Origin of the sequence: Sphingobacterium sp. UBA3519, from assembly GCF_002377215.1 — a bacterium.
Lineage (GTDB): Bacteria > Bacteroidota > Bacteroidia > Sphingobacteriales > Sphingobacteriaceae > Sphingobacterium > Sphingobacterium multivorum.
The window spans coordinates 1-57671 of record NZ_DFPI01000028.1 but is presented as its reverse complement, the minus strand read 5'-3'; the positions used below and the strand labels follow the sequence as shown (position 1 = coordinate 57671).

General features: G+C 36.9%; 45 protein-coding genes and 2 pseudogenes (1 of these 47 running past the window's edge). 15 read left to right on the top strand and 32 right to left on the bottom strand.

The window, feature by feature from the left end; translation table 11 throughout:
* From B3297_RS19225 to B3297_RS19215, 3 genes are all read left to right on the top strand, one after another.
* Nucleotides 1–60: the end of an FUSC family protein gene (locus tag B3297_RS19225; protein ID WP_286779311.1), read on the top strand. 1749 nt of this gene lie to the left of the window's left edge; the window shows 60 of its 1809 coding nt (coding positions 1750–1809); its start codon lies beyond the left edge, outside the window; the stop codon is at nt 58–60.
* A gap of 1035 nt (nt 61–1095) precedes the next feature.
* Complete coding sequence (locus B3297_RS19220; protein WP_286779310.1) at nt 1096–2172, top strand: Gfo/Idh/MocA family oxidoreductase; 1077 nt, start codon at nt 1096–1098, stop codon at nt 2170–2172.
* A 363-nt stretch (nt 2173–2535) separates the two neighbouring features.
* The gene (locus B3297_RS19215) at nt 2536–3459 is read left to right on the top strand and encodes an MBL fold metallo-hydrolase (protein WP_286779309.1); all 924 of its coding nucleotides are present in this window, start codon (nt 2536–2538) and stop codon (nt 3457–3459) included.
* A gap of 230 nt (nt 3460–3689) precedes the next feature.
* Here B3297_RS19215 and B3297_RS19210 read toward each other — a convergent pair whose 3' ends face one another.
* Nucleotides 3690–4202 carry an integrase core domain-containing protein gene (locus B3297_RS19210; protein WP_286779308.1) on the bottom strand — a complete coding sequence of 171 codons (513 nt, stop codon included), beginning with the start codon at nt 4200–4202 and terminating at the stop codon, nt 3690–3692.
* 115 nt (nt 4203–4317) lie between these two features.
* Between B3297_RS19210 and istA the strand changes: the two genes are divergently transcribed.
* The gene (gene istA / locus B3297_RS19205; protein WP_112375392.1) at nt 4318–5757 is read left to right on the top strand and encodes an IS21 family transposase; all 1440 of its coding nucleotides are present in this window, start codon (nt 4318–4320) and stop codon (nt 5755–5757) included.
* 10 nt (nt 5758–5767) lie between these two features.
* Nucleotides 5768–6592: an IS21-like element helper ATPase IstB gene (istB, locus tag B3297_RS19200; protein WP_112375393.1), complete on the top strand. Its 825-nt coding sequence runs from the start codon at nt 5768–5770 to the stop codon at nt 6590–6592.
* On the opposite strand, the gene B3297_RS24905 is transcribed toward istB, so the two are convergent.
* The 3 genes from B3297_RS24905 to B3297_RS19190 form a co-directional block, all read right to left on the bottom strand.
* A complete protein-coding gene (locus B3297_RS24905; protein ID WP_369012229.1) occupies nt 6577–6882 on the bottom strand; it encodes an IS3 family transposase in 306 nt (101 codons plus the stop codon). The genes istB and B3297_RS24905 overlap by 16 nt on opposite strands.
* A gap of 152 nt (nt 6883–7034) precedes the next feature.
* The gene (gene tnpA, locus B3297_RS19195; RefSeq protein WP_286779316.1) at nt 7035–7310 is read right to left on the bottom strand and encodes an IS66 family insertion sequence element accessory protein TnpA; all 276 of its coding nucleotides are present in this window, start codon (nt 7308–7310) and stop codon (nt 7035–7037) included.
* Nucleotides 7311–7819: 509 nt separating this feature from the next.
* Nucleotides 7820–8293 (bottom strand): hypothetical protein, encoded by a 474-nt coding sequence (locus B3297_RS19190; RefSeq protein ID WP_286779307.1) that lies wholly within the window; start codon nt 8291–8293, stop codon nt 7820–7822.
* An 833-nt stretch (nt 8294–9126) separates the two neighbouring features.
* On the opposite strand from B3297_RS19190, the gene B3297_RS19185 reads away from it, so the two are divergent.
* Nucleotides 9127–9588, top strand: coding sequence for an Lrp/AsnC family transcriptional regulator (locus tag B3297_RS19185; protein WP_286779306.1), 462 nt, complete (start codon nt 9127–9129; stop codon nt 9586–9588).
* Nucleotides 9589–10085: 497 nt separating this feature from the next.
* Here B3297_RS19185 and B3297_RS19180 read toward each other — a convergent pair whose 3' ends face one another.
* From B3297_RS19180 to aroE (B3297_RS19170), 3 genes are all read right to left on the bottom strand, one after another.
* Nucleotides 10086–11516, bottom strand: a complete 1431-nt coding sequence (locus B3297_RS19180) for an L-serine ammonia-lyase (protein WP_286779305.1) — start codon at nt 11514–11516, stop codon at nt 10086–10088.
* Nucleotides 11517–11983: 467 nt separating this feature from the next.
* On the bottom strand, nt 11984–12343 hold the full coding sequence (locus B3297_RS19175; RefSeq protein WP_286779304.1) for a VOC family protein: 360 nt from the start codon (nt 12341–12343) through the stop codon (nt 11984–11986).
* Nucleotides 12336–13205, bottom strand: a complete 870-nt coding sequence (gene aroE / locus B3297_RS19170; RefSeq protein WP_286779303.1) for a shikimate dehydrogenase — start codon at nt 13203–13205, stop codon at nt 12336–12338. The genes B3297_RS19175 and aroE (B3297_RS19170) overlap by 8 nt, the downstream gene beginning before the upstream one ends.
* 133 nt (nt 13206–13338) lie before the next feature.
* Between aroE (B3297_RS19170) and B3297_RS19165 the strand changes: the two genes are divergently transcribed.
* Both B3297_RS19165 and B3297_RS19160 read left to right on the top strand, forming a co-directional pair.
* The gene (locus B3297_RS19165; protein ID WP_286779302.1) at nt 13339–14178 is read left to right on the top strand and encodes an AraC family transcriptional regulator; all 840 of its coding nucleotides are present in this window, start codon (nt 13339–13341) and stop codon (nt 14176–14178) included.
* Between the two features lie 96 nt (nt 14179–14274).
* Nucleotides 14275–14610: a hypothetical protein gene (locus B3297_RS19160; RefSeq protein ID WP_286779301.1), complete on the top strand. Its 336-nt coding sequence runs from the start codon at nt 14275–14277 to the stop codon at nt 14608–14610.
* 172 nt (nt 14611–14782) lie between these two features.
* Here the strand turns inward: B3297_RS19160 and B3297_RS19155 are convergent, their stop codons facing one another.
* From B3297_RS19155 to B3297_RS19135, 5 genes are all read right to left on the bottom strand, one after another.
* Nucleotides 14783–16015 carry an IS256 family transposase gene (locus B3297_RS19155; RefSeq protein ID WP_286779300.1) on the bottom strand — a complete coding sequence of 411 codons (1233 nt, stop codon included), beginning with the start codon at nt 16013–16015 and terminating at the stop codon, nt 14783–14785.
* Nucleotides 16016–16260: 245 nt separating this feature from the next.
* The gene (locus B3297_RS19150) at nt 16261–17022 is read right to left on the bottom strand and encodes an SDR family NAD(P)-dependent oxidoreductase (protein ID WP_286779299.1); all 762 of its coding nucleotides are present in this window, start codon (nt 17020–17022) and stop codon (nt 16261–16263) included.
* Between the two features lie 364 nt (nt 17023–17386).
* A complete protein-coding gene (locus tag B3297_RS19145) occupies nt 17387–17902 on the bottom strand; it encodes a hypothetical protein (protein ID WP_286779298.1) in 516 nt (171 codons plus the stop codon).
* A gap of 25 nt (nt 17903–17927) precedes the next feature.
* On the bottom strand, nt 17928–18737 hold the full coding sequence (locus B3297_RS19140; protein ID WP_286779297.1) for a universal stress protein: 810 nt from the start codon (nt 18735–18737) through the stop codon (nt 17928–17930).
* Between the two features lie 81 nt (nt 18738–18818).
* Nucleotides 18819–19394, bottom strand: coding sequence for a porin family protein (locus B3297_RS19135; RefSeq protein ID WP_286779296.1), 576 nt, complete (start codon nt 19392–19394; stop codon nt 18819–18821).
* A 336-nt stretch (nt 19395–19730) separates the two neighbouring features.
* Here B3297_RS19135 and B3297_RS19130 point away from each other — a divergent pair, with 336 nt between their 5' ends.
* From B3297_RS19130 to B3297_RS19120, 3 genes are read left to right on the top strand one after another with little or no spacing between them, the layout of a single operon-like run.
* The gene (locus B3297_RS19130) at nt 19731–20879 is read left to right on the top strand and encodes an efflux RND transporter periplasmic adaptor subunit (protein ID WP_286779295.1); all 1149 of its coding nucleotides are present in this window, start codon (nt 19731–19733) and stop codon (nt 20877–20879) included.
* 18 nt (nt 20880–20897) lie between these two features.
* Entirely contained in the window at nt 20898–24053 is a 3156-nt protein-coding gene (locus B3297_RS19125) for an efflux RND transporter permease subunit (RefSeq protein WP_286779294.1), read from the top strand.
* Entirely contained in the window at nt 24053–25465 is a 1413-nt protein-coding gene (locus tag B3297_RS19120; RefSeq protein ID WP_286779293.1) for an efflux transporter outer membrane subunit, read from the top strand. The genes B3297_RS19125 and B3297_RS19120 overlap by 1 nt, the downstream gene beginning before the upstream one ends.
* 70 nt (nt 25466–25535) lie before the next feature.
* Here B3297_RS19120 and B3297_RS19115 read toward each other — a convergent pair whose 3' ends face one another.
* The 16 genes and pseudogenes from B3297_RS19115 to aroE (B3297_RS19050) form a co-directional block, all read right to left on the bottom strand.
* Complete coding sequence (locus tag B3297_RS19115) at nt 25536–26291, bottom strand: LytR/AlgR family response regulator transcription factor (protein WP_286779292.1); 756 nt, start codon at nt 26289–26291, stop codon at nt 25536–25538.
* The gene (locus B3297_RS19110; RefSeq protein WP_286779291.1) at nt 26266–27420 is read right to left on the bottom strand and encodes a sensor histidine kinase; all 1155 of its coding nucleotides are present in this window, start codon (nt 27418–27420) and stop codon (nt 26266–26268) included. The genes B3297_RS19115 and B3297_RS19110 overlap by 26 nt, the downstream gene beginning before the upstream one ends.
* Before the next feature lie 357 nt (nt 27421–27777).
* Nucleotides 27778–28911: a TlpA disulfide reductase family protein gene (locus tag B3297_RS19105; protein ID WP_286779290.1), complete on the bottom strand. Its 1134-nt coding sequence runs from the start codon at nt 28909–28911 to the stop codon at nt 27778–27780.
* Nucleotides 28912–28937: 26 nt separating this feature from the next.
* A complete protein-coding gene (locus B3297_RS19100; protein ID WP_286779289.1) occupies nt 28938–30476 on the bottom strand; it encodes a RagB/SusD family nutrient uptake outer membrane protein in 1539 nt (512 codons plus the stop codon).
* 11 nt (nt 30477–30487) lie between these two features.
* Nucleotides 30488–34003 (bottom strand): SusC/RagA family TonB-linked outer membrane protein, encoded by a 3516-nt coding sequence (locus B3297_RS19095; RefSeq protein WP_286779288.1) that lies wholly within the window; start codon nt 34001–34003, stop codon nt 30488–30490.
* 216 nt (nt 34004–34219) lie between these two features.
* Nucleotides 34220–35392, bottom strand: a complete 1173-nt coding sequence (locus B3297_RS19090; protein WP_286779287.1) for a FecR family protein — start codon at nt 35390–35392, stop codon at nt 34220–34222.
* A gap of 165 nt (nt 35393–35557) precedes the next feature.
* Entirely contained in the window at nt 35558–36163 is a 606-nt protein-coding gene (locus B3297_RS19085) for an RNA polymerase sigma factor (protein ID WP_286779286.1), read from the bottom strand.
* Between the two features lie 353 nt (nt 36164–36516).
* Complete coding sequence (locus B3297_RS19080; RefSeq protein WP_286779285.1) at nt 36517–39459, bottom strand: M16 family metallopeptidase; 2943 nt, start codon at nt 39457–39459, stop codon at nt 36517–36519.
* A gap of 327 nt (nt 39460–39786) precedes the next feature.
* Nucleotides 39787–40035: a PaaI family thioesterase gene (locus B3297_RS24900; protein ID WP_369012228.1), complete on the bottom strand. Its 249-nt coding sequence runs from the start codon at nt 40033–40035 to the stop codon at nt 39787–39789.
* 262 nt (nt 40036–40297) lie between these two features.
* On the bottom strand, nt 40298–42703 hold the full coding sequence (locus B3297_RS19075; protein ID WP_286779284.1) for a glycoside hydrolase family 2 TIM barrel-domain containing protein: 2406 nt from the start codon (nt 42701–42703) through the stop codon (nt 40298–40300).
* A gap of 311 nt (nt 42704–43014) precedes the next feature.
* Entirely contained in the window at nt 43015–43233 is a 219-nt protein-coding gene (locus B3297_RS19070; protein WP_286779283.1) for a hypothetical protein, read from the bottom strand.
* Nucleotides 43234–43428: a hypothetical protein gene (locus tag B3297_RS19065; protein WP_286779282.1), complete on the bottom strand. Its 195-nt coding sequence runs from the start codon at nt 43426–43428 to the stop codon at nt 43234–43236.
* Complete coding sequence (locus B3297_RS24895; RefSeq protein WP_369012227.1) at nt 43406–43657, bottom strand: SDR family oxidoreductase; 252 nt, start codon at nt 43655–43657, stop codon at nt 43406–43408. The genes B3297_RS19065 and B3297_RS24895 overlap by 23 nt, the downstream gene beginning before the upstream one ends.
* 256 nt (nt 43658–43913) lie before the next feature.
* Nucleotides 43914–44990, bottom strand: a pseudogene (locus B3297_RS19060) (alkene reductase).
* Nucleotides 44991–45917: 927 nt separating this feature from the next.
* Nucleotides 45918–46280: a phage portal protein gene (locus tag B3297_RS19055; protein ID WP_070563767.1), complete on the bottom strand. Its 363-nt coding sequence runs from the start codon at nt 46278–46280 to the stop codon at nt 45918–45920.
* Nucleotides 46280–47065 carry a shikimate dehydrogenase gene (aroE, locus tag B3297_RS19050; protein ID WP_201303573.1) on the bottom strand — a complete coding sequence of 262 codons (786 nt, stop codon included), beginning with the start codon at nt 47063–47065 and terminating at the stop codon, nt 46280–46282. The genes B3297_RS19055 and aroE (B3297_RS19050) overlap by 1 nt, the downstream gene beginning before the upstream one ends.
* A 199-nt stretch (nt 47066–47264) precedes the next feature.
* Between aroE (B3297_RS19050) and B3297_RS19045 the strand changes: the two genes are divergently transcribed.
* Nucleotides 47265–48161, top strand: a complete 897-nt coding sequence (locus tag B3297_RS19045; protein WP_070563771.1) for a helix-turn-helix domain-containing protein — start codon at nt 47265–47267, stop codon at nt 48159–48161.
* Nucleotides 48162–48377: 216 nt separating this feature from the next.
* Here the strand turns inward: B3297_RS19045 and B3297_RS19040 are convergent, their stop codons facing one another.
* The 3 genes and pseudogenes from B3297_RS19040 to B3297_RS19030 all read right to left on the bottom strand — a co-directional run bounded on the left by B3297_RS19040 (nt 48378) and on the right by B3297_RS19030 (nt 51465).
* A complete protein-coding gene (locus B3297_RS19040) occupies nt 48378–50402 on the bottom strand; it encodes a glycoside hydrolase domain-containing protein (protein WP_070563774.1) in 2025 nt (674 codons plus the stop codon).
* Between the two features lie 138 nt (nt 50403–50540).
* Nucleotides 50541–50753 (bottom strand): annotated as a pseudogene (locus B3297_RS19035) (TMEM175 family protein); the annotation flags it as partial.
* Complete coding sequence (locus tag B3297_RS19030) at nt 50746–51465, bottom strand: outer membrane beta-barrel protein (protein WP_139144934.1); 720 nt, start codon at nt 51463–51465, stop codon at nt 50746–50748. The gene B3297_RS19030 and the pseudogene B3297_RS19035, both read right to left, overlap by 8 nt.
* A 261-nt stretch (nt 51466–51726) precedes the next feature.
* Here B3297_RS19030 and B3297_RS19025 point away from each other — a divergent pair, with 261 nt between their 5' ends.
* From B3297_RS19025 to B3297_RS19015, 3 genes are all read left to right on the top strand, one after another.
* Nucleotides 51727–52149, top strand: coding sequence for an OsmC family protein (locus B3297_RS19025; protein ID WP_070563780.1), 423 nt, complete (start codon nt 51727–51729; stop codon nt 52147–52149).
* Between the two features lie 11 nt (nt 52150–52160).
* Complete coding sequence (locus tag B3297_RS19020) at nt 52161–52475, top strand: hypothetical protein (protein WP_070563783.1); 315 nt, start codon at nt 52161–52163, stop codon at nt 52473–52475.
* A 129-nt stretch (nt 52476–52604) separates the two neighbouring features.
* Entirely contained in the window at nt 52605–53483 is an 879-nt protein-coding gene (locus B3297_RS19015; RefSeq protein ID WP_070563786.1) for a pirin family protein, read from the top strand.
* A gap of 77 nt (nt 53484–53560) precedes the next feature.
* Here B3297_RS19015 and B3297_RS19010 read toward each other — a convergent pair whose 3' ends face one another.
* Entirely contained in the window at nt 53561–57427 is a 3867-nt protein-coding gene (locus B3297_RS19010; protein ID WP_286779281.1) for a TIM-barrel domain-containing protein, read from the bottom strand.
* Between the last annotated feature and the right edge of the window lie 244 nt (nt 57428–57671).

Genomic DNA, 57671 nt, shown 5'->3' with positions numbered 1-57671 from the left:
GAAACTTGTCTGCAATTGGAAAGGGAACCGGGTCTCGCCGAAGAACGGCTAAAAGCATGATAAGTTATGAAAAACATTGCAATCAATATCACGCCAGGATATCAAATTTACTTATAAATCAGGATAATACAGCTTATTTAAAAAAAGTACTCAAAACTCAATCGACCTAAAAAACAGCACTTAAAAAAAATATTAAACACATATATGGTAAATATCCATAAGCTTTATCGCCTCAAGAACTTCTAAAATATTCGCACTTATAACATATCCATTAATAATGGTAATCCGAAAAATTCTCATAATCCTGGCACATTAATTCTGATTATTCTTCATCTGCATGATGTTCTTTGCATGCGTCGTAAAACCCCTCTATATATTAATAATCAGACAATTAAAGCCATTTACCATATAATGATTCAGTATTATACTTATGGAATGTGCTAAGATATTAGCCCTAGATTCGGCAATTTTTAAATGATGTGTCATGTCTTTAATGTTTTAATGGTCCGTGAATAGATTTTTTGATTTATTCGGCAATCAGAAAAGGTACTTGTTTTCGTCCTCTTTTTTTTCCATATCATGATCCAGCATGGCATTAATCTGCTTTAAAAACGCCGACTCTACATTTCTATTAATACTGATTGGCATGATTGCCGGGTTAATAACTTGAGTTATATTATTATCCGTCCCCTTTTGTTTAAATATTTGATGATCAAAAAGATTCAGAAACAGGAAAATTGCTAGTAGAAAAATTAGGTATTAAGGGTATTCCTTCTAAATTCATTATAGATAAAGAGGGTAATATTCGCAACACATTAACAGGCTCTACACCAAACATTGACTACATAAAATTGGAAATGCATGAATTAATTGAATCTGCAAAAAAAGAGAAAAAATCTTAGGATACCTCCTTCTTAATATTAATCTTCTCTTAGAATTATTTTAGGAGGATACTGAATACAACTTGACGCAATACTCAAAATTCCATTCAGCTATTATGTCAGTATAATACAATAATATATAAAAAAAATACAAATTTATTTATTGTTATTTGTCCAAATTTGAATATTGTCACATATATAAAATTTGCTTCTTATGACGGATAATAATAAAATTAACACAGCCATTATTGGTTATGGCTTTTCAGGATCAATTTTCTTCGCTCCTTTTTTACATCTACATAATGGCTTCAAACTTTGCGGTGCTGTTGAAAGAAATACTAAAAAAATACAAAAGGACTACGCCTATACAAAGTCATATAATTCGGTCGATGACCTGTTACTCGACAAATCTATCGATCTAGTAGTTGTCAACACCCCGATTGATACACATTATGATCTAACCAAGAAGGTCTTGTTAGCTGGTAAAAATGCAATTGTTGAAAAAACCTTTACTAATAATGCCCAACAAGCATTAGAATTATTCGATATTGCAGAAAGAAATGGATTACATTTATTTGTTTTTCAAAACAGACGATTCGATAGTGACTTTCTTACTGTTGAGAGTGTTATAAATGGTGGTAAGTTAGGTAAGATCGTAGAGGCAAGCATTTCCTATGACTTTTTTATCCCAAAAGTCCGCGGAGAGGTGCATACAGAAAGGATGCATAGTGGTGGAGAGTTTAACAATAGAGGTTCTCATATTATCGACCAAGCTATAAAGCTATTCGGAATGCCAGATAAAGTATTTGCTGATTTTGCGGCGTTTAGACCTGGTTCATTAGTAGAAGATTATTTTGAGACTATCCTCATATATCCTGATAAAAGAGTAAAGTTGAGAGGTACAGATATATCCGTTTCCAACCAGCCAGGATATATCATACATGGTCTCAACGGCACATTTATCAAATCAAGATCAGACATCCAGGAAGAAAGCCTATTAAATGGTCAAGAGCCTAAAGCTGCCCCTTGGTGTTTTGAAGAAGAAAGAGAAAATGGTAGGTTAACTTACTTTAAAGAAGAAGAAAAAATTTCAGAAAGAATCCCAAGTGAGCATGGGAATTATTATAACTATTTCGAAGCTGTTTACCAATGTATGATAAATGGTGCCAATTCTCCCGTAACTGCATTCGATGGTTTTAAAACAATGCTAGTAATGGATGCAGCAAGGAAAAGTGTTGATGAAAAACAAATTATAGATGTTGCGAAAGTAGCATTACAATTTGATTTTTAAACACAAACAAAGAGTACATATTCTGAATTTTGTAACATTTTCAATATTTTACTCTGTATTACAGACTTAATATTAGAAGATATATTAGTAATCAAGTTTTGAAAGATGATAATGGAAACTTTAGAGCCTTGAAATGTACTATTAAAAAAACAAAATTTAAGATTCATAAGGATCTAGGGAATTTCATCTTGGAACAGGAAATTCAAAATTTCAAATATTTTTATTGAACTAGACACTACGTAGTTTTACAAATGTTATTCAAAAAAATCAAAATCAACAACTTAAGATTACATAAGAATTCGAAACTGCGAAATACACACTATCGAAAAGGCAGAAATATTTAACATGCAAAATAAATAACGGATGAAAAAAACGCTATTTTTTATATTAGGTATTATAGGAAGTTTAAACCTGTTTGCGCAAGAAAAGAATGACGAACAAGAGATAACAAATATCGAGTATAATCTTGCCTTACTAGAAAAAATCCGTATCTCCGCTAATCTAATTCCTGGACAAAAACCTGATGAAATTCGATATATAAAATTTGCAGAAAGTCCCCGAACATTAGCTCAGACTATAGAAGGTGGAGACGGAAGTTCTTATATCCAAGCTAGAACAGCCTACCAGATAATGTTTAGTAAAGAATGGGTCATGGTTGATGCTGGAATGGACAGGGAAGTACATGATTTTTTTGGAGCAGGACTACAACAACCATACTTTCAATCGGCTAACGACAGCTTACAACAAGCTCTCAAAAAAGCAAAAGAAATCATCATAACTCATGAACATGGGGATCATGTCTCAGGAGTAATTCGTACTCTTTATTACAAAGAAGTTGCTCCTAAAACGATATTTACAAAACAAATGGCCAACACCCTAATTAATAGTCCACAAATGCCACAAATACAATTGAAAAAAGAGCAGCTCAAAGACTATAACGTTGTAGATTTTCAGGACATCTTACCAGTTTCACCAGGAATAGTATTAATAAAGGCTCCAGGACATACACCCGGCGAGATTATGGTTTACGTACAACTTAAGAGTGGAAAGGAATATTTGCTTGCTGGTGATGTGAGCTGGTCCTATAAAGGAATCGAAGAAAAGCGACAAAAGCCCCAAAATCAAATAAAAAGAATTGGAGAAGATGAGGTTAAAATACAGTTTCAATTGGATTGGCTTAATGAGCTCACAAAAAAAGACATTCAGATAATTGTAAGTCACGATGATATTATCCAACCAAAACTAGTTCAAAAACAGATACTAAAAAAAGGTCTTATTTTAAAGTAGTAACACTTAAGTTATTAGATATAGATAGTAGCCCAAAGCTGTTATTTATATCTATTCATTGGCAAAAGTAGAAGCATTTAAATAGCCCCTTTTCCAAACGGTCAGGATAATCCAAAACTTGAAAAATTTCGAACTTTAATTTAATATAATCTCCCAAATATCGTAAAAACACTTAAATTATTTTTCAATGAGTTTTGCTTTAAATGCCAAAGGCGTTATGTAATCTCACCCTAACTAGCTATATTCAAAACTAAATAATTCCAATCGAATTTATTGTCATTATCTCGTTGGAAGGTTGGGAAATTCTCCTGTTTCCCATATTTCATTAAAAATTCTACAGGTGTAAGTTGCCCTAGCGAAGAATGCGGCCTGATATTATTATACATCCATGCCCAGGCATTAGCGTATTTTCTGATCGCAGTTAGGTTTTCAAACATGTAACTGTCTAATACATCCTGTCTGAAAGTTCTATTGAATCTTTCGATAAGACTGTTTTGAGTCGGTTTCCCTGGTTGAATGAAGTGCCATTCAATGCCATTTTGAGAACACCAACCCTGTAATATCTCCGCTAGAAATTCAGGGCCGTTGTCCGATCGTATGCATTCCGGTTTTCCTCGCCATTCTACAAGTTTTTCTAGTTCTTTGACAACTCTGCCTGCCGGAAGGCTAGTGTCTACCGTGATAGATAATGCCTCCCGATTAAAGTCATCTATGATATTCAGTGTACGGATGGTCTTTCCCATGGACAATGTATCGTGTTAATTCTCACTAAAATACCCCCATATATTCTCACTAAAATGCCCCCACCTTAAGTTTTTAATTAAGGTTTAACTTGTCGGAGTATTAAAGTCCGACATTATGTATAAAGTGGCAATGTATAATACGATAAAAACACTGCTGTCCCACGGGAAATCCATACGGGAGATAGCCTCAGAACTTGGGATGTGCCGCAAGACCGTTTCCCGGATACAGAAAGCCCTTGAGCGTGGCTTAGAGGAACCTTTGCCCCAGGTAAGACCAAAGCTGCTGGATGATTATCTCGATGACATTCAGGTATATAAGGAAATGGGGCTGAGCGCGATACTTATCCACCAGCGCCTGCATGAGCAGCACGGTTTAGATGTATCTTACCCCAGTGTTGCTAGAAGTATCGAGCGATTAAAGAAGCAGGAGGTTTTTGTGCCGCTGCACAGCGATCCGGGAGAAGAAGCACAGGTAGATTTCGGATATATGGGTACTTTCCGCAGGAATGGCCGCCCTGTTAAAGTATGGGTGTTTTCCATGGTTCTCTCCCATAGCCGCTACAGCTTTTATAAACTGGTGACCAGCCAGCGGGTGGACGAATTTCTGGACTGCCATATCAAAGCTTTCGAGTATTTTGGGGGTGTTCCGCGTACTGTCAAACTTGACAACCTGAAATCTGGGGTGATCACTCCGGATCTTTACGAACCGGAGCTCCAGCGCAGGTATGCTGAATTTCTTTCCTACTACAGCTGTGCAGGAATTGCGTGCAGGCCACGCCGTCCACAGGATAAGGGCAAAGTTGAATCATCTATCAAATATGTAAAAAACAATTTTTTAAAGGGCTTCGATGGCAATAGCTATGAAGATCTGCTGTGCGGTCTTAAGGTCTGGAACGAAGAGACATGCAATAAGCGCGTACACGGAACCACGCGCCGTATCCCGCTTGCCGTATTTGAGCAGTATGAAAAGCATGCACTGCTTGCATTGCCCCCGGTGCGATATGAGATCCTGGAGGTCGGATCCAGAAAAGTCACCCGGCTGGCACACGTGAGCTACCGCCATAATTACTATTCGGTGCCCGCTGCCTATGCGGGCAGGACCGTCAGGCTCGAAAGCAACGGTACCTGCCTAAAAATATTTGACGGCAGCACACGCATAGCACTCCATCAGGTAAGCGCACAGATGGGCATGTACGTTTCTCTGGAGGAACACCGTCCGGATTATAAAAAGAATATCAGCAGAGAAGAATATAAGCGGCTGATGGGAAGTATCGGACCTTCTGCACTGCTCTTCTTTGAACATCTTCTGGCAGAAGTCCCTACCCACTGGAGCCCGATGACCCGCGGGATACTTAACTTAAAAAAGCGGTTTACCGACGTGCAGATCGACCTGTCATGTAAACGCGCGCTCCATTACAGAGCCTTCAGCTACCAGCAGGTCAAACGGATCTGCGAGAACAAGCTCTACAAGCAAAATTACGAGGAAATGGTTCCTATGGTGTATTCCAGCGAATACGAACACGAACTCGGGCTATACGACAGATTAACAAACTGAAATAAATAATATGGAAACATTATTAGCAAATTTACGCCAGCTAAAATTGGCCACGATGGCCCAGAACCTTGAAATGAGGAACAGGCATGCCCTGGAAAAACAGATCAGCTACCTTGAATTTCTGGAGCTGCTCATCGAAGATGAAACAGTAAAAAGACAGTCCAATGGCTATCAGTCCAGACTGAAGGAATCCCGTCTGGATACGCAAAAGATCCTGGACTGTTATGACCTGAGTTACCAGCCGGACCTGGACAGAAGGCTATTGTTTGACCTGGCTTCCTGCCGGTTCATAGAACAGCGCTCCAACGCTATATTCATGGGGAAACCCGGTGTCGGAAAAACCCACCTGGCCCATGCGATCGGGCTCGAAGCGGTCAAAAGAGGTAAAAAAGTACTGTTTGTACACACAAATGAAATGGTCGAAAGACTGTTCGCATCAAGGGCAGACGGAAGTTACCAGTCCGTATTGCAGCGTTATCTAAAGCCGGACCTGCTGATACTTGATGAGCTGGGCTTCAAAAAAATGCCGCAGAACAGTCTTGAAGATTTCTTTGAGATCGTTCGCAGGAGGTACGAAACCGGGTCTATGATCATCACCACAAACCGAAACTTTGAAGACTGGGGAAACCTCTTCGGTGACAGGGTAATTGCTTCTGCTATTATAGATAGGATTGTCCATCATGCAACAATTGTAAAACTTAATGGGAACAGCTATCGCGTAAAAAATCTTATCGAACTACAGGATCTTTTTCCTGGTGAAGATACCCCAAGGACTAGAAGAGGACGGCCTCGAAAGCAGGAAAACGAAATCTCAGATGATCAGGATAATGAATGATTTTTTTTGCATATTAGTGGTGGCATTTTAATGAGAATCAGTGGGGGCATTCTGATGAGAATTAACATATCGTGCATAAAATCGAGACTCCATGTAATATTTGGCCCAATTGGGCATAATAGCGGAGCTTTTACCCGCGCAGGTAAACGTTTCTTGCGCTTGTTACGCAGATTTAGCCGCATCGCAGTATAAATGCGATATACACGTTTGTGATTCCACATAAACTGTAGCTTCCTTAAACGATGGTACATCATCCAAAATCCCCAAGTACGATGAAGATCCGCAAGGATGGATAATTGCTCTATTACCTCACTGTCATCGCTGCGCTTGGCTTGGTAATAATAAACCGACGTACTGATATTAAATAACTTACAGGCCTGACGAAGACTGGTTCCAAACTCCTCACGGGAGTAGCCAACAAGCTCCCGCTTCTCGGCAGGCCCTAGAGCTTTTTTTCGATAACATCTTTTAAGACCGTAATCTGTAGAGCTTGCTCGGCAACTATCTTTTTATATTGAGCCAGCTCTCGTTCCATATCTTTCATTTGCTTGAGCTGAGATGCCTCCATTCCGGAGTATTTACTTTTCCAAGAATAAAATGTACCCTGACTGATTCCATGCTCGCGGCAGATGTCAGATACAGACTGACCTGACTCCTGAAGTGATAAGATCTTAATGATCTGCGGCTCGCTGAATTTGCTTTTTTCATTGTCCCTAATTTATAAAACTACATTAATAATCATAGCTATTTTTAGGGGAGATTACAATGGCGAGGCGTAAATTTAGCTACTATTCCTTTACTTCTAATTGCCCTGATCATAATGATTTCTTTAAAAAAAATAAAAGAATAATAGGTTTATTATGCTTTTAATGTCTAATTTATCTTTTCATCTGTAAAATCATTAGCCTTCACATTTTGTGATTAGCCTACTGTAAATAGCTGTGTTATAGTAGTAATATGTGTAATATATAAATGGATTGATTAGTCTATCATTATGTTATTTTTAATTGTCTAGAAAGTACAAAATAATTCATAGGCTAAAGGGAGGTGCAACTTTACCTCCCTTGGTCTCCTTTGATTCGACATCTAGTTTTGTAACTATGGACATGTATATAAAGTGCTTCCCAAAATATTTGATCAAGCTATTGATTCATTTTTAACATCAACTCACCCAACACATTTTATAATATTATGTGGGAATATCCTTCACAGATTTCTACTAATTATTTAACACATATTGCTAAAAATAGGGATTTGCGAAAAATATATTAACTCAGGACCATCTAAAGAATTTAGTAAACTTAAAATTTCCTTTTCTTTAGCAATCTGAACAAAAGTTAGACAATCATTTTCAAGAGAAACACATTGCGCATGATATTTATATAGAATGTCTGAAATATTTCTATTTGCCCTGGATGAAATTCTGAAGAGCGCTACTTGTAATACTGAACCAAATGAAATTAAAACGTCGATCACACCTGGGATCAATTTTAAATTTAAAATTGTTGGATCTATTAAATTGCTAGGAATAGCAATTTCAATATTTATAGATACCACATCAGGGTCATCAGTTCTTGATTGAGAAATTGTTTCCGTTAAAATACCTAGGTTTTTTATAACAACGACTATATTCTGTAGTAAATCAATTTGGTTATTACAGATTAAAGTGAAAAGCTTAGTAGGAATTTTTTGATTTTTCATATTTAAGTGATATTTAAAAAAAAAGCCTCCCATTTTTTTTGGGAGGCTTACAATTAGTGTTAAACTATTTTACAAAGTAATACTCCCGCATTTGTAAAAAATGACGACAGCGACCACAATTGAAGTAGTAATATTATTATTGATAATTGCTTTTATGTTGTTCAAAGTTTTTGTTTTTTTTCAAAGTAAAGTAAAATATTAATTCAAAACAAATAAGCATTTTAGTGAAATTTTTAAATTCTATTTCATTCTGAAAAATAAACGGATCACCTTCTTCATCAGATTGAAGACATGAAAAATCTTCGGTTTAAAATGATTTTTTTTTAACATTTTATTGAAAATAATTATTCCAAATAATATGGAGTTCAAACCGGAAAGAGATTTCTAAATTTTAATCTAATGCCACAATTTAAGTTATACTAAGTACTTTACAACGGTTTTAAGAAAGGATAACAATAAAATATTTATAGTAAAATATCAAGATGAAAAAGGCAAGTATTAAAAGCAATATCGCCACATATTTTAAGAAAAAATTGGAGAGGCATAAAGTTTATAATTGGTCAAGCTTAGCTAACAATTACAATTGAGTTTCAGTCGCAATTTATGCTCGATAATCTCCCATAAAATAAAAAAAACAATAATATATTCATATCCTACATTGCGATTGTCCATTAAAATGAAATTTATTCGGAAGTTTGGAATACGCTATTTTTTATGTCGTCAACTATTTATTTTTGGAAGAATAATTGAACATTGTATAATTATCGAAGCTCATAATCACCTGAAAAATTCATCAAATAAATAGCACATTTACACAAAAATTGTATTCTACTATGATAACTTTAGATCCAATAGATAGAAAATTATTGCAATTACTGCAAGAAGACGCGACAATAAGCAATAAAGAACTCGCTCACCAAGTAAACAAATCGATCGCATCAGTACACGAAAGAGTAAGAAAGCTAAAAGCGAAAGGTTATATTAAAAAAATAGTTGCAGTCCTGGATCGCCATAAAATTGGAATAGGATTAATTTCTTTTTCTCAAGTTTTCTTAAAGGCACATACGGCGGATGTACTTAAAGATTTTGAATGCGAAGTTTCAAAATTTCCAGAAGTAATGGAATGTTTTCAAATGGCCGGCTCATATGATTTCATGCTAAGAATTGGGACCAAAAATATGGATGCCTATCACGTTTTTTTGAGACATAAATTAGCTGTATTACCTCAGGTTAACACAGTACAAACATACTTTGTCTTATCAGAAACTAAGGATGACACCAAATACCATTTTTAAGAATATTTTACATTTATGAAATATACTCAAAATTTCTCACCAAAGAATAAGTAACATAATAGAAATTCTTATATCTCAGTACTTGGGTTGATAACTGTTTAAATTAAACTTTACGCTTGAAGTATATTTTAATGGTAAATAGCGTATCACGATTAATTTGCTTTAACATGAAATGACAAAATCTATTAAAAAATGTGGCCGTATTGTCCTTTGAACTATTAAATTTCAAAATTGGCAGAAAATTCCCTTACCTATTATACAGATGCGGATTAAAAACAGGGAATCTAGAAAATTGAATCCCCTACATGCCGATGATATACTATTTAAATTAATCTTAAAATGGCAAATTCTATTATCCAATTATTTTCTTTCAAACTGAGTTTTTATATAGTCTTTAAGCCCAATAATTCACAATTTAAATAAATATGAATCACCTACAATACAATAAATAAATAACTTTTCACTGATATCATTTTGGAGAAGTGGATTAATTCTTTTTAACAATCAGTCACATTAATTGGAACCTTAAGCGCTAGGCCTCCGTCAGAAGTCTCTTTATATTTTACATTCATATCCAAAGCAGTCTCCCACATCGTAGATATTACTGCATCTAAACTAACTTTCGCCTTTGATGGATCAGAATTTAATGCAAGCTGACTTGCTAGAATTGCTTTGATGGCCCCCATCGAATTTCTCTCAATACACGGAATCTGCACAAGTCCTGCAATTGGATCACATGTTAAACCTAGATGGTGTTCCATTGCAATTTCAGCAGCCATAATAGATTGCTTAACTGTTCCACCCAAGCTTTCTGTCAGTGCGGCGGCAGCCATAGCAGAGGATACGCCTATCTCCGCTTGGCCCCCCCCCATTGCTGCTGAAATAGTGGCCCCTTTTTTAAAAATTGACCCTATTTCCGACGCTGTCGCTAAAAAACGATATAAAGTCTCCGAATCATATTTCCCTTTAAATATCATCAAATAAAAATAGACCGCCGGAATAACTCCTGCTGAACCGTTTGTTGGAGAAGTTACTACTCTTCCGAAAGATGCATTTTGTTCATTTACAGCAATTGCAAAACAACTAACCCAATCCATAATATATTCAAAAGACTCTCCCCCATCTTTTATAGCTAGTAACCAACTCTCGTATCCATCATAAAATCGCCCTTTTAAAAGCTTGAGATTTAACTTTCCTGCTCTCCGTTCAACATCTAGCCCTCCTGGAAGGCAACCAAATCTATGACAACCTGTATATATAGAGGATGAAAATACTGTAAAAATATTATTTAAACCTTTATAAGTCTCTTCCTTACAACGCCAAGATTCTTCATTAAAAAAAACAAGATCAGATATTTTTATCATCATTTGATCAGTGTAATTAATAATGTCAGCTCCATTCTGAATTGGGTAAGGCAAATTGACATCTTGTTTCTTCGATTTTATTTGATTTTCCTGAACGACAAAGCCGCCGCCAATCGAATAATATGTTTCTGAATGTACTGATCCTTTCGAATAAAATGCGCAAAATGTCATACCATTTGGATGAAATGGCAAAGCCACTTCATAACAAAAATGAATGTCATTTTTATAACTAAACTTTAGTTCACCAAATTCAGCGAGATACAATATTCCATTTTCTTTTATCCTTTCATATTCTTTAAAAACTTTATTTGTATCAAAAGTTACCGGATCAAAACCTGACAACCCCAATAAAACGGCAATATCTGTTCCGTGACCTATTCCAGTTTTAGCTAAAGAGCCATAAAGAAATATTTCAATTCGCTCAACTTGTCCGACATCTGTTTTTAATTTTAAACTAGCTAAATATAGTTCTGCAGCTCTCCAGGGACCAAGAGTATGTGAACTTGAGGGGCCTATTCCAATTTTAAACATATCAAAAATGGAAATTGTCTCTTGTGATCTCATATTTTTTTCATTAGGTTATAATTTAATTGATGGTATTTCCGGTTATTTTATCAAAATAATCAAACCGAAAAAAAACACAACAAATATGATCACAAACAAGAAAAAAATCAATGATATAAAGTAATAACAATAATTTTTATAAAATCCAATCCAAAAACCAGTTAATTTTCAGAATAACCTATAAAAAATACAACATAGCCATAATTTCTATTGATTCATTGAATCCGTTATTATTTTATCTGAATGGAGATTTTGATACCCTTGACCATCCGAATTCGAAAATCAGTGACCAGTTAATACGGACAATTTTGACCATTTAAATATTATGCTGAAAATCGTGAAATCCATTTTACCCACTTTTTATAGTCATGTTAATAGTGGTCAATTTTCCTCGGAATCGCATGGTCTCAATCTCCGAAATCTCCAATAGGGCAATGCCTACCATTTTCATAATTTGCTTCATAAGCTTACTTTTTATATTCTATCAGTTCGAATCTGTTGCCAAAAGGATCACGAAAGAAACACCTTTCCCTTCCTTCTATTTCTGAGGAATAACTGATTTCAATACCTTGTCTTTTCAGGAATTCTTTGGCAGAAAGAGAGTCATCCACTACAAAGGCGGGATGCCGGTCAGAATTGGTTTTGTGTCCATTTTCCTCCCTGATATGTAACTGTATATTGCCTATTTCAAACCAGATCGCGCCACGTGCGTGGTCGCCAGTGATTTCTTTCAGGTATAGTACACCCATATAAAATTCCCGTGCAGCCTTTTTGCTTCCTGGCGGAATGGTTATAAGCACGTGGTCAAGCCGTTTAAAATCAATCATGTTTCAATGTATTTAAAACTTCATTTAATGCTCGGTGCATTATTTCCTTATTTACATCCACATCTGTCCAATACTTTATTCCGATAACGCCCTGGTTAACGAGCATCTTCAAACCATCTACCGTTTTACACCCTTTAGCAGCAGCAGTTTTCAACAGATGTGTTTGCGGAGGATTATGGATGCCGTCAGCTACAACCATATTAGCCGTGATACTCGCAAAATTAATTGCCAATTGCTCGTCTACATTTGGGAAAAGCCCGATACTTGTGGCATTGATTACGATATCGGTATCTGCCTCAATGCTGTATCCTTCCATCCAGGGATGATAAGCAGCGTTGGCTTCGGTACAACCGTTGAGCAATGCAACAACCTCTTTTCCTCGTTCTTTTCCCCGGTTCACGATGAGGATTCTTTCTGCGCCTGCCAATGCCAATTCAACCCCTACCGCCCTTGCCGCTCCACCAGCACCAAAAATCGTAATCTTCCTTCCTGCTGGGTTAACTACTTCTTTCAGTGCCTGAACAAAACCTTTACCATCCGTATTTTCACCAATCCATTGGTCATTGCGCCTCACAATTGTATTGACTGCGCCAATAAGCTTTGCCGAAGTACCCAGACCGTCGAGATATGGAATAATAGCAACTTTATGCGGGATGGAACAGTTGAAGCCCATCCAACCCATTGCCTTTGCTCCATCTACCGCTGCTTTCAAATTTTCTGGAGCTACTTCGCAGTTGATATATCGAAAATGTAAACCATGATACCTATATGCGGCTTCTACCATTGCCACGGTAGGGTTTTCGGCTGCAGGTTCTGCAAAAGAACCCGTTAAAATCGGAAGAAAATCAGTTTTTTCAGACATTGTTTATTAATAATATTAATTTATTTGGAAGACAACTTTATTTGCTTCATACAAATTTCCTCAAAATTCAATCTCAAAAAACAGTACATTAATAGGTCTTTTTTGTACTTTTACCGTATATATAATTATTGACATGAAAAAAATACAGTTCGAATCCCTTGTAATCCATAACTTTGAGGAGAAGGCCTTTCACCTGCCTGTCCACAGCCATACATATTACGAACTTGTATATATACATAAAGGTAAAGGGATCCATCTGCTAAACAGAAGTAGCCTTCCTTATAAAAGTGGGGATCTGTTTATCATTTCTCCGGAAGACGAACATTATTTCGAAATAGCCAGAAGCACTCGTTTTACGTTTATAAAATTTACGGATGATTATTTTTCGGCCCATAAAATTTACTATGAAGCAGACGCATTCATTTCACTGACACCTGAAAAAATAATGCGGAATAAGTTATTAAAAGAAGTGAAGTTAAAAATGGATGAACCATGTATCTCTATTTTGAAAAATACAGTAGAAAACATCGTAGCTTACAACTGCAAAAAGGAGATTTCCCAGTCTCCGTTAATGTTTTATCAGATACTTTCTATATTCGGGCTGATAAAAGAGGCTGCTGCTAAATTGAACATACGTATTGACAAAGGGCAACCTGAAAAGGAAGAACTGATCTCTTACATCCATCAGCATATTTATCAGCCTTCAATGATTCAGATCAAAAGCATCGCAGCCCATTTCGCTATTTCGCCAACCTATTTCAGCGATTATTTCAAGAAGAAATTTGAGATAAGTTATCGTAATTATACCAATGATTACAGGCTGAAAATTATTGAAAAACGCCTGCGGATGCCTTCAATAACTCTTTCGCAAATAGCTAACGAGTTCGGGTTTAATGATGAAAGCCACTTGAATAAATTCTTTAAAACCCATAAAGGGATTGGGCCTAAAGAGTTTCGCATTAAAGTAAAATAAATTAGAATTGTACGTGCTTCTGTAGCAAGGACTTTTGTGAAAAATCATATTTAGTACGGTTTTTGCACATCAGAGATAGATTCAAACTTTTTAAAAATGCAAAAATTATTTTTTTTAGGAGTAATGATAATTCTAGTATCTTCATTTACACAATGCAAGACAGCAAAATCAACTAGATTAGACCTTAAAGGTGATAAAAATTTAAATAAAACTATTATTCTCTTTCTATCAAAAGATCAAATGATTATGGAAAATGTAGAAAAGGAAGTAAAAGAATATGGAGCTGAAATTTTGTATAGATATGGCACAACAAACGGAATGGCTTTGAAAATTCCGACTGATAAATCTGTGGATGAAGCTATTGAACATTTTAAAAAGCTCAATGGAGTTATAAGTGTATCAAAAGATCAAATAAACACAATCCAAAAATAGAAATTCAATATCTATGTCTACTTAAAAAGTTAAAGGACTTAAACGAAATCTAGAAACAATCATAAAAAGCGAACAGCTATTCAAAATTGAATTGCTGTTCGCTTATATAATCAATATTATTTATTCAACAATTGTGGGAGTGTAACTCAAACTGTGTCATTGGATTAAAATCTTAAAAACCTCTTTCTAATTTGAGTCTATCCCCAAATCTAATATAAAGTTGGGATATGGTCAAGCCCCAGTTATGCATTGGCATCGTCCATTTTTTTGCAATATCTTTAATAATTAAATACATCAATTTCATGAGCGCCTGTTCAGAGCTGAAAGCTCCTTTAGATTTAATAATTTTTCGTATCTGACGGTGCATTCCCTCGATCGGATTTGTGGTGTATATAATCTTGCGAACCTGATCCTCGTATTCAAAGAAAGTAGAAAGATTGGTCCAGTTATCCATCCAGGATTTGGCAGCAAGTGGGTATTTCTTGCCCCATTTTTCTTCAAAAGACAGTAGGTTTTCATATCCCATTTCTTCGTTCACAGCCTTATAGACCGGTTTTAGATCCTCCATGACAAGCTTCTTGTCTTTTTCGGTTACGTAACGCATACTTGTTCTGATCTGGTGAACAATACACAACTGGATCTTTGTTTTTGGAAAAATAGCTTCTATGGCCTCAGGGAACCCTTTTAGACCATCAATACAAGCAATAAGGATGTCTTCAACGCCACGTTGCTTTAAATCTGTAAGAACTGAAAGCCAGAACTTAGCTCCCTCATTTTCTGAGCTATAAAGAATGATCAGATCTTTTCTACCATCCATACCAACTCCCAGGATATTATAGATGGCCCTCGATTCAACAGTTCCATTCTGGCGAACCTTGATGTGCATGCAGTCTAGGAATACAAAGGGATAAACAGCTTCAAGAGGCCTGCTACGCCACTCATTTACCGCTGGAAGCACGCTTTCTGTAATACGCGATATTTCTGTGGCAGAGATCTCCATTGCATACATTTCGCGTATAAACTCGCTTATCGCCCGTGTGCTCATTCCTTTGGCATACATGCTCAACACATGGCCCTCAAGCTGTTCAGTGATGATTAATTGTCTCTTAGGTACTACTTTAGGCTCGAACGTTCCCGATCTATCCCGGCCTGTCTCCAGCTCAAAAGTTCCGGTATTGAGACCTCGGACTGTCTTTTTTGTCTTGCCATTTCGACGATTGCTATTGCCCGAAGCTTTCTCTTCGTTCAAGTGGTTTTCCAGTTCTCCATCCATCATCGATTCCAACAGATGCTTCATTAACGGCGCTAGGACGCCATCATTGGGAGATAAACTTTTACCTTCGTAAAGACCTTGCATAGCTTCTGCCTTGAAGCGTTCAAAGTCGAATGGGTCTTTTTCTTTCATGACCGTGTCGTTTGAATAATTGAATATAAATAATCTTATTTAATTATTCCTCTGACACAGTTTACGTTACAGTCTCATGAAAAATCCAAAAATGACGACTAAATTATTTAGTTTAAACTATGAAAACCGAATTGATTTAATTCCTAACATTGTATCGGTAATCAAAAACTTAGGGCTTTTAATCGAAACTATCTCTCAATCAAAAACCGATATCCTTTTATAACTACACTCAAAAAACAATATTATTAATTATGATTACCACCATCAATTTTAATAATCTCCCCTGTACAGAAATTTCCATCCTCGGAAGCCAGCATAGCGACCACCCCAGCAACATCTTCTGGTTTGCCCATAGACATTCCCATTCGGCCTAGGTGTTCTAATAATGTATAGTCAACATTTTCACCTAAATTTTCCAAAGGGTTATTGTTTGTCATTCCTGTGGCTATCCCCCCTGGAGCTACTGCATTTATTCTCACCCCTTGCTTAAGGTATTCCCAAGCTAATGCTTTGGTCATTGCAACCACACCACCTTTACTTGCAGAATAACCTGGCATATATGGATGACCAAAAAAAGCCGATGTTGAAGCCGCATTGACAATATTTCCTTGAGTTTTTAATAAATGAGGTATTGTCTCACGTATGGTCAAAAAAGTTCCTAATAAATTCACTTGTATAGGTAGCATAAATTGCTCAATGGTAGTCTCTGTTGTCACTGAAGATCTTAAGATACCTGCCATATTAATTAGAACATCTATTTTTCCTTCTTTGGCAACTACCGTTTTTACCATGTTTTTTACCTCCAGCTCCTCACTTACAGAAGCCTTAAGAAACCAAGATTTGCTTCCCGCCAAACGACACGTCTCTTCAAGTCCTTCTTCATTAACATCCACTGCTATAACCCTAGCCCCTTCTTCGGAAAGCCTAATTGCACATGATCGTCCCATTCCCGAACCAGCACCTGTAATAATTGCGACCTTGTCGTCAAATCTTTTTAAATTACTCATTTTTAAGATTATTTTAATTGTTTATAGAATTATATATAATGTCTAACTTATTTCAAAAGTTAAGTTTATAAGAATAACATGTATTAGACCAGTCATTTTAAAGCTTTATGATTTTATCACATGAAACTATATCCATCTTTAAACCTTTAGCTAGAACTAATCGCTGGATAACGATGTCTTCACATTTTTTAGTTTTTATTATCATTTTAAAACTCTTATCGTCCAGTTCAAAAGAAAGTAATTCAATCTCGGCTATGTACTGCTTTAGATAATTGAGAATTTCCTCTCTTCTAACCAGTAATTTTTTACAGACAGAAAAAACTAATATATATGGCATCGAAAAATTAATCGGATTTAAAAGAAATTAAAACATAAAATTACTTGAGCGCATCAAAGAAGACCCATTTTTTATTACATAAATTTCAAAAAGTATGGACATTAAAAATCCATTTCTATTATTTAGTCTTCCATTTATTCTTTGTTTTTCTGAATTAACTAAATAGTTTAAACGTTTTATTTTTTCCATTCCTTCTATTTCCTTTTTTAAACCTTTTAACTTAGCAGGGAGATATTGCCTATCTCTGTAGAAAGTCTTTAATAATTTCGTCCTTTCTATATATTGAGATCGGTATCTGTACAAGCTAATAAGCGGCTTTTCTTGAATAGGAGCATGAAGCGTCATTTGGTCTATATAGCGGTAACATCTCTCAATCTCATCACGCAAGACAAGTTCTAAAAGTCCGGACAAGTTATTGAAGTAACGATAGATTTTATCTCTGGGAATATTAAAATCAATAATTTTCACATGCCTGAACCCAACTCTCTCTAAAACCACTTTAGCATCTGAAATAGAATCGTATACAAAATCCGCAATTTTCATGATATTATATTCAGTTTTTGAGCGATTAAAGACTAATTGATAAAAGAGGAATTTTGCTTGAGCTAGCCATCTCTTTTGTTTTACTCCTGTGAATAACGGAATTCCAAAAGCCATAGCGATAAGGTACCATAATCAGGATATCTGCATTCAATTTCTCTATTTCTTGTTCAATAGCTTTTACAATAACGTCTGCATAAACATCTTTATAGGTATGATTTAAATCCAAGAAATTCTGTTTAATACCTTCCATCATATAGGGTACAAGAATTTCTTCGGCTGACTTTCGCACATGAAATATCTCTACCTGAGCATCGAATGATAAAGCAAATTTTCGAACGTTTTGTAAAACTTGTTGATGTACACCTCTTAAAATATCGCATGCAAACAAAATAGTTTTGATACCGTTATATTTAGCATGAATAGGAATACTTAAAATCGGACATTTAAGACGGTTGATAAGCAAAGATGTTGTATTTCCCATAATGTCCTGTATCATGCTTTTATCAGCCATTCCAGTTACGATCATCTCAGCACCGTAACGGACCTTGCAATTGTTAAGTTCCTCCAAAAACAAACCTGATGCAGAATAAGTAATTACTTCGATACCATAATCTTTCATTAGACTATTGGCCACACTTGTTAACTGGTCCACTCGGATCTTGGCTATCCGGTCTATTTCATCGACCGAAAGCCGTGCATTAAGGGTATGGACAGATACTGAAAAGAAATTAAAAAGTACAACGCGGAATTCTTTACCTTTTAAGGCTTCGGCTACAAATCGCATCGCGTTGTGTGAAGCCTTGGAAAAGTTTGTTGCAACTATTACTGTTTGCATATTATAAACATTTGTAAAATTAGGCTAATAAAAAGCATCCGGTGCTATAAAAACACCGGAATGAGAGTAAAGGAACTTATTTTATTTTAAAGGAATTGCGTAACCAATTGAGGCCATAATCCCCCTATTTTTAATAGATGTCTGTTTACCTAAATCGCTTAGTCCTAAATTGTATCGAGCATCAACAATAACTTTTCCCATCCCTAATGGCACAGCTACCCCAGCCCCCATCTGAAGACCGAAATCAAGTTTTTTTAGTTTTTCCCCGTAATTCTTGATGACTTTTGATTCCTTATCCATCAAAAGACCTATTGAAGGTCCAGCATTTACGTACACGGGGCCAAAGGAGTATTTCGCCAAAACAGGTAATTCCAAATAATTGAGATCTAAATCAGTTTTAACGTTCCCATTTTTTAATCTGGTCCCTTTTCCAATATAATTCAATTCAGGTTGAATTGAAAAATTCTGAATATTGGTATTGAATTTAACTCCCACTCCGCTCTGAATTCGCGTTCTCATTTTTTCTCCATCCAAATTACCAATATTCTGTTTCGAAAAATTCACACCAATTTTAGGAATAATTTCAACCTGTTGAGCTTTTCCGAAAAAACCGATTCCGATCAGTGCACTTGCAAGTAATAGTCTTTTAATTTTCATTGTCTTAATGTTATTTGATTGCTACAAAACTATATGGTCTTTGCGCTAAAGCAATCTAAAAACTGTCCCAAGCGGCTAAATTTGAGGTTGAACTTACAACGTATGGATACTGAAACGGCAACCCGGTAAGACATTCGGAAAGCCAGAGAATGTGAAAGCGAAATACTGCATTGAACTGGCCGTTAATTCCTATTATGATTTTCCAAATAGTGTCGTGCTGTTTCAGTCACAGACGGTTTCGTTTCAGATGCGATTATTGCTGCTTCAGACACATAATGCTTTTTTGCTCATCAAAATCTATAGTTATTTGTGCCTGAAATTTTAATCATAAAAAAGATGGTAAAGCAAAAATTCAAAGCAATGAACAATATCAGATTATGTGCAACCACATTAACAATAGCCATATTTTTGAGTTCTTGTGGAGGACAAAATCAGGAGCAGGGCTATGAGCAGCAACCTATAAATACCGATTTTATCGGATTGCAAGCGTCTCCCTCAACAATAGTACAATCCTATCCGGGTACGATCGAAGGAATAGTAAATGTTGACATAAGAGCCCAAGTAACGGGTTATTTAGATATAATTTATGTAAAAGAAGGTGATTATGTGCAAAAAGGGCAACCGTTATTTAAAATCAAAAGTGATGTCTTTAATGAGCAAGTAAATAACAATCGGGCATCTCTAAAGGCTGCAATGGCCTCACAGGCGAACGCATTAATTGAATTGGAGAAAATAAAACCCCTAGTCCAGGGAAAGGTTGTGTCGGAATTACAACTTCAAACCGCACAGGCACAATATGACTCAGCAAAAGCACAAGTGGAACAGGCAAAATCTGCGCTAAATTCTTCGCAAATAAACGCTGATTTTGCGGTCATTAAAGCTCCTGTGAGTGGTTACATTGGCAGAATTCCTAGTCGCATTGGTAATTTGGTTAGCCCGACGGATACAAATCCGATGACGACATTGTCAGAAATAAATCAAGTCTATGTTTATTTCAATTTAAATGAAGCTGAATTTATTGATTTTACAAATGCCAGAAAACAAGATGAAGGTATGAATACCGTTGAGATTATTATGGCAGATGGTAATCGTTATCCCCATAAAGGCAAGGTAGAGATTGCAAGCGGAAATATTGATAGAAATACGGGATCAATAGCTTTAAAAGCTGTCTTTGCTAATCCAGATAAGGTGTTAAGATCTGGAGGTACTGCCAGGGTGATGTTGACGAAAAGCCTAGATAACGCTTTAGTTGTCCCAATGGCCAGTGTCAAAGATATACAAGACAAATTTTTCATATACACTTTGACAGATAGTAATACTGTTCAAATGAAACCTATAGAAATAAAGGGGCGTTCGGGCGCAAATTATATTGTTAAGAACGGTGTTAAACCCGGAGATAAGATTGCTATAAACGCAATAGACCAACTTACAGAGGGTGTAAAAGTAGCGCCAAAATTAGTGAGTTTGGACTCATTAAATAATTAAAATTTACTCAGGAATCTTATGTTAAAAAAAATAATTGATAGACCAGTAATGGCCACTGTTATCTCGGTGGTTTTATTGATATTAGGTGCCATAGGTTTGCTCACCTTACCCGTGACTAGGTTCCCTGATATCTCCCCGCCTACTGTTATGGTGTCGGGCAGTTATCCTGGTGGTAACAGTGAAGCCGTAATTCGCTCGGTAGTAACTCCACTTGAAGAACAGATCAATGGGGTGGAAAATATGCAATATATAAAATCCACCGCAAGTAATGACGGATCATTCTCTATTTCTGTAATTTTCAAACAAGGGGTAAACCCTGATCAGGCAGCAGTGAATGTACAAAACAGAGTACAACAAGCGACGCCAATACTTCCACAAGAGGTTATCAGAATGGGATTGACCACTTCCAAACAGCAGAATAGCATGATCATGATTTTCAATGTATCTACAAAAGATAATAGTAAATATGATGAATTGTTTTTACAGAATTACGTAAATATCAATGTTATTCCACAGATAAAACGTGTTCCGGGAGTAGGTCAAGCGCAAGTTTTCGGGCAAAAAGACTATTCGATGCGCGTTTGGTTAAATCCTCAAAAAATGGCGTCCTATGGTTTAATTCCTTCAGATGTAAGTACTGCAATAGGAAATCAAAGTATCGAAGCAGCCCCAGGTAAGCTTGGAGAAGAATCTCACGCACCGCTGGAGTATGTGATGCGTTATAAGGGTAAGAAGAATTTACCAGAAGAATATGAAAATATCGTAGTCAAAAGAGATGGTCCGCAATTGGTAAGACTAAAAGACGTTGCGCGAATTGAGTTCGGATCTATAAACTATAGTGGAAACTCGACCACAAATCAAAAAAACTCGGTAACCGTAGCAATTTTGCAGACTACTGGCTCAAATGCGAATGATATTGAAATCGGCATAAAGGACGTATTGTTGAAGGCTTCGAAAAATTTTCCTCCGGGGGTGGAGTATTCTAGTTTAATGAGTACAAAAGATCGTCTTGATGAAGCCACAGGACAGGTAAAATCGACATTGATTGAAGCATTTATTCTTGTATTCATCGTCGTGTTCCTGTTTCTACAAGATTTTAGATCGACAATTATTCCAGCCATAGCTGTACCTGTAGCGATTGTTGGGACGTTTTTCTTTCTTCTTGCTTTCGGCTTTACCATAAATGTATTAACACTATTTGCACTTGTTTTGGCGATAGGGATTGTAGTGGATGATGCAATTGTCGTCGTCGAGGCTGTGCATAGTAAGATGGAAGGAACGAACTTGACAGGAAAAGAGGCTACTCACAGCGCTATGGGTGAAATTACAGGTGCTGTAATTTCGATCACCTTGGTCATGTCAGCGGTGTTTATTCCCATTGGTTTTATGACTGGCTCCGCTGGTATATTTTATAAACAGTTTGCGTATACCTTAGCGATAGCCATTATTATTTCAGCTGTCAATGCCCTTACACTGACACCTGCATTATGTGCGCTTTTACTTAAAAACAACCATGCTGAAGGGCATCATGATTCCAATGAAAAACAAGGTTTCAAAAAGCGTTTCTTCAATGGGTTCAATGCAGGTTTTGACAATCTTACAGGTAAATATATAAAGGGACTGAAATTTTTAATCGCTAAAAAATGGCTAGGTGTCGGTCTTATTGTAGTGGTTACTGCTGTAGCTGGATGGCTGATGGTCAGCACACCAAAAAGCTTTGTTCCAATGGAAGATGATGGTTTTGCCATTATTAGCATCAGTATGCCTCCTGGAACTGCTTTGGACCGAACTACAGCTGCGGCAAAGAAAGTGGATCAAATACTGGCAAAATTCGAGTCTGTTAAATCCAGTTCTATAATCACGGGGTTTAACATCCTTTCCAATAGTGCTAGCCCTGCCTATGGGATGGCCTTTGTGAAATTCAAGGACAAAAAAGATCGTGGAGAAGTGAAAGATATTGATCAAATAATGGAACAGTTAACCGCAGAATTTGCTACGGTAAAAGAAGCAACAGTAATGGCTTTCCGTAGCCCACCAGTTGAAGGATATGGTGTCACAGGCGGTGCCGAGATTGTACTGCAGGACAAAACCGGTAAATCCGCAGAGAACTTGAAAGCGATGTCGGACAAGGTGATCGGGGAAATAATGCAGCAACCCGGCGTACAATATGCATACACTACCTTCCGCACAGATTTTCCGCAACTGGAGCTCGAAGTGGACGAAGACAAAGCCCAGCAAATGGGAATAGAGGTCAGTGAAATGATGAACGCGATACAGACCTACTTTGCAGGGGATCAGTCTTTGAATTTCACACGCTTTGGAAAGTTTTATCGTGTAAACGTAAAAGCAGATGGCATTTTCAGAACAGATGAAGAAGCCTTCAATGAGATTTTCGTACGCAATGATAAAAATCAGATGGTTCCTGTCAAATCTATTGTAAAGCTGAAAAAAGTGTACGGACCAGAATCATTAAATAGATATAACTTATTTAATGCACTTACGATTAGTGTGGTCGCGAATCCAGGAGCCAGTAATGGGGAAATTATGGAAAACTTAGAAAAGAATGTATTAGATAAATTACCATCCGACTTCGGCTATGAATGGACTGGATTGAGTCTTGAAGAAAAATCCGCTGGTAACCAAACTTTGATCATTCTGTCGCTATGTCTTCTTTTTGTATACTTTTTGCTTGCCGCCCAATACGAAAGCTATCTTCTTCCATTGGCCGTTCTATTATCTATACCAACAGGTATTTTAGGAGCTTTCGCGTCTATTAAAGCTGTTGGATTGGACAACAATATCTATGTGCAGGTAGGACTTATCATGCTTATCGGATTGCTGGCGAAAAATGCAATCTTGATTGTTGAGTTTGCAGTACAAAGACGTGCCTCAGGGTATTCCATTATGGAGTCTGCAATTGACGGCGCAAAATCCAGACTCCGTCCAATCATCATGACTTCTCTTGCCTTTATCGTGGGGATGGTGCCTTTGATGGTCGCTACAGGAGGATCAGCAGTAGGTAACAAATCTATCAGTACCGGCGCAGCAATAGGCATGTTGACTGGGGTTATTTTTGGGATTTTTGTTATTCCATTATTATATATGGCGTTTCAATATCTCCAGGAAAAAATTTCAGGTAAGAATAAAGTTCAGAAAACACAAACAATTGAATAATGATATTTTCAAGAAACAAGATAATCTATAGCGTAGGATTGGCAGCTTTGCTGTCCTCCTGCTCTGTAGGCAAACAATATACTCGTCCGGAGATTAGCACACCGGAAAACTATAGACAACCAGTACAGCTAACTGGAGATACCGTGAGCTTACCTTGGAAGACATTTTTCAAGGATCCTAATTTGACGTTATTAATAGATCGCGCACTGGAAAAAAACAAAGATATTTCGGTTGCTTTACTGAATATCCAACAGATGGAACTTTCGTACAAGCAAGCAAAACTCGGTCTGCTTCCAAATGCGGAATTGAGTGTTTCAGCAGCAAGAAATTATTTATCGAAAACTTCCCTTAATGGATCTTTAAGCGAACAGATCACGGGCAAAAGTTACATGGATGACTACACCGCTACCCTGTCGGTATCCTGGGAAGCAGATATCTGGGGAAAGGTGAAGATGCAAAAAGAATCTGCGAAAGCTAATTTCTTCATGCAAAAGGAAAATATGCTTGCTTTAAAAACCAGATTGATCAGTCAAGTTGCTCAGGCTTATTATAACCTGGTGACCCTCGATCAGCAATTAAAAGTGGCAAACCGTAATATTCTATTAAGTGATAGCACGCTCTCCATGATAAAGCTTCAGTTTGAATCTGCCCAGGTTAATTCATTGGCCGTAGAACAAGCGGAAGCCCAAAAGAAGACAGCTGAACTTTTGGTTCCATTGACCAAACAAAACATTGCGGTACAGGAAAATGCACTCAGCATACTTTGTGGAAGCTTTCCAGAAGGCATAAAGCGCTCGTCCACGCTTGAGACCGATATGTTTGAACAACAGTTTGCTCTGGGAATTCCAGCAGGTGTTCTGAGCAGAAGACCTGATGTAAAGGCGGCAGAATATGCCGTAGTGATAGCCAATGCGAACACTGGAATAGCAAAAGCACAGATGTATCCTTCGCTACGGCTTACTCCTTCGATCGGTACAAATTCATTTCAGTTTAATAATTGGTTTGACCTACCTGGATCATTAGTAAAAAATATCGCTGGAAACATAACCCAGCCGATTTTTAAAAATAAGCAGCTAAAAACGGATTATGAAGTAGCTAAGTTAGAGCAGGAAAAATCTGCAGAGCAGTTCAGGCTTTCGGTCATGACTGCTGTGGGAGAAGTTTCGGATGCTTTGGCGAAAAGACAATATGCAAATGAACGGGCTGAATTGGTAAGATTAAAGCAAGCCTCTCTTGAAAAAGCAGTGAAGGACGCTATGCTCCTTTACAAGAGTGCCATGGCTACTTATCTTGAAGTTATAACAGCTCAAAACAATGCGCTGCAAAATGATCTTGAAGCGGTCAATATCCAGAAGGAACAAATGGATGCAACGATGGAACTGTATCGTTCTTTAGGTGGCGGTATAAATTAAATAGGTGATTTAATTATATATTGAGGCTAGCTGTTTGTAAAGCTAGCCTTTTTTACTTCTAAATTCCAAGCTAAGAATCCAGCCAATCCTTTAATAGATTTGCCTTTTCCCGGCTCACAATAATTTCAAATTCCACATCATGTAAAACAACCTTTAATTTTCGATTGAAGTGGTTAATAACCTGTTTTACGGAATCAATGTGAATAAAAAACTGTCTATTGGCGCGAAAGAAGATTTTTGGATCTAATTGCGTTTCTAATTCATCCATGCTCTGACTTATAGTAATATCTTTACCGCTCTTCAGACGTGCCTTAGTGATCTTCATCTCAACATAAATACAACTTACATCATCTACAAAAACAGTCTGGAATCCATCCCTAAATGGCGTTAAAAAACGTGATCTATAAGCTTTTGGCTTAATAAAATTCACCAATTGTTGTATAGAAGCAATATTCTTTAAAACCGATTCTCTATCTTCCGCCTTTTGTAAAGCCGTAAATAATTCACTCTTTTCTACGGGTTTTAATATATAGTCAACACTATTATATTTAAAGGCCTGTACAGCATATTCATCATATGCTGTCGTAAAGATGATAGGGCAATCCACTTCCACTTTATTAAAAATATCGAAACTAATCCCATCTGAAAGCCTCACATCCATTAGCGCAACATCAGGCCTTTCGTTTTGCAAAAACCAATCCACCGTATCTTCTACACTATCCAATACAGCCATTATGACTATTTTGGGGTTTATTTCTTTTATTAACCGCTTTAGACGGTCAGCATTTAACTTTTCGTCCTCAATTATTATTATCTTCTCTATCATAATTTATTAGATGAATTAAGACCTCAAATTTATCTTTACTTTTCTTAACCTTTGGCAAAGTTTTATTCAGTAGCTTGAATCTACGAATGATATTATTCAGTCCTATACCGGTAGAAGTTATCGCAGGGCTGTCAATAGATGACAATGTATTATCAACAATAATAATTCCTTTCTCGGGATTTGTCAAATTAATTAGCAATGGATTTTTTTTATTCGTTGTATTATGCTTGATTGCGTTTTCAATAAGTAGCTGCAATGTCAGAGGCGGAATAAAAAGACCTTTACTATGAGGCTGAATGGATATATTGAACTGCACACCATTACCAACCCTATTTTCTATCAAAAAAATATAAGCATACAGGAATTTGATCTCTTCATCCAAGGAAATCAAATTTTTCTTGCTATTCACTAAAAGATAACGATATACTTTTGAAAAATTTTCTGAGTACTCATACCCCAGTTGCTGATCCTCCAATATCAATTCAGAGAGAACGCTTAGGTTATTAAATATAAAATGTGGGTCCAATTGAAGTTTAAGTGCACTCAGTTCGGCTTCGGTTGTAGCTTGTTTCAATTCTGATAATTTTATTCTCTGCTCTGCAGCTTCAGTGGAAGTAGCCACCCAATTGTTGATTAAATAACTTACTGTGTTGACAAAAATTATTATGAAAGATATTACTAAACTAGCGATTATCAATTGCAGAGCACCTCTAATCTCATCATTTGTCGGCACGGGGTTGAATTCGGATGAGTTTTGATAAGCAATCGCAAAGAATATCATGTTTAGGAATAGAAAGATAAAAACTATTGAAAAATTTATTAAAACTTCCAACATAAGTCGTTTCCACTTACTTTGCTGCCAGGGAACAACTTTATTTAATCTATTATGAATAAAAATGCTCGATTCCGAAATGAGGAAGTAAAATAAGAAACCTATTATCCATTCGGCAACAAGCTCCCAAACATCGCGTTTAAAATATTCATGCCAAAATACTGAATATGGGTCTAGAAGAAACGATACTAAATAATATAATAAAAAAGCTAAAAATACAAGCATCAACCTCTTTACCCTATCCGGTACAAATCGCTGGGAACTAGAAGTGTCTTTTGGTTCTTCCACTTTTTTCATTATATCGTCAATTAAAATTATTTATCAAATGATTTGGTTCGTTATTTACGGTAAACAACAAAAGCCTACATCTTATGTGTGGTATTTTATATTATAACAAAGATTAGACTAAAAACGGAAACTTAAGTACTCATTATCGCTCAACCTGCAAAATTGATAACTCAAAAGGTCTAATTGATAGTTGAAGTGTCGAATGATTATCTTACCACAAAATACGATAATGAGCATTGAACATTATAGACTTCAAAAACTTTTAATTAAAAAAACAAATTAGATATATAAAAATGGGGTGGATACCAGCTGATATCACCCCATCAATATTTTCTCCTTATAAATTCTAAGTATCTTAAAGAATTACTAATTCAGTTTCTTGGAAAGTATATTCTCTAAATCCTGGTGACTTAACCTTCGCCCGATAATGGTTCCATCGGGAGAGATAAGAAAACTATCGGGTATCGGCTGGACCCCGTATAGTTCTGCGACTGGAGCTTTTCCGTTAGAAAGATCTGAGGCTTGCGGCCATATTAGCCCGTCTTTGACAATTGCTTCTTTCCACTTTTTTTCATCCTTTTTCACGTCAATTGAATATTGCAAGATAGTAAAGCCTTTGTCTTTAAACTTTTCATAAATGACCTTCATATGCGGATGTTGTGCGCGGCAAGGAACACACCAATGCGCCCAAAACTCAAGCAGAACATATTTTCCTTTAAAATCACTTAATTTTATCGGAGCTCCTGTAGTATCAGACGATGTGAAATCCGGTGCTTTCTTACCTATTGCGACTGTTTTGCTCGCATTTAATTTCTCGCCAATATATTTACCCTGAACCGAGGTTTTCAAATCTGACGAAAGATTTGTATATAAAGTATCCGCGAGACCAACTGGCAAATTATCTTGGAGAACATAAAGATAGCCCAAACTAATATTAGAATGCGGGTATTGCCTTATAAAAGATAATTTATAACTATTGACCGAATCACTTTTGCTCTTTATTGATGCAGCGAGGTTTTTATAGTCAGTCGTTCCCTCGTCTAGATTTCGTGTTTTTTGAACCAATGCAGATCTCCTTTTATATAAAGGCAATAAAAACTCTTGCGTTTTGGTATAAGCTTCATTTGTTTCCGTACCCGAAATTTTGATTTCATCAGGAAGATCTACATTTCCTGTGATTTTTATTTTCCCAGGCTCTAAATAAAAGTAGGAATTTTTGCGGGGGTTTATTTCTCCAAAATGTAGGTGTACAAATCTTGACTTATCCGTAGATCCTTTCAGTTCAAACTTTCCGCCGACACTTGTAGTTGTCAACGTATCAATTTTTTCATTAGCACCGTCTTTATAGACAATGATAAATACCTTACTATTGTTCAAACCTTTTATCTGGCCACTGATTTGATAGTTCCCCCCCTTAGATTTTTGGGCTTGGGCTTTATAACCTAATGATACCAAAAAAACACATAGGCCGATATTTAAGATTGTTTTTATTTTATTCATCTTACTTATTGTTTGTTAATTAATTTCTAATAGTTATTCTGAACAATTACCCCATTGCTCGAAATGATCTCTGTCGAAGGAATAGGACTGGCATATCTTCTGGAATTCTTTGGCAAGGAATAGCTTTTTACCGGTTCATTGAACAATACATTTGTACCAGTATAGGGATAAAAATCGCGTTTCAAAATGACATCATCGTTTGGGTCTTCATTATTATTGAAACGTCTAATATCAAACCAACGTTGGACAAATGGCATTTCTCTTCTCCTTTCTTCTAAAATCCGTTTTATAGCTTCTTCTTTAGATGATGCTGTGAGATTCACCCAAGGACCTGGTCTCATCCGCTTGGCCCGCAATATGTTCACTGTATTCATGGCATTTTGAACTTCATTGAGACGGGCCTGTGCTTCTGCCTTTATTAAAAGTGTTTCCGCAACTGTCGGCCCAGAAGGTATCCATTCCTTAAAAAAGAAGACATATCCCGGATAGCTATAAGCTGGTTTGACCATCCCCCGATCGTAGGAATAGTTTTCTACCATATGATATGCATATCTTAGATCATTCTCTTTGTCATAGAGCGCGAGTAGTTCCTGGCTTGGAATATACCACCAAGTTCCTATACTTAACATCCGAAAATATAGAAACTCCTTCCAGGCAATCATATCTGTTTGGTCACTTTGGTTGTTATGTGTATATGGATATTTCAAGGTCACCGTTTCTGCCTGTGGGGTACCAGCATTGATTCCGACAGTACCGTCAATGCCATAACGCATTTCAGTGTTATAATCGACAAGTGAATTATATCCCTTTAAGGTTTCGTCCGCGTATGTTACAGCTTTATTGTAATCATTTCTATGCAGATAATAACGAGCCGCAAAAGCATTTACGGCTTCTTTACTTGCTCGCCAATGCCGAGGGCGACCCGACTGGGTTAAAGAAACTGGGGTCTTAAGCGCTTCAGAAAGATCCGATTCAATGAGTTCGTATACTTTCTGCAAAGGTTGCCGTTCAATCGGTTCCTCAAAACTCGTACTTGTTTTAAGCGGAAGACCTAATTCATTTTTATTGGCCTCGGTGTAGGGCAGGCAATATGTATTTGCAAGTACCCAATAACTGTAGGCACGGATAAAATGGGCATCTGTTCTTATGATTTCTTTCTCCTGATCTGATCCTGTAACGTTTCCCAAATTGCTGAGAGCCATATTTGCCGTAAATATCTTCTTATATTCATTAGACCAAAAATTATCAGCAATGTCATTAATTAAATACTGAGAATCCCATGTTGAAAATTGGATACTTGCAATATTTGAAAGCACCGAACGTCCGCCATTATATAGGTCAATGGTCATTCCCCAGTCGTCTGTTCCATACGCCTGAGCACGGTTACTTTCGTAAAAAAAAGTAGATTGATTATCCAACAAAGCGTTGAGCTGTGCAGTAGTTTTAACAACTAGGGCAGACGTCTTGGATGGTGGTTCTTCTAAAAAACGCTTGCATCCAAAAAATAGTACAGATGAAGAAAATAAAATTAAAAGGTTGCAGTTATTTAAATATCTATTTTTCATGATTTCTGTTTTTATAGTTCACATTTGATACCCAAAGAGATTCTTGGTTGCGGTTTGAGTGTGCCTAAAGGATACTCTGGATCTTCTCCAGCTTTATTGGCTACAATTGTGAACAGGTCATTTCCCTGGGCGAATACTTGGACACGTTTCATATTTATTTTCGATCCCAAACGTGAAGGGAGATTATAGGTTAAATTGACTTCTTGCATTCGAAGATGAGATGCATTCTCAACCAAATAGCTCATGTAGGGATGGAATCTACCCCAAAAATAGTATCTAGGCTCTATCTGATTGAGAGGTAGTGGAACAATCTGCATTGGGTCACCATTTACTACTTCATTAATCTTTTTATTTGGTAATACCCGCGATTGTAATGTTGCAGGATAATTAAAGCCCTCGCGTTTAAATTTATGTCCAAATTTCCCAGTAACTATAAAAGAAAAATTAAAATCATAGACCTTAAATGAGTTTGTGAATCCGAATGTGTAGGGCGCTACCGTAGTACCCATATTTAGCAAGTACTTCGTTCCGTCGCCCGGTGTATATGACGCAAAATCAAAAAAAGTACCATTTGGCCCAGCTACAGTAGGCTGGTTATTTTTTATACCAGTATAATCATAAGCCCAAAGTGTATTCGCATCCCTTCCTTCTACATAAGCAGCTGTTCCACCTCCTACTAACCCAGAGGCGGTATAATTCGCAACGAACAGTTGAGTGATCTTATTCTTATTGTATGAAAAGTTAGCATTACCACGCCAAACAATATCATTACCTTTCAAACGTTGCACTGTACCAATTTCCAGTTCAATACCTTTATTGGTCATTGAAGCATTGTTAAGGTTCTGACGTGTCGTTCCATTAACAGCTGGAATAGAAAGCGCAGCTATCAAATCCCGTCCCGACTTATTGTAAACATCAACTTTACCAAAAATCGATCCTCCAAATAAGCTGTAATCTACCCCTATGTTCCAAGTACCTGTTTTCTCCCAGCGAAGATTGGGATTTCCATAACTCGATATCGTTGCTCTATAATCTCCTGTATAAAGATTTGGAGATGGTTCTATGGCAATGAGAGGGCGGAAAGATGTTGACCTATCAACATTCCCGTTATAACCATAAGTAGCCCTTAACGCTAAATGATCCACCCATTTGCTTTCTTCCATAAATTTCTCCTTATTTATCCGCCAGCTCCCCCCTATTGACCAAAAAGGAGCATAGCGGTAAGAGGGATCATCTGTAATAAGGTTAGAAGCATCGGTACGAATGCTGCCCGATAAAGTATATTTTGTTTTATAGGTATAGGATGCATTGCCAAATAGCGAAAAATATCGATCCGTTACGTGTGTAAATTTGTTAACATATTCGAATGATTGATTAAACCCGGTCCAACCAAGTATTGGAGCAGTCGGAGTTCCTGGACCATTAGGAAATATTCCTACGCCAAGAGTTTCATTATTGTACCCATAAGCTATCGGTGGAGTAAAACTTTGGGATACCAGATTATTTATTTCTGTTCCTCCAATAAATGTGATTTCGTGATCTTCCTTAAATTTCCTTTCAAAATTCAACTGATTTCTGAAAATATAGGATTCTGTCTTGATACGACCTTGTTCAAGAATTCCTCCTTTTGGCAGATTTGGCGTCACGCGGTTCGTTGTCCTGTTCCAACTAGCAGCAGAGTTAACAGTATTCCTGACATAGAAGGTATTTTCATTGTTCCAGTTTCTATTATTTGTATTAAATAATTCGTACTGAATTTTCGTATCAAATGTAAGTCCTTTGATAATCTTAAATGAAAGACCGGCTTGCAAACGGGTATTTAACTGCTCACTTGTATATTTTCGATTTTCAATTTCCTGAATTGGATTGTATGTCCAATCGGCATATGGGAACAAAGAGGTAGGAACCAACTTATCAATAATAGGCGTATAATATTTGCCTATGTTATTTAACGAACCATCTTCGTTTCTAAGCATTTCGTAAGGCGCAATATTCGCGATATCAGCCAATGGATTTGGAGAGCCATACGGATTGACATTATAATTTACGCCACTTCTGTTAATTTTATTATAGTTTACAAGTCCGCTGAAATTGAGCTTTAACCACTTAAATATATCTGCCGAAGTATTGTAGTTAACGGTGTATTTTTTATTGTTCGAATATTTGAAATTTGATTGTGTGTTCTCATAAAGTAGAGAAACACGGTTGCTCATCTTTTCATTTGAACCTGAGAAATCCAGATTGTATTGTTGAACAGTTGGGTTTTTTAACAATTCATCCTTTATCTGCTTTTTATTGCTAAGACCTTTGTATTTTGATAGCAATGCATCGCGCTCCTGTAATGATATTTTTCCCAAATTATACTCACTTAAGGCTATTGTTCCTGGAGACCATGCTTTATAAACATCATTGGGAAATATTCCTACGTTGATACTTGCGCCCCAGTTTCCAAAAGACTTCATTTCATAATCTATAGTTTCAGCGGATGATGCGAGCGGATTTACATAGTCGAGATCCAGTTTTTTTGAAATCCGAGTAAAAGCAGAAAAGTTTATAGCCAGTGGAGTCCCTTTTTTTCCTTTTTTTGTTACAACTACAATAACACCATTTGCTGATTTAGCTCCCCAAATTGAAGCAGCAGCAGCATCCTTCAATACGGTAACACTTTCAACATCATTAGGATTTATTGTACTGAAATCTCCCTGGATCGGAAATCCATCGACCACTACTAATGGAGCCGCATTTTGGTTTCGGACGCCAAATGGATCACGGATATTTAGCGCTGTCTGACCTCTTATCTCAAATCGGGGGTTACCGTCGGCATCTAGTGTAGACTGCATACCGGCAGTAGTTCCAATTAATCGTTGCGAAATATCGGTCGCAGGTTTTTCCAACTGTTCTTGACTAATCGTATTAAATGCCCCTGTTGCCCTTTCCTTAGAGATGGTCTGATATCCGGTATTAACCACCGCAACCTCTTCTAAAATCGAAGTTGACATTTCCATTTTAACGACGATATCGCGTGATTTGCCAATTGATATTTCCTGTGTCTTATATCCTAAAAAGGATATTTGGATCTGTTGGTTTTCACCAATATTACTGATCTTAAATTCACCTTTGGCATTTGTGTTCACGATTAAGTTGGATCCCTTTAACCGAATTGTTACCCCTGTCATCGGGCGCCCCTTCTCATCGAGTACGATACCATTTAAATCACCCACCACTTTTGAGCCCGAATCTGAATGCTGACTTTTAGATTGTCTCTTTCTAATCATAACAGTCTTATCGCTTATCACATACTGTATAGGTTGATCCGCAAAACAATATTTTAAGGCGTTAATGATATTTTCGTTTCTTAAATCAATATTGATTGGTTTAAGTTCGGCTAAGTCTTTGTCTAGGTAAATAAAGTCGTAACCAGTCTGCGCACTAATTTTGTCAAGTACTTTTCGCAATGAAATACTTTTCTCCTTGATGGTTATCTGTGCATTGGTTATAGCGCTTACCTGAACTAAAGAAATAAGCATTATGAATGTGGTCAGCTTCATAATAATCAAAAATTTCCGGGGTATCAGGACACACCAAGATATCCCCAATTTTTCATAAATTTTCACTAATTTTGAGTAGTTTGGTTAAATAAATAAGTTCGGGTTATGAATTTACGTATGGCCAAGCAGTATAGACGGGGGTAGGTCGAAGTGCTCCCGTTTTTAATAGATTACTACTTAAGCCTAAGTTATAGCTTACGGCATAACGGTAATCCTCCTTCCTTCTATTTTAAATTTGACAGCCTGTGTATAAGATATCTTTTCCAGTATTTTCGATATATTATCGTTGCGGCTTATCGAACCAGTAAAAACCTTATCGCTTACATCCGCCTTTATATCCACCTCCACATTGTACCAACGCGCAAGTTTTTTCATAATACTTTCAAGTCCTTCACTATGAAATACAAATTTACCATTCTTCCATGCGATCGCCTTATCCCCATCAACTTCTAAAACTTTGATTTTCTGATTATCAAAAATCGATTGTTCGTTTGGTTTTAAAATGGTATTGTTTACTTCAACAGACCCTTCGAGTAAAGTAGTTTTGATATTTCTGTCATCCTTATAGCTACTGATATTAAAATGTGTCCCCAGGACTTTTACTGTTTGGTTTTTACTTTTTACGATGAAAGGCCGTTTTTTATTCTTTGCAACTTCGAAATATGCTTCTCCCTCTAAGCTCACCTGACGATATTTGCCAGTCTCAAAATCTGACGAACATGTCAATGTGGTGGCCGCGTTCAACCAAATTTTGGTACCATCGGATAAAGTAATCTGATAAGTTCCTCCATTAGGGGTACTAATGGTACGGATTAAATCATTCGAAGAAGACGATTCATTATCTCTTTTTAAATCGACTGGAGCGCCATCCGTATAAGTAATTGTATTATCGTCAAGTAAAACGCCTTGCTTGTTTTGGTCAAGAACGATCTTTTTTCCATTCGCTAATGTCAGAATAGCTTTATTGCCACCGGCGACAATACCGATAACCTGTTTTTGTTCAGTTTTTCTTTTTAGATTAGTTCCTTGCTGGATATAGATAAAAAATCCAGCCAAAACAGCAGCAGCGGCAGCAACTGATCGAATTCCCCATGTTTTTATTCGCCTAACAACCGTCCTTCTCGGGGAAGGATTATTGAATTGTGGATCTTCTAAGATGCCTTGGAATATTTTGTCACTATCCTCTTTAAATAGAGGATATTCTCCACTCAAGTTATTCCAGTCATCTTCCATAAACCTCTCCACATCTTTTAAAGATGATGAGCTCTTTAAAAACGTTAGAAGCAGATCAAATTCATCTTTGTCAATTGTTCTTGCTGTATACTTTTCCAGAAGTTCTTTTAATAAAAGGTTTTCGTTTTTCATCATGTCGATAGCCCGTTAAGGATGCCGCTTTTGTTATATTACACCGCAAACTGGAACAGGGAGTAGTAAATTTTAAAAAAAATAATATATATTTTACAACAAACTAACAATAAAATGATTATGCAACACTTTTATTTATTCACTGTCGATAAAAGGCTGCAAAATAATTCATGGGAAAATAAAGGAAGTGAAGTATAAAAAAACGAACACTAATAATAGTTGTAAGTATTTTCTAAGATATGCTTTCAAAAACTTCACGGCATCCGAACTATGTTTTTTTACTGTTTCTTTAGAAATATTTAGTTTTTCGGCTATTTCTAAATGGCTAAGCCCCTCTTCTCTACTCATTTTAAAAATTAGCTGTTGTTGCTTCGATAGTTGATTTACCGCTAAGTCTGTGAGTTTTTTCAGCTCTGTGAGTTGTAAAGCCTCCTCTGTATTATTTGTTATATCTGAATAATTGGACCACAATTCCTCTGAAATACTGGAAAGCTTTGCTGCATCCCGTAGGCGATTTAAGCATAGTCTTTTACATATTGTGAAAAGCAGGGCTCCAATCGGACGATTTTCATCTAGCTTGTGACGAACTGACCACAATTTGACCAAGGTATCATGAACTATTTCTTCAGCATGCTCCCTATTATGCAAATATCGGATACTAAAATGATATAGCTTTTTATGCCAAATATCGAAAATATGGCGAAATGCCAGCTCATTATTCTTTTTGAGCGAAAGAATGAGCTCCTCATCAGAATATGCATGGCATGAATTCATTGTAAATTGAGATTATTTTAAGTACACAATTTGTTTTTACTAATGTACAACAAAATCAAAGGTATATTTTGTATTAATTAGATACAAATATTCAATTTTTTAGCGGTTTTTAAAAAAAATCTCTACAATAAGATTTTCATCAATAAAAAAGCGGCCCAATAATTGAATTCATTGTAGCCGCTTATTTTGATATATGCTAGAATTATTTTTCCAAAGTTGTTATCATAGCTTCAATCTCTGTCATTAGATCAGCATCATTTCTGAAACCAGCAGACTTAAACTGCATATTTCAATTTTTATGGCCTTCGAATTAACGAGACCAAAAAAACAATAAACACTTAAACTGATTTTTTCTAATACCCAAATATTTCATTGAGTGTTAACTTATCAACAGCACCCAAACTTGAAACGACACTTTCATTAAGATCCTTTTCATCTCCAACTATACAATATATATAAGATTTATTAGCTATATTATTTGCATGAAAGGATTTAAGATCTAAATATGTAATTTGAGGAACTTTATCTAAAACAGCTTTTCTATAGTCTTCAGTCAGTCCTCTTCGTTCAGCTGCTAAATAATTTGTCAAGATATCTGAACCGTTGACACGCTCGCTCGCCAATGATTTCAATAAATTAGTACGAACAGATTCCAGACCAACTTTTGATTCAGGGAGCTCATTTAAAAGCTCATTCATACCAGCTATAGCGTCTTTAAATTTATCAGATTGTGTACCAATATATGCACCAACCATCCCATGATTTTCTTTCTTTTGAGGTTGTGCATAATAAGCGTAAGTTGTGTATGCTAGAGCCTTTGATTCGCGAAGAGTCTGAAAAACCACACCTCCCATTCCTCCGCCAAAATAACTATTAAAGAATGTTACTGTAGGAATCTGGTTTTTTTCAAATATACCTGCATTTCTAATCCAAAAAACTTCAGTTTGCTTCATCGAATATTGAGCAAATAAAACCTTAGTTTCATTTGTGGGCTTTTCCTCAAATTTGGTACCCTTTTGCATTATAAAATACGGTATTTCACTATTCTTTAATGGTGTAAGATTTTTTACCAAATTATTAACTGACTGTGGGCCATAATATAGAATTCGATGTTTCGAATTTGCGAGATTATGCAGAACATTTACTAAATCCGAGGCTTTTAAGCTATCAAGCTCCTGATCAGTATACGTGTAATTAAAAGGATTTTTAGCTCCATAGCGCGCATATGCCTTTAACCCATCCATTATAGCAGTTTTATTCTCTTTTGCGTTTGCTCTCGATTTCTTTAGTCTTCCTATATAAGCTTTAAATGCATCTTCGTTAACAACACAATTATGCATAAGCTCCTGCAAAAGACCAACCGACTCTTTGAAGTTAGTATTCAAGCCCGAGATGGAAACACTACTTTCTTCATTTCCTGAATTGACCGAAAAATCCGATGCTAATTTGTAAAATGCCTTACTAAAGTCTTCACTACTTCGTTCTTTAGTTCCTAAAAATTCCAGGTATCCTACAGCCAAACCTAACAACTTGTTATCCCAGCTTCCAAAGTCAAAATGATAAGTTAGGTTAAATAATTCATTATTTTTATTCTGAACAGCCAGAACTTCAAGATCTTTAAGTTTTGATTTGGACATGTCTTTATCAAAGTTGATCCATTTGGGTTTAATATCTTGCTCTGGCATCTCATTTATCTGTCTAAGAAATGCTGATTCTACATTTCGGTTTACTGTGATTGGTGTAATAGCAGGCTTAATTACTTTATTAATGTTGTTATCTTGCCCTTTTTGCTTGTAAACCGCAACGTAATTATCATTAGAAAGGTATTTGTTAGCAAAACGTACAATGTCATCTTTGGTAATTTTAGATAATCTGTCTGTATAAGCTAATTCATTTGCCCAGTCTAGTTCAGAGGTAAATCCTGACATTAATTGATTAGCTGTACTGGAATAGCTTTCAAATAGTTTGATCTGTGCTTTCTTTTCATTGTTAACTATTGAGGTCAATAAATCATCTGAAAATTCTCCTTTTCTAAGCTTCTCTAATTCACTCAATAATAATGCTCTAACGTCATCAAGGCTTTGACCTGTTCCTGGATTTCCTTGAAGAAGCAACATAGAATAATCTTTTAACACAAAAGGGAATGCACCAGCACCCAATAATTTCTGAGACTTCACAAGATCAAGATCTATCAATCCAGCGGAACCATTGGTCAATACATTTGCCATGAGATTCAATATCTGGGCATCAGGATGTGCCGCGCCCGGAAAACGGAATCCCATCAGTAGATATTCTGATGCTGGACCATTTATTGTTTTAAGGACGGGGCTCGTAATAGGTTTCTCTTTTTCAAAAGTATATTCAGGAACGGGCTTGGGTTTCATGCTCGAAAACGACTTATCAATACGTTTAATTACATCATTAGGATCAAAATCACCTGACATGATAATTCCCATATTATTTGGAACATAATAAGTGTTGTAATATTCCCTAATAGCTTTAAGAGAAGGGTTTTTAAGATGTTCCACCGAACCTAAAATAGTCTGCTTTCCATAATTGTTGTTAGGAAACATTGCGCCAAAAATAGCCTCTTGAGATTTTCTATTATCATTATCCAAGCTTATATTTTTTTCTTCATAAACAGCCTCTAGTTCGGTATGAAATAAACGAAGAATAGGATTTCTAAAACGTTCCGACTGAACAGCTAAATACTTATCCATCACATTATTAGGAATATCTTCCACATAGACTGTTTGTTCAAAAGATGTGAATGCATTGGTCCCTTTAGACCCCATACTGCTCATCAGTTTATCATATTCATTCGGAATAGCGAATTTAGATGCTTCACCAGAAACTCTATCAATTTCTTTATAGATTGAGGCACGTTCATTTGCGTCATTACTATGATTATATTTCTCATACAGATTATCAACTTGATCTAATAAAGGTTTTTCCTTTAACCAATCCAAACTACCAAATTTATCAGTTCCCTTAAAAAGCAGATGTTCAAGATAATGTGCCAATCCAGTATGGTCTTTTGGATCCGTCTTACTTCCGGCTTTGGTGGCAATATAAGTTTGTATACGGGGCTGCTTGCTATTTGGACTGAGAACAACCGTAAGACCATTTTTGAGTTTATAGAAACGTGTGTGAACGGGATCATTTGTCACATATTTGTAAGTATACCCCCCCTCTGTACTTTCTTTCCACTGGTATTTACTTACCACCTGGGCCTCAATACCCGTCGTAATAAACAATAGCGAGAGAAATGCTATTGCCTTAAATCGATTTTTCATAAATAATTATAACATTTAAAAAATTGACAAGATTTATTTTGACAATAATGGAAATAATCAATCAAAAGCACAACTTAACTAACGAAAAACAAGAAAATAAGCAAAAAAATAGAATTTTAACAATAAATAATTCAGCTTTAAACATTAAAACATGATCAAAAGACAAATTTTTCCCATAAAATTGAAAAGAAGAAGGATATAAAATGGGTATTTTATTCAACTGGCTATAATAAACACATATGCTGTTAGTTAACGATAATTTTTAATATAGCACCTAAATCGATAAGGAAAGTAAGGTCTTTAAAACTCGCAACGTCGTTTAAAAACTTATATAATACTTCTTGATGTCTTAAATAAATTTGATGTACCCTTGGCAATCATGTGAGTCTTTTTCGCATTCCAAATTTCACATTCAGCAAGAACAAATTGCCTTCCTTTTTTTATAACCTTATTGCTAGATATGACTTTATCACCGTTTTTAGCTATCGAAAGATAATCTATGGAATTATTTATCGTAATGTGGAAATTATCTTCATTAAATGTAAACATGGTAGCACCAATTGTATTATCAATTATAGCTGCAATTACTCAACCATGCAAATTTCCAATAGGATTTAACCATTCTTGCCGTACGACATACTCAAATTCTAGATATCCTTTTTCTGCTTTGAGCACAACAGGACTTAACCAAGCCATAAAAGGTGATGGAGACAATTAGAATTCTCTCCCTAGGAATTTTTTAATTTGTGAAAGCCAATCCATGTTATATTTTTAGCTATATTAATGTCCTATCATTCTAAATGATATCAAAATATCCATTAAGAAAATAAGATTTATTTTACATATTTGTTAAAACTATTTTTGTTTCTGGTATCCCTGGATATTTTACTTTTACCTGGATATTCCCCTGTTGAGGTAAACCACGTACAATTCCTAACGCTCTTCCTTTCCATACTTTTCTTGAAGAGCCTTTATAAAGCTCAGTATCTTTTAAATTAGCATTGTCAATTCCCACCAATAGCCCGGGACCCTCAATCTCAAAAGATATTCTATCCATTTCTGATGGACATACTGTTCCTTGGCCGTCAATAATTTCCGCCGTAATATATGATAAATCGAGCCCGGTTGCTTTTATATAATTCCGATCGGCTTTTAATCTGATCTGAGTAGGTTTTGATGCTGTATTCAAAATACGCGTCTCCACTTCTTTATTTGTCTGATCTAAAGCAACAGCTTTTAATTCACCTGCTACATACGAAACATGAAAAGTAGCCATAAATTTTTCATTTTCTCCTGTAAACTTTTCCCCCACTACCGATCCGTTGAGATACAATCTAACTTTAGGATAAGATGAATACACTTCAACTGCTAAGTCCTTACCTTCAAAGCCATTCCATGTCCAGCTATCCCATGTTGGCCATACACTCCAGAGTGTTTCATGGATATGTAATGGCTCAGGATTTGGTTCACGAACAGCTAAGTGGAGTTTGGGTCCTTTATTATATAATAAATCTCTATAATAAGAAATTGGTTTTCGCGATCCAGTCAAATCTATATCGCCACAATAAGCGCCATGCCAAGGAAAAAGATCCCTATCGTAATGTTCACCGGTTACCTCTCCCGTATAGTACCATCTTCCGATACCGGATTCTCCGAGGTAATCCATCGCTGTCCATACAAAATCGCCAATTATATAAGGATGATCATTAACCAACTTCCAATTTGCAAATGCATCTCGCGGATATGATTCTGTTTGAACAATTATCCGTTCAGGCACTCGTTCATGATCTTTAGGCGCGCGATGAAGCTGATAATTATATCCTGCTACATCATGCTGGGCCATCAGGGAATCGAATATTTCCCAATCATTATCCCATGTTGTCATTGCAGAAACTACTGGTCTGGTTTTATCTATTTCCCTAATAGCATCTCTTAACATCTTGGCTGTAGTTACGGCTCGAGGTTCCTTGCGCTCAATAATTTCATTACCAATACTCCACAGGATAATCGATGGATGATTCCGGTCTCGCAAGACCATGGCCTGTACATCTTTTTTTGCCCATTGGTCAAAGTACATCGCATAATCATAATCGGTCTTTTTCGATCTCCATCCATCGAAAGATTCGTCGATAACAAACAGACCTATACTATCACAGGCTTCTAAAAATTTTGTTGATGGCGGGTTGTGTGATGAACGAACAGCATTAAATCCTGCTGCTTTAAGAAGTTCAGCTTTTCTAATTTCAGCGCGGTCGTAGGCTGCCGCTCCTAATGATCCGTTATCGTGGTGCACATTACCGCCATTCAGTTTGATCGTTTTACCATTTAAAATTAGGCCATTCTTCGAATTAAATGTGACGGAACGAATACCAAACCTTGTGTCTACACGATCTAAAAGCTGTTTTCCTTTCAACACTTCTACCCTTGCGATATACAAACTCGGATTATCCGGCGACCAAAGATTGGGCTTTTTAACTGTCAGTACTGTTTCTAGGGATTTTTTATCCAATTTAGATGTTTCCAAGCGCTGTTGGCTCTTTGCGATCAAATTACCCGCTGTATCGAAAATCGTGGTTTTAACCAATACTTCTGCTGAAGTACTATTTTTGTTTTCAATCGTCGTATTTAATCTAACTATCGCAACTTTAGCAGATATACTTTCTGTCTTTATTCCTATTCCCCATTTTGGAACCGAGATATTATGCTTTGATATAAACCAAACATTTCTATATATTCCAGCTCCGGTGTACCATCGACTATTTTTCTGCCGCGAATTATCAACCTTTACAGCAATAGTGTTGATTTTCCCGTAGACCAAATAGGGCGTAAGATCATAAGAAAATGAGGTATATCCATATGGGTATATCCCTAATGATTTCCCATTTATATAGACTTCGGAGTTCATGTAGATCCCTTCAAAATAAATGGTGGTATTTACATCCTTTTGCGGAGCTGCTACATGAAACGATTTTCGATACCATCCAATTCCGGCAGGGAAATATCCGCCGTCATTTCCTGACGGATTTTTGAATTTAACATTACCTTCAATACTCCAATCATGCGGTAGATCCAATGAACGCCAATTCGAATCATCAAAATCATTCAATTGAGCATTTAAAACATCTCCCAACTTGAATTTCCATCCAAAATTGAATAATTGATTCTTAGAGGCCAAATTATCCTGCGATTTAGCAGCTAAAATAAAGAGGCTAAAAATCACAACGAACAAAAGTATTTTTTTCATTAAGCGTTAAAATTGGTTCAAACATATTTATAAATACAATCAATATTCTTCTTTTAACATATAGATATGTTTATAGACAAATAAATTGAAGTTATTAAATGTACAAAAAACATTTAATTTACATAAGTCAATTTTTATGTTTATTCTGAAATAATATCATTAGCACTTTTCACATCACGTATTGATTAATTTCCAGAATAATTATACAAGCAAAGTACATTTCGATAAAAAATAAGGCCAAAATATCCAATTTCGATTTTAAAACTCCTATTATAAAAAATTATCGAACTATTTCTACTCCAAGTAAATCATCAAAAGATATTCTTTTTGGCCCACTCTGCGATCTTTAAACCTGGGCGACCATAAACAGTTTGACCATCATCCTTAACAACAGTTTGAGCGTCCATTTTGCCTTCTTTTGCTAACTTCATTGTGATGTAAGCGCTTTCGATATAAGCTTTTAATGCCTCTGGTTCCTGAATATTCCATTTGATTTCTTTACCAGATGCGCTGGACAAAATTTCGGACACTTAAGGCCCCGTTAACATTCCAATGCTCAAGAAATCATTGGCTCCATTATGCTTTTCAGGTCCTTCACATAGGACTGCCGCGGCTACAGCTCCAATATCTGAAGCAAAAACCCATCCCTGTTTAGCCCCACCCCAATTCACCGTAAACGAACGCGTTTGTTGAATGGGTAGTTTAACGAACAGTCGAGTCCGCAATTACATTCGGGTGAATATGTGTCCAGGGTAATCCGGTGGCTTCAATATAACATTCAATCATATCATGCCAGATAAAGTGAGGTATTAAATCCCTGCGCGAAGTAAACACACCTAGGTGAACAATATGTTTTACACTTGCTACAAATGCTGCATCTACTAGCATCATACTCTGACGAAGCATATCTACGGTATAATTAGTTAGCAGGAATACGCGGTCCGCACCCTCCAAAGCATACCAAAAAAAGTCTCCGGTTTTTCGAGATCAAGTAAGACAGCCTCACGACTTTCACTCACCCATTGATCAACAGTGGACTGATCAGTTGATGACAAACGAACCACAACTCCATTATTTGAATCTAATTCTTTCACAATGTAAGCGCCAACACGACCTGTAGCCCCTATGATGAATACTCTTGCTTTTGAGTCTGATATAATTTTGCATAAATACTTATTTTATTATGTAAACAATTAAATATTCCACGCTATTACAAAAAGGGATAATCGACATACCCCTTTGAATCACTCCCGAATATGGTAGCGGGATCAACTATATTTAGATCTGCATTCAACTCAAATCGCTTCGGTAAATCCGGATTGGCAAGAAATAAACTACCAAATGAAACGTATGTTGCAATTCCTTTATGAAGCTCAATTTCTGCCCGTTCCCTCGTATAATAACCATTCGCTATGACAGGTTGTTTAATGAGCCTCCCAAAAAGTTCAATTTCATCAATTTCTGGATATGTTTCAATCTTGGGAAATGCAGAATTCCTTTTCATCAGCTCAACAAACGCAAAATCCATTTTATTAAGTTCCTTAATTAAATAATTATACGATTCAATTGGATTGTTCTGCACGATGCTAGCGTAACTTTGCAAAGGCGATATTTTAATCCCTACTCTATCCCCGCCTATCTCCTCAATTAATGCCTGCATTACTTCTAGAATAAACCTACTTCTATTTTCGATACTTCCTCCATATTCATCACTTCTTTTATTAGAACTTTCAGCCAAAAATTGATTGGGTAAGTAACCATTTGCTGCATGAAGCTCTACACCATCAAAACCTGCTTCCAATGCATTTTTTGCAGCTTGGACATAATCCTTAACAATGTCTTCAATTTCCGCAACCGTCAATTCATTCGGTATCTCAAATGCTTGCATGCCTTTAGATGTAAAATGCTGCATTCCATCAATGGCTATTCGCGAGGGCGCGACTGGCAGAATACCTTTTCTATCCGATGAATGACCAAGCCTTCCCGTATGCCAGAGCTGAGCAAAGATCCTCGCTCCTTTTTCGTGAACGGGACAAGTTACCTTTTTCCAAGCATCAATTTGCTGCCGGGTAAATAGACCCGGCGTGTTGGGACTTCCCAAAGCCTGTTCCGAAATATTTATGGCTTAAGTAATAATTAGGCCAGCGCTAGCCCTTTGAGTGTAATATAGTACAGTTAATTTTCCTACAATCCCATCAATATCAGCCCTGCTCCGTGTCATCGCAGCCATGACCATTTTATTTTTTAGCGTATGATTTCCAATCTGTACAGATTCTAATAGTTTCATTTTATAAGTTCATTATATGAATTATTTTATACTACATAAATTATGAATATTAACTAACTAACTAACTAACTAACGTTAACTATTTAAACCCACTGAATGTTAAAAATTGTATTGCCAATTAGAGCTTCTCCCCAAAAACTACAGTTAGCCTGACGAGAAAGAATTGATACCAAAAAATATCTCTAAATAATATTTAATTTATATTTAGCTAAGGGTTAGTCTTTGGTCTAAACGGCTTAAGTAAATAAAGATAAAAAAAAACACTGACAGGAAGAACAAATTATTAATTTAAATAAATATGCTTATAAATTTTAAATCCAAAAAAATCGTAAATATAAGTGACCAGGATCCAAATGTTCAAAGACAACTTATATTGCTTCTTTAGAAATCCAAATAAGAAAAACAAGTTTACTTCACAATCTATTCCCCGACAATTAATTTCAATCGCTTTATGACACAAAAGGTCCTGAATTTTATCTTTCTCACCTCAAATTTTGTAACGATAGTGTAACAGCCCCAAATTTTGATAAGTGAAAAAATTTCAATAAATTGCTTCTGCAAGCTAGAAACAAAGTTTTTGCATCAGGTAATGAGGTATCGACAAAAAGACTCATAATCTTTTGGTCCCTGGTTCGAGCCCAGGTGGGAGCACAGAACAAAAAAGTCGCTTTTCTATATAGAAAAGCGACTTTTTTCGTTTCTACGCATCGTTTTCCGACGATGTAAAGGTCTAGGAGAATCACACCATTTCAGCCTGTTTTGCATAGTTTTTTATTGAACTTCACGTAAAAAGATATCTAACGGGATTTTTCACCTGCTAAAGAAAAAACTATAGCAACCGTCAGCGCAAAAGTTTATGAACACCACAAGAAATCAGATGGTACCTACGATGTGGAAATAATACCTTTTCTTAAAGTTTACACTATATTAGCACCTTAGATATTCGATCAATTCAAACCTATTTCCGAATGGATCTCGAAAAAAAAATCGTTCTCGACCATCTATCTTGGACGAGTATTTTACGATTATATTCTGATTCTTCAAAAATAATTTAGCATGGGATAAGTCGAAAACTTCAAACGCAGGATGTATATCAGAATTTGTTTGATGGTACTTTTCTTCACGAATATGAAGCTGGATATCTCCGATTTCAAACCAAATAGCCCCCCTGGGATGATTACCAAGGATTTGATTCAAACGCAATATCTCAGCATAAAACCTTTGCGCTGAAGCTAGCCCGCCTAAAGGAACACTTATGAGTATATGCTCTACACGTTTAAATTTGATCATTAGTGTATTTTTAAAACATTGGCCAACGCTGAATGCATAACAGAAGGCTCGACGTCCATATCCATCCAATATTTAATTGCTATTCTGCCTTGATTAACGAGCATACTAAGACCATTTAAAACGCTACATCCCTTTTCTCGAGCGGTTCTTATAAAATGAGTATCTGGGGGATTGGGTATAACATCTGCGATAATCATCTCCTTTCCGATAAGATCAAATTCAATATCGAGTTTTTGATCCACATTGGGAAACAGCCCTACACTAGTTGCATTGATCAAAATATTCGTTGATAATTTTATCTTATACCTTCCTTCCCAACAGTTAAATAACGCGTTAGTTTTAGTATTACTATTTATCAGATCGGCAAGTTCTTCACCTTTAGATTTGTCCCTATTTACAATAATAATTGTATGGGCTCCCGCTAACGCCAATTCAACTGCAATTGCGCGAGCAGCGCCTCCAGCACCAAATATTGTAATACACTTGTCCTTAGGATCTTCAATAATTTCTAGCGCTTTTAAAAATCCTTTTCCATCTGTATTCTCACCTATCCAAAGGTTCCCCCTTCTAACTACAGTATTAACCGCACCTATCAATCGTGCAGAGCCTCCTAATTCATCAAGATATGGAACGACCGCTATTTTGTGTGGAATAGAACAATTGAAACCAATCCATCCCATGGCTTTTGCTCCTTTGATAGCATCTGCCAGATGCATAGGCTCAACCTCGCAATTCAGATAACGAGCGTTGATACTGTGATATCTATAAGCTGCTTCAATCATCATTACAGTTGGATCTCAGAAGCTGGTTTGGCAAAAGAGCCCGTAATAAAAGGCAAAAAATCAATGTTATCTTGCATAAATGTGAAATAAAGTAATTGATACAAAATGATAAATCTTCTATTACAAAGATTGCATATTACCGGCGCCACGCCCAGGTATATTTAAAGGTATTTTTTGTATTTTTATCGTAAGCACTTTTAAAATGAAGAAAATACAGTTTGATCAACTCGTTATTCATGATTATGAAGAAAAGACTTTTCATTTACCCCTTCATAGCCATACTTATTATGAACTGGTTTATATCCACAAAGGTAGTGGCATTCATTTACTGAACAATAATAGGTTTCAATATGGGGAAGGAGATCTGTTTATAATAAGTCCAGAAGACGAACATTATTTTGAGATAAACAAAAGTACTCACTTCACATTTATAAAGTTCACAGACGCATATCTGTCAGAACACTCACAGCATACAGTAGATAATTTCAATTTATATGAACCTGTCCGAATAATGAAGAATAAGTTATTAAAGGAAGTGAAATTAAAAATAGATGAACCTCCCAATGCTATACTTCGAAATATTATTGAGAATATAGTATTGTACAAATTTTCGAAGGATATCTCTCGTTCAGCGCTCATATTTTATCAGATACGATCTATCTTAGTCTTAATTAGCGAAGCTGCTGCTAAACTTCATATAAGAATTGACAATGGTCAGCCCGGTAAAGAAGAGCTCATTTCCTTCATACATCAACATATCTACCAACCGTCAATTATTCAGATTAAAAACATCGCCGCTCACTTCTCTATTGCAAATAGTTATTTCAGTGATTATTTCAAAAAAAAGTTTGGTATAAGTTATCGAAATTATGTCAACGAATACCGCATAAACTTAATTCAAACTCGATTAACTGTTCCGACCGTTTCACTATCGCAGATCGTATATGAATTTGGTTTTACCGATGAAAGCCATTTAAACAAATTTTTTAAAAACCATATAGGTCTGACCCCAAAAGTATATAGAAATTTACACCTTGAAAATACAGTCTTGATCTCTCCAATCGCAGATTCAATACCTCAAATAAAAGTAGCCAAATAACGCTGACTCTCTGATCAATCGTACTTTGATATTAACAACTATTGAGTTTCGTAGTTTTTATCGAAAATTTTATAACTGCATTATTTTAGCATGGGGCCATTTCATTCAGGAGCAAATTAACTGGTCATCGATTTTCCAATCTCTTTGGCCAGTACTTTTAAATCTCCAAGTAGTAAAAAACGCGAATTTAGTCTACAATCTCTGATCAACTCATGTTTATTTGTTTTCTATGTGACTTATCCAAGGATCATCCCTTCCATAATCAGTTGGCGTTTCCGACGATTCAATCTGTAGCGTCCCTCCCTTTCTAAGCTCTTCATGTGTGATCCATAACCTCTTCAGATCTTTTCCATTCAACCTAATCGATTTGATATAACGCGTTTTGTCGCTTCGATTCGGCACCTCAATGGTCAGTGGATTCCCTTTATTTTCCAGTTTGATTTGATCAAAAAATGGCACGCTGATATAAAAAACAGGTTCCCCGACCAAAGGTTGTTGCAATCCGATCGCAGATAGCACCCACCAGCTCGACATAGCACCAGCATCGTCGTCCATGGTTCTTACAAAGGCTTTAGGCTCATTTTTATAGATGCGGTCGATATGTGCTCCGATTCCACGGCTGTTGTCATTAAAGTAATATTGTATGATGGTGTCCAATGCAATTCGATGTATCCACTCCTGATAGCGCCAAGGGGTTTTACTCGCATTATATAAGGTCAGCGATTGCATATCCGGTTCATTCGCCCTATTGAAATAATAACCGTCATAAAACTCATCCAGTTGCTGTGTAAAATTTTCTTCACCACCTGCTAGCTTTCTTAATCCCATAACATCAAAAGGTACATTCCAACGATATTGCCTAATTGTTCCCTGATACATATCCCGTGCCGACATACGGTCGACATCTCGTTTGGTCAGATCTTTGAAATCTTTATTCCAAATTGCCTGATATGATTTTGCTCGCTCCAGATAGATTTTGCTGTTCTGCGGAAAAAGCTTGGACATTGCCCACATATCATAACATGCTTCAAGGTACTTGTCCGGTTTCTTAAAATCATAGCGCAGGGTATCATGTATTAACGAATCTTTTATTCCATCAATATCGACCCGATATCCTTTCTTGACCGCATCCAAAAGAACGACAGCGGCATGTTCTGTCCGGACCGAATTTGCTGGTTCATGAGCTCCTGCAAAGTCAAATTTCCCATAACGGTACAGGTCTGCAATCGAGGAGACAACGCCCTGATACATTTCAGTATCTATCAGCTCCAAAAGCGGTAGTTGTGTTTTATAATTGTCCCAAATTGCCCATCCATGATAACGTATTTCTTTGGAACGATGTATTTTCCCGTCTGTTCCCCTAAAATTTCCCTGCTCATCGCTGATAACATAAGGAGATTGTAAACTGCGATAGAGCAAGGAATAGAATAAATCTACCTTATCCGAATCGCCCTTTACCTGCAGTACCGACAGGGCAGTTTTCCAACGATCAGCTGCACGTTTTTTTACCGTTGAAAAATCTAGCTTATCATATTCTGCAAGTGTCTTTTTTGCGTCCTGTTGATCCACAGCCGAAAATGCAATATTGACGTCTGCTATAAGGCTTTCCTCCTTCAGGTCTACCCAGATCTTGTTCCCCTCCTTTCGCCATTCGCTCGCTGTAGGAATTTCCAGCGCATAATAAATGGTATATGTTCCCACATGGCAGGTCGTTTTCGCACGTACTTTACCGAATAGCAGATTACCCTCCTGTGTAAATTCATTGTCAACAAAAGCGCCATTGAAAGCATGCCCCAAATCAATAAAAAAACCTTTCCTACCCACGGGAAAAGTATATTGTTCACGACCAAAATCATTATTCACAGCCACTTCAACTTGAATACCCTCTGCGGTTTTTAAAGCATAATACCCAGGTTGGGCGTGCTCGTCAATTTTATTCAGCGGCTTTGTATCATTTTTTATAAATGGTCTAATAAGGATCAGTCCACCACTGCCCATACAACCTACTCCCTCGAGGCGATTGTGTGTAAAGCCTTTAATTTCCTTGGCAAGATGCTCATAGCCCGTATGCGTCCCCGGATTAGTATAGGGCACAATGCTCAATTGATGGAAAGGAGAAGAAGCCGCTGGTGAAAGCTGGCCGTGGTCGCCGGAAGATCCCAAGAAGACGTTTACACGATCGGTCTGCGCTCCAGCAATTGTAGCATAACAGAGCATCAAAGACAGCAGTAATTTTTTCATATATAGTCTATTATTTTTTATATGTATAAAGGGCGCAAACTGATTTTTCACGATACAAAAAGCTAACCTATACAGTTCTTGGCCATAGCAAACAACTATTTTTTTCAGCGCCTGATGTTTTTTATTTATTAATTCTTCGAGAACTTTTCGAACAATTTGAAAGAGATGATGGTGATTATACCAGTACAGTCCAACGTAAACAAAACTAACGATATAGGAGATAACTTTAGGATATAATGGTTTAAGGCTAGCAAAAGTAAATCCTTCAGGTACTTATAATTCAAGTACCATAATCGTTATAATGATGGCCAAAACGCCATCACTGAATGCTTCTAACCTGCCTTTAGTCATTTTTGAAGATCGGGGTTAATAGCTGATACTGCAGGCCTAAACGGAATACATTTAATCGCGCCACACCAGGATCACCGCCCAACATTCCACTACGGTAGTCTTTTAGGCCCCATGAATAACCGGCAAACATGGTATAACGGTCATAATTTACATTAAACTGTAAACGCGGGCGTAGATCCAAATCGATAACCTTGCCTCTATCACGATCAAAACTTGTTTTATTCCCCTGTTTATCTTCAATGCTACCATTTTCTTTGATGCTCAGCGTTTTGGCAATATCCATACCCAGCTGTATATCCATTGTCATCGGTTCAAAAAAGACACGATAGCCAACAAAAGGATTAAAATTGATAAATTGTTGATTGAGACGGGTCTGACCACGGCTTCCATTCATAAACTCATTGCCTTCCAAATCAATCTTTGTCTGCAATCGTTCATAGGCGCCTTCCAAACCTGATATTAGGTTGTTGGCAAAAACATAACGGTAGTTTAAAGCGCCACCAATATTGATTCCATATTTTTTTCCATAAGGATTATTGGTATAATAGTCCTGTTGTGTAGATCCATTCAACGTACTCTTTGCTTCGGTTCCCGATCCCGTAAAATTGGACACACCGGAGGTGACACCCACACGTAGTTCGTGCGATTGCGAGAAAGCCATAAAATGGGTTATACCAGCAAAAAGTCCGACAAGTAAAAATCTCTTCATCATAACCGAAATATTAAATTAAAATCCTTTAAAAAATTGAGCGAATTTGATTGTTAAAAGTAAGAAAATTTATGTGATTCAACTTACTCCAATCTTTATTTTTTCTGTAACGATAGGGTGCATTCATCAGCGGAAATCCATCAATCTTATCAGCCAATAAAAAAATATCAGGAGACAATATGACTATATTTATTGAACTACATCAATGAAAATGAATCAATTCAGGCTTATTTTTGTTGTATTACAAACAAAAGAATTATCCGTATGAAATATATATTGGAAAACCCTGTCATCGGTCATATTGCCGAGCAGAAATATAAGACCAGCATCCACTGGAGGAATGGTGAATTTATTACGGATGAACCTGAAAAACTTGGCGGCAGAGATCTTGGGCCTGACCCCTACACCCTTCTTATCTCATCGCTTGTATCTTGTACCTTAGCTACTTTACGCATGTACATCGATAAAAAAGGGCTTGATATTCCAGAAATTTCAGTCAGTTCAAATATGTACCTCAAAATTGAAAAAGGACAGGTGGTTACATATTTTGATCGCGAGATAGCTTTTGGACAAATCTTAGCAGAGGATACCCGAGAACGCCTGCAACAAATTGCCGAAGAATGTCCCATTTCAAAAATTTTAAAGGGTAATGCCATTGTCAATACACTCATCAGGACAAATCCTTAAAAAAGAACATCATGAAAATCTTAACCTTTCTCATATTTGGTAAAAATGAAGAAATTCTCCTCACGCTCAAGAGAATCATTGAAAACACGCCCAACTGGAATGCATCGATACAATACGATTTGGATGCCTGTAAAAAACAGCTTATTGACGTCCCTGTAGATGTTTTATTATTGAGTTCGGGACTCTCGCCTCAGGAAGAGCATGAAATAACAGATCACCTTACGCGGCTCACTTATCCGATTGGTCTGATCAAACATTATGGCGGTGGAAGTGGACTTCTAAAAAATGAAGTCTATAGTCTTTTTCCAGACTTACTCTCCGTTTAATAAAGCACAGGATATAGCAATAGCGTCCTAGAAAAACAACCGAAAACCGTTAAAACTCTTTCTTTATTGAACTAGATCAATAGAAATCGACGGCCAATAGGCTAATTTTGGATACTAAATAATAAGATCATGAACAGACAGAACTTTATAAAAAAGGGACTTTTGGGTTCCGGGATATTTGCATCAACAGTGTCTTCAGCTGATATCTTGAAGAATGATATTGACGAGATAGAGCCGCTTGAAACGCTGGATGCCGAAGCTGTAAACTATAATTCAGACAAATTGGAAAACCATAGTGTCCTCCACAAGGCGGCTACACGCGGTCATGCAAATCATGGTTGGTTAGATAGCAATCATACGTTTAGCTTCGCCAATTATCACGACCCCGAACGTATGCACTTTGGTGTATTACGGGTGCTAAATGATGATATAGTGGCTGAAGGAAGAGGTTTTGGCAAACACCCGCACGATAATATGGAAATCATCAGTATTCCTTTGGAAGGTGATTTGCAACACGAAGACAGCATGGGTAACAAAGCCATTATCCGGAAAGGAGATATTCAGGTCATGAGCGCCGGAACAGGCATCATACACAGTGAATATAATAAAAACACCGATCAGGTAGTCAAGTTTCTTCAAATTTGGGTGTACCCTAATCAACGGAATGTGAGCCCCCGATACGATCAAATTACATTGGATATAACTCAAAGACAGAATAAATTCCAGCAAATTCTTTCTCCAAATCGAGAAGACGAGGGTGTATGGATCCATCAGGATGCCTGGTTTTCCATGGGGCATTTTGACAAGGACGTCCAAACAAAATACCGAATCAAAAAGGCAGGAAATGGTGTATATGTTTTTGTAATAAAAGGTAGTGTTACTGTCGAAGGAAAAGAATTAGAAAGCAGAGATGGCTTTGGAATATGGGATGTCGCTGAAATTAACCTCAAAGTAACCTCAGCAGATACTGAAATCCTGCTGATGGATCTTAGTATGATATTGGACTAATTAGGTGCATTATTTAGACATCATTTAACAAAAAAAGGGAGCCTATGAGGCTCCCTTTTTTGTTAAGGCTATTTATTTTAGAAAGTAACGGAATTCAGCTTTTTATCAACGAAGATACCATCTATTGCTTTCAGATTGAAATTGACATTACGTTTTGCTTTCAATTTGATCTTAAATAAAACTTCAGATCCATTCAAAGTCTCCTTGTTGCCCAGATTAACAAAAGTAGCATACAGAGCCTTACTTCCATTGGTGTGAAGACGATCGTTGCTATAATTGTTCATCTCCTTTAAATGTACGGACTCAATACCGACATATTCAAAATCACCCTGATTGTAAGGAAGAGCAAAACTAAGTGCATTGACAGCTTTAAGATTCTCTCCACTAACACTGATCTCCACAATATCACCCGATTTTAAGGTCGTTTTTGAAGGAATCAGTTTTAATTTACCACTGACCTTTTCTTCTTTATTTGGTTTTGCACCGCCTTCTATGACAACAGCAACATTGGAAATATCATAAGCGTCAATCAGATTATTTTTATTGACATCACCATTGCTGACATAACCTTCGAAATCTCCATCTCCCAGTCGCAATCCCGTGTAGTTAATATAGGAAGTCAAGTCATTATGATCGATCAATCGGTCATTATTAATATCGCCCGGTAAGTAGCTTGACGAACCTGGCACTTTAAACACATATAATTCTCTTCCTGAACCAAAACCTCCCACAGCTTCAGAAACTGAAATTTTGATAAATCGAGCCACCGGATGGGTTCCAAAATCAAAACGTTTCATTTCGCCATCACGTTTCCAGTCAAAACCACCAGCTTCCGTCCAGGTGTCCTTATCATTGCTATAGAATACTTTTCCTTTTAAAATGATGCCATTTCCGCCATCGGTTCTTGGAAGATACACAAACTTATCCAATTGATTAACGGATTTTAGATCTAAGATCATATCAAACGGAACCGCAGTATGTCCCCATTTTGTATGCCACATATCCCCCTCATCATAATTGAACAATTTATTGATACCATTTCCGCCTTGGTTATCCACAGAAGTCTCTGCTTTGATTCCTTCGATGGCAAATTCCAATGGATTTGCCTTTGTTTTTGCGGCAAATGTACTCCAATCTGAAACACCAGATTTATTGACAGCTCTAATTTTAAACTGGTAATCAGTTTCCGCGGCCAATCCTTCGAATAGCAACTGACTGTCTTTGATGGTCGAATAGATCAGATTATTGAATTCAATTTCATAATAATCTGCATTTGCAACCTTTTCCCAGGTTGGCGTTAAGGTATATGCTTGTGTATGTTGATCTGTGATAACAGCTTTGGGCGAAGTCAAAGCACCAGTCTGAGCCAGATAGTTGTCAACAGGAGCATATTCGAAACCCTCCAATTGTACTTCTATTGCAGTCGATGAGACATCCTGTTTCGCTAGTCGTACCAGCAACTTCGGATTTTTCACCAAAGGTACTTTTTCAAATTCAGATCCCTTGGTTGCAAACTGATTCAGGTTTGGTTGTGCGTCGTAGAAATATACATTTTCAGAAGTATTGAACGCATCTAAGCTGTTCACTTCTTTAAGTTTATTATTTTTTCCATTGACCTTTACGGTCAATTTCTTAGGTGCTTTGGTAACGTTGAAACGAATTTCGGTAGACTTCATTTTCTCAAAGCCGTCAAATTCGCCTTGCGTTGGAGCAATCGCAAAAACAACTTTATTGTTGTTTAACTGTGAAGTTATGGATGTATTTGCCCCCTTGCCATAACGGTAAGCCTCTGTCTTTCCATCATCATCATATTCCAGGAAACTAGAGTTTCCATAAGGATATACTTCATAAATACGTTGATCTTTTTTGATTTCCAGCACATTATTATTTGGGTTGGTCACCGGAATAATGGCTCCATTTTTCACGAAAACAGGCAGCTTCCAAATAGGCACATTAAAGTTATTGATGATACGGCCACCCTGGTATTTTTCACCCGTAAAATAATCAATCCATTCACCATCCGGCAGGTAGATACCATTGCGTATATCATTTCCCTTCTCATCCACACGTGTTTCCTGATAAATCGGTGCCACCAGGAAATTTGGACCATAGAGGTACTGGTATTGCGTTGCCTTTCCAAGTGTATAAGCATTTGCTTGCTCTAAAAACATCGCGCGAATGATGGGCAGACCATCTACCGCTTGTTTTGCCACACTATAGCTGTAGGGAACCAATTGAGATTTCAATTTCAGATACAGACGATTGATCGAAGTAGCTGGCTCGCCCAAAGCATGAGGGTATTTCTCGTTCGAGCCCCAGCCATCCATATTGAGTTCCATGGGTGTCCAAGTCTTCCATTGAAAATCACGGATATTGACCTTGAAGTTTTTACCACCAAAGATCCCGTCCATGTCAGAGGTAATGTTGGGCTGGCCCGAAAGTCCCGAGCCTATATATGTTGGTATGTGGAATCGAATATACTCCCATACACCTCCAGTTTGGTCACCCGACCAGATACCCGCATAGCGCTGCGTACCTGCCCAACCATCCAATGAAATAATAAATGGACGAGCGTCGTTGCCATAGTAAGGCATGGTATGCCCTACATCAGCTACCCCATTGAGACCAAAGGAGTATCCTGGGCCCACCCAGGCCACATCCGTCTTTAGGACTCTCACACCTGCATCCCGTACCTCTTTTACTATATCACGTTGCAGTAATGCACTGATGCTGTCTTTGGGATGGAGATCAGACTGTGTCCATAAACCGATTTCCACACCATTCTTACGTGCATAATCGCCGAACTCTTTCAGGTTTTGGATATTTCCATCTAAAGATGCCGTTTGACCATATCCAGCACCGTAACCATCATTGGGAAGAATCCAACCCAAAGGCATGTCATGGGCTTTATAACGGTCTATGACTGCGCGAGCCGAAAATTGATAATTGTTTTTCTCGCCATTCAGCGATTCTTTGATTCCGCCATTGTCCTTTTGGCTTTCTTTATAGCGTTTGCCATCTTCAAAAAGAATTCCCTTTTCATCTTCTTTCCAAAAATCGCGGTTATAAGCATTAAGATGTCCTTCGTACAAACCAAATTTTGGTAGAAGAATTGGGTTACCCGTCAATTGGTAGAAATCGTTGAGCAAAGGCACAATACCGTCACCAACCATAAAAAAGACATCCAGATAATCCGTATCGTGGGCCAATTTGACTGTGCCAGCGGTTTTGGCTCCAAAGGCGTAACTTCCCTTCTTAAAAGTATGCCACATAAAACCATACCCTTTGGTTGACCAGTAATAAGGGGTTGGAGAGGCAACACCGCCATCGGTCCAGCTGTTCTGATTTTCGATAGCAATTACTTTTCCCTTATGTGAAAAACGTCCATTTTGAACGCCACCACCAAAAAAGTACTCATCCGCATTTTCCTTTAATTCAAGGCTTACTTGTTTGTCCTCAAAAACGACCGGCTTTAAGCTTTCAACTACAATCTTATTGGTTTTACGATTAAGGATACTAAACTGTGAAGTCTGTTTATCCATTGAAAAAAGAATATCGTTGGTGGAGATGCTGACCTTATTACCTCCATCCTTTACCTCAAGCCCAGTGACTGTTTTCCGAGGTTGCTCTACCAATATTTTTGCTTCGGGTTTTGCTTCGGGATCACGGATTATACCGCCATGAACATCCTGGAACATCCTAAAAATATGATTACCGTAGAAATCTAAAGTAAGACGTTGACCATTATCGTATACAATCTCGACTGTTGTCGGATTAATTTTCTGAATCGTGATAATACGGTTTCCGTGATCGCGACCCATTGTATTATAATAATTGATCGTACTTACTTTAGCGTCAACTCGAGAGGGTTGAAAAATAAAAGGAGAAGCCAATCCCATCAGTAAACTGACTTGTGCTTTTGTGCTCCAAAAAGATATCTTCATGCGTATGATTTATAATGCATTAAATTAACATAACAATAATACAATAGTAAATCGAAGTAAAAAAGGAATTATGGAATGCAAACGATTGTCCAATAATAATGTTGCAGGCTAGCGGCGGTTTCGGAACAGCTTCCGATGGAGCAGGCTCACCGACGGTCCTCTGCTGCGATAACCGATAGGCGGAGGATATGCAATGTCTTATACATGGAAATACGGAAGTACTTAAACGAAAGAAGCCCTTGAC

What these genes read in the sequence shown, in the direction of transcription:
- B3297_RS19220 (WP_286779310.1), top strand. Translation starts at nt 1,096, where the DNA reads ATGACGGATAATAATAAAATTAACACAGCCATTATTGGTTATGGCTTT.
- B3297_RS19215 (WP_286779309.1), top strand. Translation starts at nt 2,536, where the DNA reads ATGAAAAAAACGCTATTTTTTATATTAGGTATTATAGGAAGTTTAAAC.
- B3297_RS19210 (WP_286779308.1), bottom strand. Translation starts at nt 4,202, where the DNA reads ATGGGAAAGACCATCCGTACACTGAATATCATAGATGACTTTAATCGG.
- istA (WP_112375392.1), top strand. Translation starts at nt 4,318, where the DNA reads ATGTATAAAGTGGCAATGTATAATACGATAAAAACACTGCTGTCCCAC.
- istB (WP_112375393.1), top strand. Translation starts at nt 5,768, where the DNA reads ATGGAAACATTATTAGCAAATTTACGCCAGCTAAAATTGGCCACGATG.
- B3297_RS19190 (WP_286779307.1), bottom strand. Translation starts at nt 8,293, where the DNA reads ATGAAAAATCAAAAAATTCCTACTAAGCTTTTCACTTTAATCTGTAAT.
- B3297_RS19185 (WP_286779306.1), top strand. Translation starts at nt 9,127, where the DNA reads ATGATAACTTTAGATCCAATAGATAGAAAATTATTGCAATTACTGCAA.
- B3297_RS19180 (WP_286779305.1), bottom strand. Translation starts at nt 11,516, where the DNA reads ATGAGATCACAAGAGACAATTTCCATTTTTGATATGTTTAAAATTGGA.
- B3297_RS19175 (WP_286779304.1), bottom strand. Translation starts at nt 12,343, where the DNA reads ATGATTGATTTTAAACGGCTTGACCACGTGCTTATAACCATTCCGCCA.
- aroE (WP_286779303.1), bottom strand. Translation starts at nt 13,205, where the DNA reads ATGTCTGAAAAAACTGATTTTCTTCCGATTTTAACGGGTTCTTTTGCA.
- B3297_RS19165 (WP_286779302.1), top strand. Translation starts at nt 13,339, where the DNA reads ATGAAAAAAATACAGTTCGAATCCCTTGTAATCCATAACTTTGAGGAG.
- B3297_RS19160 (WP_286779301.1), top strand. Translation starts at nt 14,275, where the DNA reads ATGCAAAAATTATTTTTTTTAGGAGTAATGATAATTCTAGTATCTTCA.
- B3297_RS19155 (WP_286779300.1), bottom strand. Translation starts at nt 16,015, where the DNA reads ATGAAAGAAAAAGACCCATTCGACTTTGAACGCTTCAAGGCAGAAGCT.
- B3297_RS19150 (WP_286779299.1), bottom strand. Translation starts at nt 17,022, where the DNA reads ATGAGTAATTTAAAAAGATTTGACGACAAGGTCGCAATTATTACAGGT.
- B3297_RS19145 (WP_286779298.1), bottom strand. Translation starts at nt 17,902, where the DNA reads ATGAAAATTGCGGATTTTGTATACGATTCTATTTCAGATGCTAAAGTG.
- B3297_RS19140 (WP_286779297.1), bottom strand. Translation starts at nt 18,737, where the DNA reads ATGCAAACAGTAATAGTTGCAACAAACTTTTCCAAGGCTTCACACAAC.
- B3297_RS19135 (WP_286779296.1), bottom strand. Translation starts at nt 19,394, where the DNA reads ATGAAAATTAAAAGACTATTACTTGCAAGTGCACTGATCGGAATCGGT.
- B3297_RS19130 (WP_286779295.1), top strand. Translation starts at nt 19,731, where the DNA reads ATGGTAAAGCAAAAATTCAAAGCAATGAACAATATCAGATTATGTGCA.
- B3297_RS19125 (WP_286779294.1), top strand. Translation starts at nt 20,898, where the DNA reads ATGTTAAAAAAAATAATTGATAGACCAGTAATGGCCACTGTTATCTCG.
- B3297_RS19120 (WP_286779293.1), top strand. Translation starts at nt 24,053, where the DNA reads ATGATATTTTCAAGAAACAAGATAATCTATAGCGTAGGATTGGCAGCT.
- B3297_RS19115 (WP_286779292.1), bottom strand. Translation starts at nt 26,291, where the DNA reads ATGATAGAGAAGATAATAATAATTGAGGACGAAAAGTTAAATGCTGAC.
- B3297_RS19110 (WP_286779291.1), bottom strand. Translation starts at nt 27,420, where the DNA reads ATGAAAAAAGTGGAAGAACCAAAAGACACTTCTAGTTCCCAGCGATTT.
- B3297_RS19105 (WP_286779290.1), bottom strand. Translation starts at nt 28,911, where the DNA reads ATGAATAAAATAAAAACAATCTTAAATATCGGCCTATGTGTTTTTTTG.
- B3297_RS19100 (WP_286779289.1), bottom strand. Translation starts at nt 30,476, where the DNA reads ATGAAAAATAGATATTTAAATAACTGCAACCTTTTAATTTTATTTTCT.
- B3297_RS19095 (WP_286779288.1), bottom strand. Translation starts at nt 34,003, where the DNA reads ATGCTTATTTCTTTAGTTCAGGTAAGCGCTATAACCAATGCACAGATA.
- B3297_RS19090 (WP_286779287.1), bottom strand. Translation starts at nt 35,392, where the DNA reads ATGATGAAAAACGAAAACCTTTTATTAAAAGAACTTCTGGAAAAGTAT.
- B3297_RS19085 (WP_286779286.1), bottom strand. Translation starts at nt 36,163, where the DNA reads ATGAATTCATGCCATGCATATTCTGATGAGGAGCTCATTCTTTCGCTC.
- B3297_RS19080 (WP_286779285.1), bottom strand. Translation starts at nt 39,459, where the DNA reads ATGAAAAATCGATTTAAGGCAATAGCATTTCTCTCGCTATTGTTTATT.
- B3297_RS19075 (WP_286779284.1), bottom strand. Translation starts at nt 42,703, where the DNA reads ATGAAAAAAATACTTTTGTTCGTTGTGATTTTTAGCCTCTTTATTTTA.
- B3297_RS19055 (WP_070563767.1), bottom strand. Translation starts at nt 46,280, where the DNA reads ATGATCAAATTTAAACGTGTAGAGCATATACTCATAAGTGTTCCTTTA.
- aroE (WP_201303573.1), bottom strand. Translation starts at nt 47,065, where the DNA reads ATGATGATTGAAGCAGCTTATAGATATCACAGTATCAACGCTCGTTAT.
- B3297_RS19045 (WP_070563771.1), top strand. Translation starts at nt 47,265, where the DNA reads ATGAAGAAAATACAGTTTGATCAACTCGTTATTCATGATTATGAAGAA.
- B3297_RS19040 (WP_070563774.1), bottom strand. Translation starts at nt 50,402, where the DNA reads ATGAAAAAATTACTGCTGTCTTTGATGCTCTGTTATGCTACAATTGCT.
- B3297_RS19030 (WP_139144934.1), bottom strand. Translation starts at nt 51,465, where the DNA reads ATGATGAAGAGATTTTTACTTGTCGGACTTTTTGCTGGTATAACCCAT.
- B3297_RS19025 (WP_070563780.1), top strand. Translation starts at nt 51,727, where the DNA reads ATGAAATATATATTGGAAAACCCTGTCATCGGTCATATTGCCGAGCAG.
- B3297_RS19020 (WP_070563783.1), top strand. Translation starts at nt 52,161, where the DNA reads ATGAAAATCTTAACCTTTCTCATATTTGGTAAAAATGAAGAAATTCTC.
- B3297_RS19015 (WP_070563786.1), top strand. Translation starts at nt 52,605, where the DNA reads ATGAACAGACAGAACTTTATAAAAAAGGGACTTTTGGGTTCCGGGATA.
- B3297_RS19010 (WP_286779281.1), bottom strand. Translation starts at nt 57,427, where the DNA reads ATGAAGATATCTTTTTGGAGCACAAAAGCACAAGTCAGTTTACTGATG.